The sequence below is a fragment of the Corynebacterium sp. ACRPE genome (assembly GCF_022347435.1).
In the GTDB taxonomy this organism is placed as follows: Bacteria; Actinomycetota; Actinomycetes; order Mycobacteriales; family Mycobacteriaceae; genus Corynebacterium; species Corynebacterium tuberculostearicum_D.
In genome coordinates this window covers 1-57,671 of sequence record NZ_JAKRNA010000008.1, presented here as the reverse complement: position 1 = coordinate 57,671, position 57,671 = coordinate 1, and the positions used below count along the sequence as shown (strand labels likewise).

The following is a 57,671-nucleotide window of genomic DNA, read 5'->3' as shown; positions in this document are numbered from 1 at the left end:
TTATCCTTTATGACGTTAAATGCCTCCATGATTGATGTGGCAGATGTCAAGGTAAATACCTTTTGTGGCTGCAAAACGTGGAGTGCGTCGGGTGGGGAAACCACTATGTCCCGGAGGGCGGAGATTTGCTTGACCACTGCTTCGTGCGGTTCAGCGATGGGCTCTGATTTGTAGTAACGCCCGTGGGCAATGGCATTGCGAAGGTTAGAAAAATCTTTCAGTGCCTCGGCTTGCTTGCCAGAAAGCATGTGTTTGTCTCGTGCCTTGTCTACTATCCGCCAAAAGGAATCTGAGTTCTCAGCGTTGAGAGCCGAGCGCAAGTGTTGTTCTATGTCGTTGAATGCGGCCAGGAATGCAGTAGCTCGGTGCGCGGTCATATGGGTCAGTGTAGAGAAGGGGGCGTCGCCAAGCAGGGTGTTAGTCCAAGCCACCCAATGGAAAGTCCGCTAACCCCGGCTCGATGGCCGGTGGGGCTAGCGGATGCAATGGGGTGCCGAGGATATGCGGCGCTGAGCTAGCCCTAGAAGACTACGCGCAGCACAGACACGGTAATGGCAGCGATGACTGCCGCGGCGGGCAGGGTGATGACCCACGCCAAAGCGATAGGCTTCATCAGGTTCCAATTAGCTGCCTTGTTGACAATGCCTACGCCCAGCACGGCGCCGATGAGGATGTGGGTGGAAGAAACCGGCAGGCCGAGGATCGATGAACCCATCACCACAGCGGCGGCGGCAAGCTCAGCAGCGAAGCCGGAGGACGGGTGCATTTGGGTAAGACCTGAGCCCACGGTCTGAATCACGAAGCGGCCGATGAACCACAGGCCAGAAATCAGGGCGATGCCCATGGCAATCATGACGGCAACGGGCACGGCAGCTTCATCGCTTACTTGGCCCCTCTTGAGGACGTCAATCACCGCAGCGAAAGGGCCAATAGCATTGGCGATGTCGTTGGAACCGTGGGAGAAGGCGAAGGCGGAAGCGGTAAATACCTGCATCCAAGAAAAGAGAAGGAAGGTGGACTTAGCCAGCGACTTCTTCTTCAGGGAGCGGGCGAAAATGAAGACGGCCATCCACACCACTGCGCCAACCATGCCCATGACCAACAGGTTCTGAAGGACGCTGAAATCGAGTCCGGTGTGCTTCAGTCCCTTGAACATCACCATGGCGGAAATGATGATGGCACCGATGGCGGCTAGTACCGGTACCCAGCTTTCCAGGGCGCGGTGAGCCTTGACATCATCCATGTCCTTGTTGAGGTTATACAGATCGCGGTAATACTCAGATTCCAGCTGCTCCGGATCGAAGTCTTCTTCTGCCACCAAGGCGGCGTCTCGGGCCATGGCGTTGGTGTAGCTGATTTGCTGGATTTCATTGAGGCGAGCAAAGCGAGTCTTGTGCTCTTGGCGCAGTTCCGCGCGGCGGGTCTTGATTTCGCGCAGCTTTTGGTCCGCTTCCTCGTTGTAGACCAAGATGGAGGTCTTAATCCATTTGAAGAGGATGAAAGCGGCGAGACCGCCGAGGACAGGGGAGAGCACCCACGAGATGGCAATGGTGCCAATCCCGCTCCACTGCACCATGCCCCAGCCGCCCTTGCCGGTGATGAACCCGACCGTGAGTGCGGCGCCGACGATGCCGCCGACGATGGAGTGGGTGGTAGACACTGGCCAACCCATACGGGTGGCAACAAGAAGCCAGATGGCCGCACCCAGAAGGGAAGCCATCATGATGTAGACGAACTCCATGGGGTCTAGGCCATCAATGGCGTCAAGGTCGACAATGCCAGAACGCACGGTATCGGTAACCTCGCCGCCGGCGAGGATGGCACCGGACACCTCGAAGATGGCGGCGACAACGAGGGCCTGCTTCATGGACAGCGTTCCGGCACCTACGGAGGTACCGAAAGAATTGGCAACGTCATTGCCGCCAATATTGAAGGCCATGAAAAGGGCGAAGAGAATGGCGGTGCCAAGGAGAATGGGCTTAGAGCCATCGACGTAGTCGTAGCCCCAGATCATAAAACCGATGAGGGTAACGGCTGTGACGCCGCCAAAGATGGCGTGCCAAATCCAGTCGTTGCCCTTGCCATTGACGGCCTCAATGTCCGTCATCTGGGTGGTAGGGGTAGACACAGGAAAAACCTTTCAGGAAAGCGTGCACGAGGGGTATGGCCGCGCTTGTCAGCGTGGTTAAGGGGATTCTCAAAGGAAATTCTTATGTAGAGAATGCACGCTCAGACTAAAGGCCCTAGGTGTCGGGAAAGTGAACTCAAGATGTGGAGTTTGTAGAAGCAATGTGGCTATTTGCGAACATAATGGCCGCCGCTTTACGCGACGGCCACGTTGTGAGTATTAGCCGCGGTAGGCGCCGCGCTCCAGGGTGTCGCACTGGGACATCTTGCCAGAGTTATATCCGGCAAGGAATGCCTTCTCACGCTGCTCGGAGGAACCGTGCGTCCAGGAGTCGGGCTGGACCTGGCCGCCGGATCGGCGCTGGATATTGTCATCGCCCACCGCCTGGGCAGCCGCGACAGCGTCTGAGACCTGTTCCTTAGTAATCGGCTCGAGCAAGGGGTTATCGCCCTTGTCGGCGTAGGAAGCCCACAGGCCTGCGTAGCAGTCAGCCTGGAGCTCGATCTTCACCGCGTTGGAATCGGCGCCTGGGTCGTCATAGTCCGACAGGCCGAGGGTGCCCTCAAGGTTTTGAATGTGGTGGCCGAACTCGTGCGCCACGATGTACATGCGGGCCAAAGGAGCATTTTCCGCGCCGAAGTTGCGCAGGGAATCAAAGAACGCGGTGTCGAAATAAGCGGACTCATCGCGTGGGCAGTAGAAGGGGCCGGTAGAAGAAGAGGCCGCGCCGCAACCGGTATTAACGCCGCCGTGGAAGACCACGCGCTCCGGCTCGGTGTATTGGATATCGGCCTGTTCCGGCAAGACCTTGGACCAGACGTTATCCACGCTGCGCCCGGTGAACTCAACGAGGCATTCATCCTTGGTGTTGCCATCTTCTGCAGTTTCGCATTCGGGGCTTTCGCCTTGTGCAGCGCCGTCGGATTGGGTCTGCTCGCTGCCCAGGATTGAACCCAAGTCTGAGGGATTGCCGCCCAGAAGGAGGAAGAGGCCTACTAGAACAATCGAGCCGACGCCACCGCCAATGGCGATACCACCGCCGCCACCACCCGAACGCGCTTCTTTGCCGCCGAAATCGGCACCTGATCTAAAAGTCATGCCTAAATAGTGCCACATGGTCGCCTCATACACTGGATGGAGATTGTTGCAAAGAGGCCGAAGGAGGGAAACGGTGGCTCTTCTGCGGCCTTCGGGGTTAGCTTGCGTCCACCTAACTGCGCTCCGCGTACCGGTAGGGATGTAGAATTGTGCGCGTTCCTAGTCTTGTGCTTGGTTTGGCGCGCGCTGTTTACGCGTGGCGGGACCCGCAAGTGACACAATTTTCAGAAGGGATTGAACAACAGTGCTGCGTACCCACTTAGCAGGTGAGCTCCGCAAAGAACTCGCAGGAGAGACCGTCACCCTAACCGGTTGGGTTTCCCGCCGCCGCGATCACGGTGGTGTGATCTTCATTGACCTGCGCGATCGCTCCGGCATCGCCCAGGTTGTCTTCCGTGAATCTGACGTGGCGGAGCGCGCCCATGACCTGCGTTCCGAATATTGCGTTAAGGTCACCGGTACCGTGGAGCCTCGCCCAGAAGGCTCAGAAAACCCCAACCTGCCGTCCGGTGAAATTGAGGTCAATGTCGCGGATCTTGAGGTTTTGAATAAGTCCGCAGCGCTGCCGTTCCAAATTGATGATCCTTCCACCTCTGGTGAGGTAGGCGAGGAGACTCGCCTGAAGTACCGCTACCTGGACCTGCGCCGCGAGCGCCAGGCACAGGCGCTGCGCCTGCGTTCTGCAGCCAACCGCGCGGCCCGCAAGGTGCTGGATTCGCATGACTTTGCTGAGATCGAGACTCCAACCCTGACCCGGTCCACCCCGGAGGGTGCGCGCGACTTCCTGGTTCCAGCACGCTTGAAGCCAGGCACCTGGTATGCACTGCCGCAGTCCCCGCAGCTTTTCAAGCAGCTGCTCATGGTCTCCGGCATGGAGCGCTACTACCAGATCGCGCGTTGCTACCGCGATGAAGACTTCCGCGCTGACCGCCAGCCGGAGTTTACCCAGCTGGACGTGGAGATGTCCTTTGTAGACCAGGACGATGTCATCGCCTTGGCGGAAGAGATCGTCACCGAGCTGTGGAAGCTCATCGGCTACGAGATCAAGACTCCGATCCCGCGCATGACCTACGCCGATGCGATGAAGTACTACGGTTCCGATAAGCCGGACCTGCGCTTTGACATCAAGATTGTAGAGTGCACCGAGTTCTTCAAGGACACCACTTTCCGCGTCTTCCAGAACGAATACGTCGGCGCCGTGGTCATGGAAGGCGGTGCCTCCCAGCCACGCCGTCAGTTTGATGCTTGGCAGGATTGGGCTAAGCAGCGTGGCGCCAAGGGTCTGGCCTACATCACCGTGGGCGAGGACGGCACCTTGGGCGGTCCGGTAGCTAAGAACATTACCGACGCCGAGCGCGAGGGCATTGCAGAGCACGTCGGCGCTAAGCCGGGCGACGCCATCTTCTTTGCCGCCGGTGACACCAAGTCTTCCCGTGCCCTGTTGGGCGCTGCACGTGGCGAGATTGCCAAGAAGCTGGACCTTATCAAGGAAGGCGACTGGGCCTTTACCTGGGTTGTAGACGCTCCGCTCTTTGAGCCTTCCGCTGATGCTACCGCTTCTGGTGACGTCGCTTTGGGCCACTCCAAGTGGACCGCGGTTCACCACGCCTTTACCTCCCCGAAGCCGGAGTACCTGGACAACTTTGACCAGAACCCGGGCGAGGCGCTGGCATACGCCTATGACATTGTCTGCAACGGCAACGAGATTGGCGGCGGCTCCATCCGTATCCACCAGCAGGACGTGCAGAAGCGCGTCTTCGACGTCATGGGAATCGGTGACGAGGAAGCCCAGGAGAAGTTCGGCTTCCTGCTCGATGCTTTCCAGTACGGCGCCCCACCACACGGCGGCATTGCCTTCGGCTGGGACCGCATCGTCTCCCTGCTGGGCGGCTTTGACTCCATCCGCGACGTTATTGCGTTCCCGAAGTCCGGTGGCGGCGTGGATCCGCTTACCGACGCCCCGGCGGCAATCCCTGCCGCACAGCGTAAGGAGACCGGCGTAGACTACAAGCCGGAAAAGAAGAAGGAACAGGACAAGGCCGGTTCCACTGCGGGTGAAACCGCTGAGGAGAAGTAAGCAGAAGGCTTAAACCTCAGCCTTTAAGGCGCACCGTGCGGGGCACATCGTAGTCCGCGGCAATTTCGCTGCGGGCGAACTTGTGACCCCGCTTTGGTGTGAGGGGGCATACTGGATAGAACTATGGTTGATAACGAAGCTGTGCTGTCACCCGAGGACGTCATCAAGGCCGCCTCGGAGATGCTGTCGCGCCGTTTTGGTGGCACCCCGGAGATGTCGAGCGTGGAGCGCTTGGACGGTTCCGGCAATGCAATGGTCCTGCGCGCCAGGATTGCCCCCGGAGCCTTCCTGCCGCACCGCTCGGTAGTCATTAAGTACAACCCGGTCACCGGCTATGGCGTCGACGATGCCGCGATGCTGCGCGAGGTGGTGGCTTATCAATTCACCACTGCGTTATCTGAGGACGTGCGCCCGGGACCCGTACTTCTGGCCCACGATCTGGAGCAGCGCATTATCGTGTTGACGGACTTGGGTGAGGGCGAAACGCTTGCCGACGTCCTTGTACAGTCCACCGATGATGACCGCGTGCGGGTGCTGCGCTCGCTGGGCAGTGCGTTGGGGCACATGCACGCTGGAACCGCGGGCCACGAGCAAGATTATGAAACCCTGCTCAATAGGATGCTGCGCAAGAATCCGGACTTGGCCCCGCACCAGTCCGTGCGCGATGAAGCGCTGGAGCGCTCCATTGGCATCGGCCTCGACTTGCTGGATAAAGCCGGGCTTGAAGCACCGGCGAGCTTCCGAGAGCTAGCGGGTCAAGCCGCACGCTCCCTGGCATCCGGCAAGGACCGGGCCTTTACTCCCTTCGACCTTTCACCGGATAACATCATTGTGTCCCAGCGCCTGCACTTCTTGGACTATGAATGGGCAGGATTCCGCAATGTTGGCTTCGACGTAGCCTGCGTTATCGCCGGCTTCCCGCAGTTCCTCTTCTCCAAGCCGATTACGGACGAAGAGGCAGATATTTTCATCTCTGCTTGGTCTCGTGCCGTATCTGAGGTGTGGCCGCTATTTTCCAATGCGGAAGAAATCCACGGCCTTATCGTGGCCTCGCTCATTGGTTGGGCGCTATCGAGCGTGACCACGATGCACGCCGGCGGTATCGAAGGGCTGGTTGCCCTAGCCAGGGGTGAAGCCGAAGTGGTCCACGATCCGCAGCGCTCCATCTTGCGCCCTGCTAACCACGGTCCGTTCACGGAAGATGAATTGCTCGTGCGCCGCGACCTCTATGAAACCTTTGAGGCGCTATCCCGATATGCCGCGCGTTGCGATGGCCCCGCCTGCGCGCCCATCGCGGAATTTGGCAGCGCCATTGCGCGCCGCTTGGATGACGAATAGACAATCACGATGTGCCCGCACCCTTATAGGAGGTAGCTTTCCAGTGTCTCAAGACTCATTATTTGGCGGGCCCAGTCCGGACAACAGCGCACCGTCGCTGCCGGGGAAGAACCTTTTCGCCACCCACGCTGGGTCCCCACTGGCGGCGCGGATGCGTCCCCAAAACCTGGATGAGGTAGTAGGGCAAGACCACCTTCTGGCCCCCGGCAAGCCATTGCGCCGCCTCGTGGAAGGATCAGGAGAGGCCTCCGTCATTTTATACGGGCCACCGGGTACCGGAAAGACCACCATTGCCTCGCTCATCGCCAGCCAGATGGGGCAGAACTTCGTGGGCCTCTCCGCCCTCGATTCGGGCGTCAAGCAGGTCCGCGAGGTCATCACCCACGCCCGGCAAGAGCTCATTCACGGCCGGCGGACCGTGCTCTTTATTGATGAGGTGCACCGATTTTCCAAAACCCAGCAGGACGCGCTCCTCGCAGCCGTGGAAAACCGCACGGTACTGCTCGTTGCGGCAACGACGGAAAACCCTTCCTTCTCCGTCGTCGCACCGCTTTTGTCTCGCTCGCTGCTATTGCAGTTGCATTCGCTAAGCGATGATGACTTAAGGGGCGTCGCCAAGCGCGCGCTCGAAAGCGACCGTGGCCTGGGCGAGCGCAAGATTCGGATTACCGATGAAGCCTTGGACCAGTTGGTACTCCTCGCCGGTGGCGATGCGCGGCGCACGTTAACCTATCTCGAGGCCGCGGCCGAGGCGGTTGACGATGGCGGGGAAATTACCCCACAAACGGTCACGGATAACGTCAATAAGGCGGTGGTGCGCTACGACCGCGACGGCGACCAACACTATGACGTGGTTTCCGCGTTCATTAAGTCCATTCGCGGCTCCGATGTCGACGCTGCGCTGCATTATCTCGCCCGCATGGTGGAGGCCGGGGAGGACCCGCGCTTTATCGCCCGGCGGCTCATTGTGCACGCCTCCGAGGACATCGGTATGGCCGATCCCACCGCGCTCCAGGTGGCCGTGGCGGCGGCCGAGGCCGCTCAGCTCATTGGCATGCCAGAAGCCCGAATCCCGCTCGCGCAAGCCACCATTCACCTGGCCACCGCGCCCAAGTCTCCCTCGGTCATTTCTGCCATCACGCAGGCGCAAGCCGATGTAGCCGCCGGCAAGGTGGGCCACGTGCCACCGCATCTGCGCGATGGGCACTATGAGGGCGCCAAGCGGATGGGAAATGCCGTGGGCTATGTCTACCCCCACGATGATCCCCGCGGCGTTGTAGAGCAGCAGTACCTGCCCGATGAGCTGGAGGGTTCGGTTTACTATGAACCCACCGATCACGGGGCTGAGAAGCGTGTTTATGACTATATAGGCCGCTTGCGCAGCATTATTCGGGGCAAGCGTGGTCCAGGCAAAAACGCTCGCCGGCCGCGCTGATCCCCACCGATGGGAAATCGCTGTGCAGCGAAGGGTAGAGTTGGGCGGGTTAGAAACTTCTTGATAGAAGATGAAAGCTCAGACAGTTAGGATTGTTGCTCGTGAAGACTCATGAGATCCGGGAACGGTTTACCCAGCACTTCGTCAATTCTGGTCACGAGGCAGTACCAAGCGCCTCGCTGATCCTGGATGACCCTAACCTGCTTTTCGTTAATGCCGGCATGGTTCCGTTTAAGCCCTACTTCCTAGGCCAGCAGAACCCGCCCTTTGCCAAGGGCCTTGCCACTTCCATCCAAAAGTGCGTGCGCACCTTGGACATTGATGAGGTGGGCATTACCACCCGCCACAACACCTTCTTCCAGATGGCCGGAAACTTCTCCTTTGGTCAGTACTTCAAGGAAGGCGCCATTACCAACGCCTGGACCTTGCTTACCGGCTCCGTTGAGGAGGGCGGCTTTGGCCTAGACCCAGAGCGCTTGTGGGTTACGGTCTACCTCGATGATGATGAGGCCGCCGAAATTTGGCGCGACAAGATCGGAGTTCCAGAAGAGCGCATTCAGCGCCTCGGCATGGAGGACAACTACTGGTCCATGGGTATCCCTGGTCCCTGCGGCCCGTGCTCTGAGATTTATTATGACCGCGGTCCTGAGTACGGCAAGGACGGCGGCCCGATTGCCGATGACAACCGCTACATGGAGATCTGGAACTTGGTCTTCATGCAAAATGAGCGTGGCGAGGGCATTGGCAAGGGCAACTTTGAGATCGTCGGCGAGCTGCCCAAGAAGAACATCGATACCGGCCTGGGCATCGAGCGCGTGGCCTGCATTCTGCAGGACGTAGACAACGTCTATGAAACGGACCTGCTGCGCCCAGTTATTGACGTAGCTGAGGAGCTTACCGGCGCCACCTATGGTGACAAGGCCTCCCACGAGGACAATATCCGCTTCCGCGTGGTAGCTGACCACTCCCGTACCGGCATGATGCTCATCCTGGATGGCGTGACCCCGGGCAACGAGGGCCGCGGGTACATCCTGCGCCGTCTGCTGCGTCGCATTATCCGTTCCGCCAAGCTGCTGGGCGCTAAGGGCGCGACTATGGAGCGCTTCATGAATACGGTCATGGACACCATGACCCCGTCCTACCCGGAGATTGCAGACAACCGTGAGCGCATCCTGCGCGTTGCCGTGAATGAGGAAAAGGCCTTCCTGAAGACCCTCGAGTCCGGCACCCGCCTCTTCGATGATGCCGTCCAAGAGCTCAAGTCCACCTCCCGCGCGAAGACCGCAAAGGTCCTGCCGGGCGAGAAGGCCTTTGAGCTGCACGATACCTATGGTTTCCCCATCGACTTGACCTTGGAGATGGCCCAGGAGGCCGGCCTTGAGGTCGACATGGATGGCTTTAACGATGCCATGGGCGAGCAGCGCCGCCGCGCCAAGGCCGATAATCAGGCCAAGAAGCACGGCCACACTGACCTTTCCCTCTACCGCGACTGGGTGGACAATAACCCCACCGTCTTCACTGGCTTTGAGGAGCTTACTTCCGACGCCCGAGTGATCGGCCTCGTCCGCGGCGGCGAGAAGGTCGACCAGGTGCACGAGGGCGAGCAGGTTGAGGTCATCTTGGACCACACCCCGCTATACGCCGAAGCTGGCGGCCAGATGGCAGACCGCGGCCGCATCATGGCCGGCGAATCACTGCTGGAGGTCAACGACGTTCAAAAGATCGGTAAGAAGCTGTGGGTACACAAGGCTACGGTTACCGCCGGCGGTCTTGACTTGGGCATGTCCGTTGAGGCGGCCGTCGACGAGCAGTGGCGCCATGGTGCCACCCAGGCGCACTCCGCCACCCACCTCATTCACGCCGCACTGCGCCAGGTGCTTGGCCCCACCGCCGTGCAGGCCGGCTCCATGAACCGCCCGGGCTACCTGCGCTTTGACTTCAACTACACCGAGCAGCTCAGCCAGGCGCAGCTGGAGGAGATCGCTTTGATTACCAACCAGGCGATCGACTCCAACTTTGCCGTCAACACCATCGAGACCTCCCTGGAGGAGGCCAAGGCCATGGGCGCTATGGCACTATTCGGTGAGAACTACGGCAAGGAGGTCCGCGTAGTAGAAATCGGCGGACCGTTCTCCATCGAGCTCTGTGGCGGTACCCACGTTGGTTCCTCCTCCGAAATCGGCCCCGTGTCCGTTCTGGGTGAATCTTCTGTCGGCTCTGGTGCTCGCCGCATCGAGGCCTACTCCGGTTTGGATGCTTTCCGTTACTACTCCAAGGAGACCGCCTTGGTAGAAGGCGTCTCGCGCGAGCTCAAGGTGCAGACCGAGGATTTGCCGGAGCGCATCGCGCAGCTGTCTGAAAAGCTCAAGACAGCGGAGAAGGAAATTGAAACCCTTCGCAAGCAGCAACTGGCTGCGCGTGCCTCCGAGTTCGTCGGCGCCGCTAAGGATGTCAATGGCTTCAAGGTCATTGCGCTGACCTTGCCGGAAGGCACCACAGGTGGGGACCTGCGCACCGTTGCTACGGATCTGCGCAATCGCCTGCGCGAGGAAGAGGCCGTTATCGTCTTGGGCGCCGAGGACAAGGGCAAGTTCCCGTTCATCGCGGCAGCCACGGACAAGGCCGTTGGGCGCGGCGTGAAGTCCGGGGACATCGTCAAGCAGTTTGGCCAGTACGTCGACGGTCGTGGCGGCGGTAAGCCGGATATGGCTCAGGGCTCTGGTTCTACTGCGGCCGGTGCTGAGCGCGGCTTTGCAGCCGTCAAGGACATGCTCGAGTCCCTGTAGGAGTTCGACCGTGGCAAAAGTGGAACCAGATACCCCCGGAGTTGATGACCCGGGGCAGGGCCGCCGGCTCGCACTCGATGTCGGCACCGTGCGCATTGGCGTGGCAGTGTCCAATAGGGAAGCCACGCTTGCCACCCCAGTGGAGACCGTGCACCGGGAAACTGGGTTCAAGGACCGCGATAAGGGCGATATTGACCGCATCCTAGAACTCATTGATTCCTACGACGCAGTTGAGGTCATCGTAGGTCTGCCACGGGACCTGCAGGGAAATGGCTCAAAAAGCGTAAAACATGCTAAGGAAATTGCGTTTCGGATCCGCCGTCGGTTGAATCGAGATGCAAGTATAGATAAGGTTCCACCACCAGTACGTTTGGCTGATGAGCGTCTGACTACCGTGGCAGCAACCAGCGCGCTGCGCGCGTCCGGCGTGTCCGAGAAGAAGGGCCGTAAAGTCATCGACCAAGCAGCAGCGGTGGAGATATTGCAGACTTGGTTGGATGGGCGTGTGAGCGCGCTACGTTCCCATGATGCAATAGACCAGCCTTCAGACTCAGGAGACTAAAACACGTGAGCCGTAACCAAGAACGCCTCGGCCGATCGATGGAGCCGAAATACGTCAAGCGCCGCCAGCGCGGCATTGCCGTTGTCATTGCGTCGATCATCGTTATCCTTGGCGCCCTTATCTACATCGGATTCCGCCTCGGCAATACCTCCGCCGATTATGAAGGAACCGGCAACGGTACCACCCAGCTGGTGGAAGTGCCGGAAGGCTCGTCCATGTCCGAGCTCGGACCTGCATTGGTAGAGAAGAATGTGGTGAAGACGCAAGACGCTTTCGATTCTGCTGCGTCGATGAACCACAGCGCAAGCCAAATCCAGCCGGGCTTCTATCGACTGCAGGAAGAAATGAGCGCGGATGCAGCAGTCGAGGCACTGCTGGATGAGAATAACCGCGTGGACATGCTCGAGGTCCAAGGTGGCGCCACCTTGGAGGACGTCAAGGTTGTGGGCGGAGACGTTCGCTACGGCATTTACTCCCTGATTTCTGAGGTCAGCTGTAACGATGGCAACTGCCTGAAGAAGGAGGACCTGGAAAAGGTTGCGGCGGAAACCGACCCATCCGAGCTGGGCGCACCGGAGTGGGCCTTGGACGCTATCAACAAGCGCGGTAATGACCCCAAGCGCATTGAGGGCCTTATCGCCCCAGGCCAGTACGTCTTGGACCCCAATATGGAGGCCAAGGATATCCTCAAGGACCTCATCACCCGTTCCACCGAGCGCTACAACGAGACCAATATTGAGGAACGCGCCCAGGCTATCGGCTTGAGCCCTTATGAGCTACTCACCTCCGCTTCCTTGGTGGAGCGCGAGGCGCCGGCAGGCGAGTTCGACAAGGTTGCCCGCGTTATCCTCAACCGCTTGGACGAGCCAATGCGCCTGGAGTTTGACTCCACCGTGAACTACGGCTTGGAAGACGTAGAGCTGGCCACCACCGATGAGGCCCGTGAGGAGAAGACCCCGTGGAATACCTATGCGAAGGAGGGCCTACCGGATACCCCGATTGCTTCTCCTTCGGACGATGCAATCAAGGCCATGGAAGAGCCGGCCGAGGGCAACTGGAAGTTCTTCGTCACCGTGGACCAGGAGGGCACTACCGTCTTCTCCGATAGCTACGATGAGCACTTGGGCCGCGTCGATGACGCCATCCGCTCCGGCGTGCTTGACTCCAAGCGCGAAGGTGAGGGCGCTGGTTCCGGCAACGGCGACGCCGCTGCCGAGCAGCCCGCCCAGTAGAGTCGCGACAACCACAAAGAGGTAGAACACCATGCCACGTGCGGCGGTCCTTGGTAGCCCCATCAAGCACTCCTTGTCTCCGGTGCTTCACAATGCTGGCTACGAGGCCGCCGGACTGGCCGGTTGGGACTACACCCGCTGTGAAACATCGGCGGAGGGGCTGCCGGAATTGGTGGCGGCAAGCGACTCAGAGTTTGTTGGTTTCTCCGTGACCATGCCCGGCAAGTTTGCCGCCCTCCGCTTTGCGGACACCGTAAGTGACCGGGCCCAACTGATTGGCTCAGCAAATACCTTGGTGCGCAGGGCTGATGGTTGGTATGCGGACAATACCGATACCGAGGGCGTACGCGGCGCGCTCGCCGAACTCCTGGGGGATAGCCCAGTAGCTCATGCGCTGCTTATTGGTGCTGGGGGCACCGCTCGTCCCGCGTTGTGGGCGCTTTCCGAGCGCGGGGTGAAAAAGGTTACGGTCCTCAACCGTTCCGACCGTAGCGCCGAACTGTTGCCGCTCGCGCAGAACCTAGGGCTGGAACTTTCCTTTGTCAGTTTCGACGGGGACTTATCCGCGCTGGCTCGCGCCGTCGATGTCATTGTGTCCACGGTTCCAGCCGCGGCGGTGAAAGACTATGTCTTTGACCTCGCCCACGCACCGGTGCTGGACGTCATTTATGATCCCTGGACTACACCGCTGACCACGTGCGCGGCGGCCAATGGGTACAAGACCGTCGGCGGGCATGTCATGCTCGCGCACCAAGCATTTAGCCAGTTCGAGCAGTTTACCGGGGTGGCTGCGCCGCGGGAAGAGATGCTCAAAGCATTGCACCAAGAGCTGCAGCGGCGGTCGCAGACGACTAAGTAGAAGGGGACGTCGGCAAGCGCGGGCTGTAACCCCGCGCAGCAGGAGCTGCAGACTTCGCCATGTAGACATTGGCGCGCAGCGCTTCCTCACGGTGGGCCTTAGAGTGATCCCCGTGTTGATACTCGGGGGACTTATCTATTGTTTATGGGCAGCAGCCTTGTCTTGGTGGGATATTCGGCAGCGCCGATTGCCAGACTGGCTGACGCTTCCAGCTGCGGTGCTCTCGCTTGCCGTTGCCAATTGGAGTGGGCTGTGGTGGCCGGGGATGTACCTCGTGCTGGGGCTGGCCCGTGCAGGTGTGGGTGGAGGCGACATAAAACTCGCCTGGCCCCTAGGAATGCTGGTGGGACATGTGGCCGGGTTTATGGGCGTGGTAGCGGCAAGCGGCTGTGCGTCCCTTCTGACTTTGGTCTGGTCTGCGTGTGTCGGACAGAAGAAGAGCCCGCACGGCCCTGCAATGTTGCTAGCGGCAACGGTCGTAATCGCATGTGCACACCCTCTTTGAGGGGGTGGAAGAATATTTTGCGGGGCCAAGTTGGTACTGGATTGGCCAGGCCGTGCGATAATACCCGCATGCTTCGTTGGACTACTGCAGGTGAATCGCACGGCCAAGCTCTAATTTCAATGCTGGAGCACATGCCCGCTGGGGTCCCCATTACCCGCGCCGATATCTCTCATCAGCTTTCCCGGCGCCGCCTAGGCTATGGCCGCGGTGCCCGTATGAAGTTTGAGGCTGATGAGGTCACCGTGCTGGGTGGAGTCCGCCACGGGCTTACCTTGGGTAGTCCCATCGCCATCATGATTGGCAATACGGAGTGGCCCAAGTGGACCACCATCATGTCGGCCGATCCGCTGGATATGGACGATGAAGAAACCATCAAGGCGATGAACTCCGGCCGCGGTGCCGCCTTGACGAGGCCGCGCCCTGGGCACGCGGACTTTGCCGGAATGGTGAAGTACCGCCACAGTGAAGCACGCCCCATCCTCGAGCGGTCCTCTGCGCGTGAGACGGCGGCGCGAGTGGCCGCAGCTACCGTTGCGCGTAACTTCCTGCGCGAGACCTTGGACGTCGAGGTTCTTTCCCACGTGATTTCCATTGGCGCTTCCGAGCCTTATGAGGGGCCTGCGCCAGCGTTCGCGGACATTGAGGCTATCGATGCCTCGCCGGTCCGCGCCTGCGATAAGGCGGCTGAAGCCTCCATGATCGCGGAAATTGAGGCCGCAAAGAAGCAGGGCGATACCTTGGGCGGCATCGTTGAGGTTGTGGTCGATGGCCTGCCTATCGGCCTGGGCTCGCATATTTCCGGCGATGACCGCTTGGATGCCCAATTGGCCAGCGCGTTGATGGGTATCCAGGCTATCAAGGGCGTGGAAATTGGCGATGGTTTTGCCGAGGCCCGTCGTCGCGGTTCCGCTGCCCACGATGAGATGGTGCGAACCGAAGAAGGCGTATCCCGCCTTAGCAACCGTGCAGGCGGACTCGAAGGCGGCATGACGAACGGTCAGCAGCTGCGCGTGCGGGCGGCGATGAAGCCGATTTCTACCGTTCCGCGTGCCTTGCGCACTATTGATATGGAATCCGGCGCTGAAGCTACTGCCATTCACCAGCGCTCCGATGTGTGCGCGGTTCCGGCGGCGGGCGTCGTTGCAGAAGCAATGGTTGCCCTCGTTCTTGCGCGCGCCGTGCTAGAAAAATTCGGTGGCGATAGCCTCGAAGAAACCTCCGCGGCCATCGCCGCGTATGATAAATACGTTTCGGACCGCCTTGCTTTTGACCAGGAGTAAGTTATGACCACCCCAACCGCCGTTACGGGCCTGCCCCGTCCACGTGTTGTTTTGGTTGGCCCGCCAGGTGCGGGTAAATCCACCATTGGCCGCCGCCTTTCCCACGCCTTGAGCTGCGAACTGGTGGATTCGGATCACCTTATTGAGCAGGCTAAGAATAAGCCGTGCGGGGAAATCTTTAGCGAGCTGGGTGAACCAGACTTTCGCGTGCTTGAAGCCGAGCACGTTGCTGCGGCACTGCGCACTGGTGGAGTCGTTAGCCTCGGCGGCGGGGCAGTGCTGACGGACTCCACCCGCGGGCTGCTGGAGCGCCATACCGTCATCTTTTTGGATACTTCCCCTGAAGAAGGTGCACGGCGGACGTCTGGGGATAGCAATCGGCCGGTTCTCGCGGCCGCAGATCCCCTCGAGCACTACCGCAACCTCGTGGAGGCGCGTCGCCCGTATTACCAGGAGGTAGCCGATTATCGGGTGCGCACCGATGCCCGGACCCCACAGCAGGTGGTGGGCGATATCCTCGGCTTTCTCGATACCCTGTAGATTCCCCGCCGCGCTAGCACTAGTCTCTCGCCCCACTGGCTCGGCGTCGAACGGAAAGGACCACCATGCCCAGTATTGCCGTTAATGGACCACAGCCCTATGAAGTTCGCATTGGCGCTGATCTCAACCGGGACATCGCGCGGCGCTGTGCGCAGATTGGTGCAGGCCAGGCTGGCATTATCTACCAGCCGCCGCTGCGTGCCGCGGCCGAGCGCCTAGCGGAACTCATTGCCGCTGAGGGGGTGGAGCCTACGCTTATCGACGTCCCCGATGCCGAGGCCGCCAAGCAACTCAGCGTCATCGGTGGCGTATGGGATCAGCTGGGGGAAAAGGGCTTTAACCGCCGTGACGTCATTATCGGCCTCGGCGGCGGCGCCACCACCGATTTGGCTGGGTTCGCTGCGGCTGGGTGGATGCGCGGCATCAAGGTCATTCAGGCGCCTACCACGCTATTGGCCATGGTTGATGCGGCCGTCGGCGGCAAAACCGGTATCAATACCGCAGCCGGCAAGAACCTCGTTGGCGCCTTTCATGAGCCAGATTCTGTGTTTGTGGATCTCGAGCGCCTGGATACCCTGCCCGCGGCAGAGATCATTGCTGGCTCGGCAGAAATCATCAAAACCGGATTCATCCATGACCCGGTGATCCTTGAACGCTATGACAGTGACCCCGGCGCATGCGTGGCCCCGCAGGGCTTCCTTCCAGAACTTATTGCGCGCTCCATCGCGGTCAAGGCCGCGGTGGTGGGCGAGGACCTCAAAGAATCGGGCCTGCGGGAAACGCTCAACTACGGCCACACCTTTGGCCATGCGGTGGAGCGCCATGAACAGTATCAGTGGCGCCATGGCAACGCGGTGGCCGTGGGCATGATGTTCATCGCCCACCTGGCGCATGAGCGCGGCCTCATTGACGCAGAGCTGGTGGAAAAGCACCGCCGGATTCTTGACAGCATTGGGCTGCCGACCACGTATAGGCCGGGCCAGTTCAGGGACCTGTATGAGGCAATGACCCACGATAAGAAGAACCGCGACGGAATGATTCGCTTTGTAGCCTTGACTGGGGTGGGCGAGACCACCCGTCTCGAGGGGCCCAGCACGGAAGAGCTAGAGGCGGCCTACGCCGCGATTTCGGAGTAGAAAATGAAGATTATTGTCCTCAACGGCCCGAACTTGAACCGCTTGGGAAAACGCCAGCCGGATGTCTACGGCTCCACCACCCTGGTGGATGTAGAAGAGATGATCTCCTCGCGCGCCGCCGCGCACGGTGCAGAAGTAGAGTGCTTCCAGTCCAACCATGAGGGCGAGCTCATTGAGAGGGTGCATGCCGCCGCGGATGCGGGCCACCCAGTAATTATCAACCCCGGCGGTTTTACTCATACCTCAGTGGCCCTGCGGGATGCCCTGGCAGAGGTAGCCGATGGCGCCGGATTCGTAGAGGTGCATATTTCTAATGTGCATGCGCGCGAGCCCTTCCGCCATCACTCCTATCTCAGCCCTATCGCCCGCGGCGTCATCGCCGGGTTGGGTGTCTTCGGCTACCTGGCGGCAGTGGATTACCTCTGCCAATAGGCACCCCACGAACGGGCTGTGCGGCAGCTGGCTAGAAAGAAATCCGCTCAACTGCGGTGGCGGGGTCGATATACTGGGTGAATACTTTCTACACCGCAGTCGACCCAAAAGGATGAAATCATGGCTTTGGCAGATACCCGTTTTAGTGACCGGCGCCGCAAACTTGCCGCGGAACTAGCCGGCCAGCGCATCGATGCCGTGCTGGTCACCCACCTCACGCACGTGCGCTACCTTTCGGGATTCTCCGGCTCGAATGGCGGGCTATTGCTGCGCAAGGACCTTACCGCGCAGGTTGCTACCGACGGCCGGTACACCACGCAAATTGCCCGCGAGGTTCCCGGTCTGGAGGCTATCCAGGGCCGCGCGGTAGGAAAGGTGCTCCTGCAGCAGTTTGCCGATGTTGAGGGGCCGGTTCGAGTCGGTTTTGAAGCCGACTACCTCTCGGTCTCTGAGCTGAAGGACTTAGAAGAGTCCGCCCCGGAGTCGGTTACCTTGGTTCCCATCGCCGGGGTCATTGAAAAAATTCGCTTGGTCAAGGATTCGATCGAGCTAGAAAAGCTGGAAGAGATTGCTGCGCTGGCTAATCAGGCGCTGGAGGATCTGCTCGCCGCCGGTGAGTTGCGTGCCGGCCGCACCGAGCGCCAGGTGGCTGCCGATTTGGAATATCGGATGCGCATGCTCGGCTCGGAGAGAGTGAGCTTCGATACCATCGTGGCTTCCGGCCCGAACTCGGCGATGCCGCACCATGGCGCTGATGACCGGGTCATCGAGGATGGCGACCTTGTGACCATCGATTTCGGTGCGTACCTGCGCGGGTTTAATTCCGACTGCACCCGCACCTACGTCGTGGGCACGGCGAATGACTTTGCCAAGGAAATCTATGATGTGGTGCTCCGCGCCCAAAAGGCAGGCGTGGCAGCGTCGGTGCCGGGCGCTAAGCTTGCCGACGTCGACGCCGCCTGCCGCGATGTCATCTCCGCCGCCGGCTATGGCGACTACTTTGTGCATTCGACGGGCCACGGCGTGGGCCTAGACGTCCACGAAGCCCCGTTCGCGGCACGGACCGGTAAGGGTGAGCTCGCCGCCGGCATGACCCTGACCATTGAGCCGGGCATCTATGTTCCGGGCAAGGGCGGCGTGCGCATCGAAGATACCCTCATCATCACCGATGGTGCGCCGAAGATCATTACCGCCGCGACGAAGGAATTTACTGAACTGCCCGCCTAGTGGGCCAGCACCTTGGAGTTGAGCAGCTGGGCGACATTACGGTTGCCCAGGTGCGTGAGGTGATTGAAGAGGTTGTGCGGTACGGAGTACTCCCACTTGCCGGAAATCCAGCGGGTGCTGTCCGGCGCGCACATGCCGTGATCAATGGAGTCGGCGCGTAGGTCATAGTACTGCACGCCGTTTGCGCGGGCTGCCTTGTACATGGCGCTATTGACCTGGTCCTCGCCGGTGCGAACCAGGCCCGCGTAGTCCATGTTGAACCCGGCTTCAGAGGATCCCGGTGCGGAGGTGCGCAGCGGGCATACCGCGCCATTGCGGGCGGAGATGGCGGGATAGCCTACAACGGTGATGCGGGCATTCGGGGCGGCGTGGCGAATCCGCTGGATCGATTGCTTCATGCCGTCGTAGTAGGGATTGGAAGAAGAAAGAGATGGGCGCAGGATTTCCTGGAGATCATTGGCGCCAAACTGAATCAAAACGTTCTTCGTTTCGCCATTGAGATCATTATTAGCAATGGCTCCGTTGATCTGCTCATCGAAGTCCTTACGGTGCGATTGGCCGGCGGCCTTTGCCGCAGAGCAGGCGTAGTTGGCTATGTGCTGACCAGAAACCCGCCCCAATTCGCGGCCAACATTACTCTGACCCTGCGGGCAACCCTGTGGGGACGGCACGCCCGGGGCGTCTTCGATGCCGTGGGTGGCAGACGATAGCGTAGTGCCCGCCGAAGGGGACAGGCTCGAGGTCGTGCCAACTTGGCCATAGGTTGGGTTGGCAAAGACAGAATCGCCGAACATCACGGTCTGGGCGTCTGCTGCCATGGCCTGCGGGGCGGAGAGTGCTGCTAGGGCTGCGCCAGTAGCGGTAGCCGCGGCGTAGAGCTGCTTGAGAGGCATCGCAAAAATCCTTGGTAGGTATGTGAAAAATCAATTAAGCAAAGCCTTATCGTACAGCGAGTTATTGCTGGTTAAAAACCTTTGATTGCTTGCGTGTCTGACGGTTTAGGGCAGGCGATGGGCCCCGAAAGGCACCCCGCTGTCAACTGTGGGGAAGAAATGGGGGACCGGTAATACCCCAAGGGGCAGTTGTCCGGTAGGCTTAAACATTGTTTTCAACCTTTAGTCCACAATTTTCGGGAGTTTAACCGCAATGGCTGATACTACTGATTTCAAGAACGGGCTCGTTCTGAAGATCGACAACAAACTGATGCAGATCGTTGAGTTCCAGCACGTGAAGCCGGGCAAGGGCCCAGCCTTCGTGCGTACCAAGCTCAAGGATGTTGTCTCCGGTAAGACCGTGGACAAGACCTGGAATGCTGGCGTTAAGGTAGAGACCGCTACCGTGGACCGCCGCGATATGACCTACCTGTACAACGATGGCACCAGCTACGTTGTTATGGATGAAAAGACCTTCGAGCAGTACGAGCTCCCGCCGGAGAAGTTCGGCGATGCCGCTCGCTTCCTGCTGGAAAACATGCGCGTCCAGGTTTCCTTCTACGAGGATGAGGCACTCTTTGCAGAACTGCCTATTTCCGTAGACCTTAAGGTCGAGCACACCGAGCCGGGCCTGCAGGGTGACCGTTCTTCCGGCGGCACCAAGCCCGCCACCCTGGAAACCGGTGCTGAAATCCAGGTTCCGCTGTTCATCGAGATCGGCAACGTTCTCAAGATCGATACCCGTACCGGCGAGTACCTCTCCCGCGTTAACAACTAGGGCATCTGACTGTGTCTGATAACACCCCTAAGCGCGATATCAACTACAAGCGGCACACCGCGCGGTACCGTGCACGTCGTCGTGCCGCCGATATCCTCTACGAAGCAGAAAACAGGGACGTTGACCCCGTTGCCATCGTGGAGGATCGCATCGCCTTGGCACGTGAGGATCGCAACGCGGTAGCACCTGTGGCCGAATACACCCAGGTGATTGTCAAAGGCGTCGCTGAAGAGCTGGATGCCATCGATGACACCATTTCTCGGTTCCTTGCCGAGGACTGGGAACTGCACCGCATCCCGGCCGTTGACCGCGCTATCCTGCGCCTATCGGTGTGGGAGCTGCTGTTCAACCCGGATATTCCTACCGCTACTGCGGTCGTGGAAGGCGTGGAGATTGCTTCCCAGTATTCCAACGATCAAGCGGCGCCATATATCCACGCTGTGTTGGATGACGTGGCGCAGTCCCGTTCTGCGGAAAACCCGATGTCCGCAGAACACCAGGGCAGCGATGCGAATGCGGACGGCGAAGATTCGACTGACGAGGACTCGGTAGAGTCCGAGCGTGCGGATGATGCGGCCGTGGATACCTCCGCATCCACCGCTTCGGACTCCGCTGCCGCGGACGACGACTCGGCTGTAGCAGACGGTTCTGCGCAGCAGGACCCCACTGCGGAATAGTCAGGTTTAAACCGGCCCGCATACTTAAACCGCCCGCCCAGCTCGATGGCGAAGAGCTGTGGCGGGCGGTATTTTCATGCCCAAGACAGTGTCTTTCGACGCCCATCCTCGCGTCTCCATGTGCCCAGAACGGCCGAGAGTAAAAAGAACTCTCCCCGTCACCCTTGCGCCGTTGTTAAGGCGGAAGGAGAGGGGGAGAGCGGCGGATGTTAGTGCGGCTTAGCTCTGCGGGGTGTCGCTTGCGGCGGCGTCGCCAGATCCGGCATTGGCTGCGGTCTCGGAGCCAAGCTTGGCCATCTCTTCGGCGGCAGAAACCATGGCATCCTGGCCGCGGATGACGCCATCTACGGCGGTCTTCAGGGCAGCCTGCAGCTGCTCGTCGGTCATGCCGGCGGCGGCAGGGATATCGCGCTCGGTGCGCACCACGAGCATGTCATCGTGCTCCGAGATAACTGCGCGGGCGCCGAAGGCTACGGAGTTGATCTGGTTAGCCGCGAGGAAGAGGCCGGCGTCGGCCTTGGAATAGGCGGCGTCGGTAGGCACATCGCAGCGGACAATAACCACGGAATCGAGAACCGCGAACATGGTGGGCAGGCCGTTGAGGTTGGCGGTGGCCGCCTCAATATCGCTGTCCATCTTGGTCAATTCGATGTCGAAGGTGCGCATGGCCGCGACAACGCGGTCAAGGGTGATCTCCGGCAGATTGTTTTCGGTAGAGGCATTAGTCATGGTTGTGCTCCTCCCAAGTCACGAGCTGTGGGTAGTGTTCTTCCACGAAGGCGAAGGACTGCAGCATAGAATCCAGCGTGGACATCACGAAGGCGCCGATCTGATTGCGGGACAAACCGTGGGCAATATTGATCTCGCGCACGCCGGAGACGGCGAGGTTATTCTCGGCAGACTCAAAGAAGCGCAGGGTCGGCGCGAAGTGCTGCTGGTTCCACTGGTTGAGCACCGTTAACAGGGTTGCGCCCTCAGAAGAAGGTACATTGCCGCGCCACACGGAATCCGCCACGAGCACGTCATCGCGCACCTGCATGGCGATGGCGACGTTGGAGAAACCCGTGCGCAGGATCTGCACGGTTTCTTCCTCGCTCACTGGCTGCTCTTCGAGGCGGTATTCCAGGTTCTCAGATGCAAAGATCTCGCCGATGCGCTCGAGAGTTACGGGCTCTACCGGCGTATCGGGATACTGGGTTGGTTCTTCAGACACTTAAGTAGTCTCAATCCATGTACTAATCGGGGATAAAGGTCAACCTTTGCTAGTTTACCTAAGTTCTTATCTAGTTACTGGGACTCCATAGGCGCTCGCCGCCAAGTTCGTGGGCGAGAGCAGTGTCGATCGTGGGGTAGCGGAACGTATGCCCGATTTTGTGTAGAACCGTGGGGCTTACGCGTTGTTGCGCCAAGGCCAACTCTTGGGCGCCTTCCTTGCCCAGCAAGATTGCGGGACCGAAGGGCGGAACGGGGAGCAATGCCGGACGGTGTAGTTCGGCACCAAGGGCTTTGACGAAGTCCTTATTGAGCACCGGGTTAGGCGAGGCCGCATTGACCGGGCCTTCCAGCGAATCGTCCACGATGGCGCGGAAGTAGGCATCCGTCAGGTCATCGAGGGCGACCCAGCTGAACCAGAACTCACCGTCGCCGAAGGGGCCGCCTAGGCCGGTAGAGAAGAGGGCGCGCAGCAGTGGCAGGAGGCCGGAACCGCCCGACATGGCGATGCCGGTACGAATATTGACCACGCGGGTGCCCGCGGCGCGGGCGGGCTCGCAGGCGCGCTCCCAGTCGACTACGACGTCTGCGAGGAAGCCCTCGCCAGGTGCGGAGTCTTCGGTGAGAATCTCATCGCCGCGGTCGGAGCCGTAGTAGCCCACGGCAGAGGCGCAAACCATGGTGCGGACGGAATCCGTGGTGCCCGCTAGACGGGCTAGGCGCTCGGTGGGGCCAACGCGGGAATCGCGGATGGCGGCCTTGTGCTCGTCATTGAAGCGGCCGAAGATGGGCTCGCCCGCCAGGTGGACGAGGACGTCGACGCCGCGCAGGAGGTCGGGATCGGGCTGCTCCGGGCGCCAGGTGCGCTGACCTTTGCTGGCCGTGCCGCGCACGAGCTGGATCACCGTGTGCCCGGCGGTGCGCAGTTGTGCGGTGAGCGCTGCGCCCACGCTGCCGCGGGAGCCGGTCATGGCGATGGTTAGTGGTTGGGTGTTTAAGGAGGCGTCGGCAAGCCGCTGGAGAAAGGAAAGATCCTCAATGAGCTGGTGCTGTCGATAAGCAAAGACCGATTCCAGTGCCGCCGAAGGGATGCGGGTAGTAACTTCATCGCGTACGAGCGTGCCGTCCGGGTGATCCGCAAAGGTGTGATGGTGTTGCCATGTGGCAAATTTGCGAATGGGGGAGTTTACGCACACATCGGTGAACTCATAGCCCTCGCGGTACTGGGAAAGTCTATGCTGCGCGGTCCAGCGCAGGCCTCCCGGAAGGCCCAGGATGGAGGTGCCATCGCCCAGATTCTCTGCCTGCTGGATGGGCTTCATGAATGCAAAGGGGGCGTTCAGACGGGTTAAAGCGCCTTGGCGGGTATGCCATTGCCAGACCTGCTCGCGCGGGGCGGGGACTATGTGTTCGGCGGAAAAACTCACTGTGTGAAGTGCCTCCTTCTTTTCGCCCTCACCCAAATGGTGGGGAAGGTGCTAGAGTATCTTGTGTCTAACAGCATAGACATTTTTGAGACCATCAACCGGCATCCTTTAAAGACCGCACCGTGAGGCGGGGAAGGAGGTCACGATGAGTGGAACTGACGCTGCCGCGAACAAGCTAGAGCTTTTAAGCTCCGATGATGTTTCGCGTACCGTTGCACGCATCGCGCACCAGATCATTGAAAAAACGGCGCTCGATTCCGCGGACGCACCGCGGGTCATTCTGCTTGGCATTCCCTCTGGTGGCGTGCCCCTTGCTCAGCGCCTAGCGCACAAGATTGAAGAATTTTCCGGGGTTGCAGTCCCATGGGGCTCCCTCGATATCACTCTCTACCGCGATGACCTGCTAGGAAAGCCGCATCGCGCACTCCAACCGACGACCATTCCCACCGGTGGCATCGATAGCGCCACTGTTATTTTGGTCGATGATGTGCTGTATTCCGGCCGCACTATCCGCGCCGCCTTGGACGCGTTGAGTGACGTAGGCCGTCCGGACATCATTCAGCTGGCCGTCCTGGTAGATCGCGGCCACCGCGAGGTTCCTATCCGCGCCGATTATGTGGGTAAGAATCTGCCCACCGCGCGAGAAGAAGATGTCACCGTATACAACAGCGAGATTGACGGCCGGGATGCGGTCGTATTGACCCGAGCCGCCGCTACTACTAGTGGAGCTGGCTCTGAAACGGGGGAGGCATAACCATGAAGCACCTCATCGATATGGCAGAGCTGGACCGAAGCGAAATTATCGGTCTAATGGATGAAGCGGATCGCTTCCGCGAGGCCCTCGAAGGCCGCGAGGTAAAGAAGCTGCCGACCCTGCGGGGCCGGACCATTTATACCCTCTTTTATGAAAACTCCACCCGCACCCGCTCTTCCTTTGAAACGGCCGGCAAGTGGATGTCCGCGGACGTCATTAACCTGTCCGCCTCTACCTCCTCGGTAAAGAAGGGCGAGTCCCTGAAGGATACGGGCCTTACCTTGGCCGCCATCGGCGCCGATGCGATCATCATGCGCCACCCTTCCTCTGGTGCGCCGCAGCAGCTGGCCCAGTGGGTAGCCCCTAACGGCAAGGGACCTTCAGTGATCAACGCGGGCGACGGCGCGCACCAGCACCCAACGCAGGCGCTTCTCGACGCCGTCACGATGCGCCAGCGCCTGGGACTGCACAGTGACGAAGGCTTTGCCGGCCTGAAGGTAAAGATTGTGGGCGATTGCCTGCACTCGCGCGTCGTGCGCTCCAACGTAGATTTGCTTAACACTCTCGGCGCTGAGGTAACTCTCGTGGGCCCAGCCACCCTCATGCCCTTTGGGGTAGAGAATTGGCCGGTGCGTGTGTCGTATGACTTTGATGCGGAAGTCGCAGACGCCGATGTCATCATGATGCTGCGCGTGCAGCAAGAGCGCATGAATGGCGGCTTTTTCCCCTCCCACCGCGAATACGCCAACCTCTTTGGTCTGTCTAAAGACCGCGCGGCGGCCATGCACAAGGACGCCATCGTCATGCACCCAGGCCCGATGCTGCGCGGCATGGAGATTAACTATGGCGTCGCAGATTTGGACAAAACTGCGGTCCTACAGCAGGTACACAACGGTGTACACGCCCGCATGGCGGTGCTGTTTACCCTGCTGACCAATGGCGGAAACGCCGGCATCTAAAACCGCGGCCCACACTCAACTATAGGGAGAGACAATGACTACTTACCCGGAAACCGGTCGCCTTTCCGCGCCGGCGGAATCCCCACTGGTGATTAAGAATGTGCGCCTCTACGGCGAAGGTGAGCCCACCGATGTCGTGGTCAAGGACGGCATCATCGCTGCCATCGGCGCCACGGCAGAAGCCGAGGATGCACAGGTCATCGACGGCCAGGGCAACGTGCTCTTGCCAGGTCTGGTGGATATGCACGTGCACCTGCGCGAGCCTGGTCGCGAGGATACCGAGACCATCGAGACCGGCTCCAAGGCTGCCGCCAAAGGCGGTTTCACTGCAGTGTTCACCATGGCTAATACCAACCCAGTGACCGACCAGCCGATCATCGCTGAGTCCGTATGGGCCAAGTCCCAAGCACTGGCGCTGTGCGACGTCCACCCGGTGGGCTCCATTACCAAGGGCTTGGAAGGCAAGACCCTTACAGAGTTCGGCATGATGGCTCGTTCGGACGCCAAGGTGCGCATGTTCTCCGATGACGGCAAGTGCGTCCAGGATCCGCAGCTAATGCGTCGTGCTTTGGAATACGCCAAGGGCATGGACGTGCTGCTGGCTCAGCACGCCGAGGATGACCGCATGACCGGCGGCGCTTCCGCCCATGAAGGCGAGACCGCGGCCAGGCTCGGCCTGCGCGGCTGGCCGCGCGTGGCCGAGGAATCCATCGTGGCCCGCGACGCCCTATTGGCGCGCGACTACGGCAACCGCGTGCACATCTGCCACGCCTCGACCCAGGGCACCGTGGAGCTGCTGAAGTGGGCGAAGGAGCAGGATATTCCTCTCACCGCCGAGGTAACCCCGCACCACCTATTGATGACCGATGACAAGCTGCGCACCTACGATGGCCTCTTCCGCGTCAACCCGCCGCTGCGCGAACAGCGCGATACCGAGGCGCTGCGCGAGGCGCTGCTCAACGGCACCATCGACTGCGTTGCCACCGACCACGCCCCGCACGGCTCCGAAGACAAGTGCGTGGAGTTTGAAAACGCCCGCCCTGGCATGTTGGGACTGGAATCTTCCTTGGCTGTCATCGCCAAGATTTTCGTCGAGACCGGCCTGGCCGATTGGCGCTTTGTCGCCCGCGTGATGTCCGAGCGCCCCGCAGAAATCACCCGCCTGCCGGGCCATGGCCGCCCCATCGCGGAGGGCGAGCCAGCTAACTTGACCATCGTGGACCCAGACCACCACTGGGTTTCTGATTCCGCCAAGCTGGCCTCCAAGTCCGAAAACAACCCGTACGCTGGCGAAGAATTTGGCGCCCGTGTTACCCACACCATTTTGCGAGGTGCCGTCACTTTTGACTTGGCAGCCTCCGAAGAAGACTAACCTTGCACACTGAGACCACCTATATGGCAGAGAAAGGCCACGACGTGACTGATAGAACCCCAGCAATCCTCGTTCTCGCGGACGGGCGTACCTTCCGCGGTTATGGCTTTGGCGCCACCGGCACCACCTTGGGCGAGGCCGTATTCACCACGGCGATGACCGGCTACCAGGAGACCATGACGGACCCGTCTTACCACCGCCAGATTGTGGTTTCCGCAGCGCCGCACATTGGCAATACCGGTTGGAACGACGAGGACAATGAGTCCCACGGCAACCACATCTGGGTTGCGGGCCTCGTCATCCGCGACCTCGCGCAGCGCGTATCCAACTGGCGTGCAGAGCGCAGCCTGAGCGAAGAGATGGAAAAGCAGGGTGTCATTGGCATCCGCGGCATCGATACCCGCACCTTGGTTCGCCACCTGCGCAACTACGGCTCCATTGCCGCCGGCCTGTTCTCCGGCGAAGATGCAAAGCGCCCGGTCGAGGAGTTGCTCAAGGAAGTTAAGTCCCAGGACTCCATGGAAGGCGCCGACCTAGCCGCAGAGGTATCTACCGACGAGCCGTACACGGTCGAGGCCGTAGGGGAGAAGAAGTACACCGTCGTTGCCTTCGACATGGGCGTGAAGACCGCAACCCCGCGCCACTTTTCCCAGCGCGGCATCGAAACCATCGTCGTGCCCGCAAATACCTCCTTTGACAAGGTGAAGTCCTATAACCCGGATGGCGTCTTCGTCTCCAACGGCCCGGGCGACCCGGCTACCGCCGATGAAATGGTGGGCATCATCAAGCAGGTGCTCGAAGCCAAGATTCCGTTCTTCGGCATTTGCTTTGGCAACCAGCTCCTGGGCCGCGCGCTTGGCCTGGACACCTACAAGATGAAGTTCGGCCACCGTGGCATCAACGTGCCGGTGCGCAATAACGTGACCGGCAAGATTGATATCACCTCTCAGAATCACGGCTTCGCGCTGAAGGCTCCGGAAGGCTATGACCTCAACAGCAAGGACGCCGAGTTCGCTACCGATTTCGGTCCCGCGCAGGTCACCCACATCTGCCTCAACGACGACACTGTCGAGGGCGTGGCATTGCGCAACGGCATGGCCTACTCCGTGCAGTATCACCCAGAATCCGCGGCCGGCCCGCACGATGCCAACCCGCTATTTGATCAGTTTGAAGAACTGATGGCTAACCACACCCCAAATAAGTAGACAACCAGGAAAAGGAAGAATAACTATGCCAAAGCGCAACGACATCAACCACGTCCTGGTCATCGGCTCCGGCCCGATCGTCATCGGCCAGGCTTGTGAGTTCGACTACTCCGGTACCCAGGCCTGCCGCGTGCTCAAGGAGGAGGGCCTGCGCGTAACGCTGGTCAACTCCAACCCGGCCACCATCATGACCGACCCTGAGTTTGCGGACCACACCTACGTGGAGCCCATTGAGCCGGAATACATCGAAAAGATTCTGGTCAAGGAGCGCGAAGAGGGACACCCCATCGACGCCGTGCTGGCTACCCTGGGCGGCCAGACCGCGCTGAACGCCGCTGTTCAGCTCGACCGCCAAGGAATTTTGGACAAGTACGGCATCGAGCTCATCGGCGCCGATATTGACGCCATCGAGCGCGGCGAGGACCGCCAGAAGTTCAAGGACATCGTAGCCTCCATCGGCGGTGAGTCCGCCCGCTCCGCTGTGTGCCACAACATGGATGAGGTCCACGAGACCGTCGATAAGCTCGGCCTGCCCGTCGTAGTCCGCCCCTCCTTCACCATGGGTGGCTTGGGCTCCGGTCTGGCCTTCAATAATGAGGACCTGGACCGCATTGCCGGCGGCGGCTTGGCCGCGTCCCCTGAGGCCAACGTGCTCATTGAGGAATCCATCCTGGGCTGGAAGGAATACGAGCTCGAGCTCATGCGCGATGGCGATGACAACGTCGTGGTCGTTGCCTCCATCGAAAACGTCGATGCCCTAGGCGTGCACACCGGCGATTCCGTCACCGTCGCCCCGGCGCTGACGCTTACTGACCGTGAGTTCCAGAAGATGCGTGACTTGGGCATTGCCATCATCCGCGAGGTCGGCGTCGATACTGGCGGCTGTAATATCCAGTTCGCGGTTAACCCGGAAGACGGCCGCATCATCGTCATCGAGATGAACCCGCGCGTGTCCCGTTCCTCCGCACTGGCCTCCAAGGCCACCGGTTTCCCGATTGCCAAGCTGGCGGCCAAGCTCGCCATTGGCTACACCTTGGACGAGGTACAAAACGACATCACCGGCGAGACCAAGGCAGCCTTCGAGCCGACCCTGGACTACGTCATTGTCAAGGCCCCACGCTTTGCTTTTGAGAAGTTCCCAGGTGCTGACGACACCTTGACCACCACCATGAAGTCCGTGGGCGAGGCCATGGGCATCGGTCGTAACTACATCGCGGGCCTGAACAAGGTCATGCGTTCTTTGGAAAACAAGCCCAATGGCTTCTGGACCAAGCCGGATGAGTACTTCGCCGGCGAGCGTGCCACCGACCTGCAGGCCGTGCTCAAGGATCTGGAGCGCCCAACCGAGGGCCGCATGTACGACATCGAGCTGGCCCTTCGCCTTGGAGCCTCTGTGGACGAGGTCCACGAGGCTTCCGGCGTTGACCCATGGTTCATCGCTGAGCTGGCCACGTTGGTGGCCTTCCGCCAGGAGCTTATCGACGCCCCAGTGCTCACCGAGGAGCTGCTGCGCGAGGCCAAGGTCTTTGGGCTTTCCGACGCCCAGATTGCCGCCCTTCGCCCCGAATTCAACGGCGAGGATGGCGTACGCAGCCTGCGCTGGCGCATGGGCATTCGCCCCGTGTACAAGACCGTAGATACCTGTGCCGGCGAATTCGAGGCACAAACCCCGTACCACTACAGCTCCTATGAGCTCGACCCGGATGCCGAGACCGAGGTTCGCCCGGCACCGGAAGGCTCTAAGGGCAAGGTCATCATTTTGGGCTCCGGACCGAACCGCATTGGTCAAGGTATCGAGTTTGACTACTCCTGTGTTCACGCGGCCCTTGAGCTTTCGGAGCAGGGCTATGAGACCGTCATGGTCAACTGCAACCCGGAGACCGTCTCCACCGACTATGACACCGCAGACCGCCTCTACTTCGAGCCGCTGACCTTCGAGGACGTTATGGAGGTCTACCACGCGGAGGCCGCTTCCGGTGACGTCGCCGGTGTGATTGTCCAGCTAGGTGGCCAGACTCCGCTGGGCCTCGCTGCCCGCCTGGAGGAGGCAGGCGTTCCGGTTGTGGGCACCAGCCCCGCAGCTATCGACTCTGCCGAGGACCGCGGCGAATTTGGCAAGGTCCTCGATGAGGCAGAATTGGCAGCACCGGAATACGGCACCGCCACCTCCTTCGCGGAGGCCCGCGAGGTTGCTTCCTCCATCGGCTACCCAGTACTGGTTCGTCCGTCCTACGTGCTGGGCGGCCGCGGTATGGAAATCGTCTACGACGAAAAGGCGCTGGAAGACTACATCGAGCGTGCCACCGAGCTGTCTCCGGACCACCCGGTTCTGGTGGACCGCTTCCTGGATTCCGCCATCGAGATTGACGTTGATGCACTGTGCGACGGCAACGAGGTCTACCTGGGCGGCGTCATGGAGCACATCGAGGAGGCCGGTATTCACTCCGGTGACTCCTCCTGTGCGCTGCCACCGATGACGCTCGGACCCGAGGACATTGAAAAGGTCCGCACGTCCACCCGCTTGCTCGCCGAGGGCATTGGCGTCAAGGGCCTGATGAACGTCCAGTTCGCCTTGAAGGATGACATCCTCTACGTCATCGAGGCCAACCCACGTGCTTCCCGTACCGTGCCGTTCGTCTCCAAGGCCACCGGCGTACCACTGGCAAAGGCAGCTTCTCGCGTCATGATGGGCTCGAGCATCGCCGACCTGCGCGCCGAAGGCATGATTCCTTCCGAATACGACGGTGGTTCTTTGCCGCTGGAGCACCCGATTGCCGTCAAGGAAGCAGTCTTGCCATTCAACCGCTTCCGCCGTCCCGATGGCAGCCTGCTCGATACGCTGCTCTCGCCAGAGATGAAGTCCACCGGTGAGATCATGGGCTTGGCTACCAACTTTGGCGCGGCCTATGCCAAGGGCGAAATTGCAGCCTTCGCCGTGCCGCCCACGGAGGGCACCGTCTTCGTTTCTGTTGCCAACCGCGACAAGCGCACCCTGATCTTCCCGATTCAGCGCCTGGCCAACATGGGCTACAACATCGTCGCTACCGCCGGCACCGCCCAGATGCTGCGCCGCAACGGTATCGAGTGCGAGGTTGCCGCCAAGGTCTCTGAGGCCAAGGAAGGCGAAGAGTCCATCGTGGATAAGATTTTCAACGGCGAAATCGACTGGATTCTTAATACTCCAGCTGGCTCCGCCGGTGCCCGCCACGATGGCTACGATATCCGCGCCGCCGCCGTACACATGGAGATCCCACTGGTGACCACCGTGCAGGGTGTAACCGCAGCTGTTCAGGGCATCGAAGCTATGCGCATTGGCAACCTGCAGGTACGCGCACTCCAGGAGCTTGAGCATGGCCCACAGCACTAAAGGATTTGGCGAGCGGCTAGAAGAAGCCGGTCAGGAACGTGGGCGCCTGTGCGTTGGCATCGACCCACACCCATATCTCTTGGACAAGTGGGGACTGGAGCCTACCGCTGAAGGTCTGCGGACCTTTAGCATGCGCTGCGTTGAAGCCTTTAGCGATACCGCCGCCTTGGTAAAACCACAGGTTGCCTTCTTTGAGCGCTTTGGCTCCCAGGGCTTTGCGGTCCTAGAAGAAGTCCTGGCTTCCCTGCGGGAAGCGGGGTGCCTTACTGTTGCCGATGCCAAGCGCGGCGATATTGGCTCCACCATGGCCGGCTATGCAGATGCGTGGCTCGGCGATAGTTCGCCGCTGCGCGCAGACTCCGTGACAGTGTCCCCCTATCTAGGCGTTGGCGCCTTGGGGCCGGTATTCACCAAGGCCGAAGAAACCGGCCGCGGTGTATTCGTCCTGGCGGCTACCTCCAACCCGGAGGCACGTGCCATCCAATCGGTCCCGGTGGGCGAGGAGAGCACCATCGCTCAAGGCGTCGTCGATGAATGCGCCGCGTTCAATGTCGAGGCGCACAAGTCTGGCAAGCCGGGCGATGTCGGCGTAGTCGTCGGCGCTACGTTGGACAATCCGCCGCGCCTCGATGCGCTCAATGGTCCGGTTCTTCTGCCCGGCGTTGGCGCCCAGGGCGCTGGCCCAAAGCAGGTGAACGGCATTGTTTCTGCTCATCCATCGCTGGGATTCGCCAATGTGTCTCGAGCAGTACTCGAGCAAGGTCCTGGTGTCGCTGACCTGCGCAAAGCGGTTGCTCAGGTAGTGGCAGAGTTCCGGGACTAATAGGGGCGGCGCGGCTGATTAACAGCCGCGCCGTTTACCTGGTACTTTGTTTAAGGTATGTGCGGTGACGTGCTAAAATAGGCGTGCTTTTGGACCCGTTAATCGTCACCGTTCAATGAGCAGTGCTAGGATTACCAGAAGTCGGTTTGCTCGAAGGTTATTAATAACTTTCCGCGGTGTATTAACTGCGTTAGGCAACCGTAATCTGGTACCAAGTACTAGACGTAACAGAATCAATCTAATGAATCGGAGGAAACCCGTGGCCCTTCCAAAGTTGACTGATGAGCAGCGCAAGGAAGCTCTCGCAAAGGCCGCTGAGGCCCGCAAGGCTCGCGCCGAGCTCAAGGCTGCGCTCAAGCGCGGCGAGACCGACCTGAAAGACGTGCTCGAAAAGGCTGAGACCGATGAGATCATCGGCAAGACCAAGGTTACTGCGCTCCTCGAGGCTCTGCCGAAGGTTGGCAAGGTCAAGGCTAAGGAAATCATGGAAGACCTGGAGATTGCTCAGACCCGTCGTCTGCGCGGCCTGGGTGAGCGTCAGCGTCGTGCTCTCCTCGAGCGTTTCGGTTACGGCGAATAGTCACAACCATGGCTGACGCAACTGCACGCGGGCGCCTCGTCGTTCTGGCGGGGCCTTCCGCAGTGGGAAAATCCACCGTAGTTTCGCGTCTGCGCAGTGACGTCGAGGGGCTGTACTTCAGCGTGTCTATGACCACGCGCCAGCCCCGCCCCGGGGAGCAGGACGGTGTCGATTATTTCTTCGTCACCCCAGAAACCTTCCAGGAGCGAATTGATGCCGGGGAGATGCTCGAATGGGCTGATATCCACGGCGGATTGCAACGCTCTGGAACGCCCGCCCAGCCGGTAGAGGAAGCTTTGGCCGCTGGCCGCCCAGTACTCGTTGAGGTGGATCTCGCGGGTGCCCGGAGTGTAAAGAAAGCACTGCCGGAGGCAGACCTGGTCTTTTTGGCACCCCCATCATGGGAGGTACTTGTGGAGCGGCTCACCGGCCGCGCTACCGAGCCGCAAGACGTCATTGACCGTAGGTTGCAAACTGCGCATGAGGAACTAGCCGCACAGGACGAGTTCGACCACGTCGTTGTGAACGAGGATCTGGACGAGGCAGTATCTGCCATTAGTGATATCCTGCGGGCATAGACCTCCTTTTTGACCATCTTCAATCAATGTAAAGGTGCATGTGACTAACGTGACCACCCCTTCTAACACTGAAGCCGCAAAGGCGGAACCAGTATTTGATGATCCGATCGGCATTACCGATCCCCCGATCGATGAGCTTTTGGACAAGGTTTCCTCTAAGTACGCTTTGGTCATCTTTGCCGCTAAGCGCGCACGCCAGATCAATAGCTACTACCAAGAGCAGGATGAAGGTGTCTTCGAGTTCGTAGGCCCGCTGGTTACCCCAGAGCCAGGCGAAAAGCCTTTGTCCATCGCATTGCGCGAGATTGATGCTGGCCTGCTTGACCACGAGGAAGGCAAGTAGCTAGCACTAAGCGTGTAATAGCTTTAAGGCTCCACGCGCCGCCACGGAAGTGCATTCCCGAATTGGGGTGTACCTCTTGGTTGCGGCGGGTGGAGCCTTTCTCTATGTCGGCAGGTACCATCGTGCGGTGTGACTGATAAAGATTCCTCTCGCAATATTGTTCTCGGCGTCGCTGGCGGCATTGCGGCCTACAAGGCGTGCCACCTCGTGCGCAATCTCAAGGAAGCGGGCGATGACGTTCGCGTTGTCCCCACGGAAAGTGCACTGAACTTCGTGGGTGCGGCTACGTTTGAGGCTCTATCCGGCCACCCCGTCGCCACGAGCGTGTTTGAGGCCGTGGATGAGGTGCAGCACGTCAACGTAGGACAGCATGCGGATGCTGTGGTCATTGCGCCCGCCACCGCGGATCTTATCGCGCGCTTGGCTGCAGGCCGAGCAGACGATTTGCTCACGGCGACCGTATTGGTCGCGACGTGCCCGGTTATTGTGGCCCCGGCCATGCACACTGAGATGTGGCATAACCCCGCTACGCAGGACAACGTGGCTACTTTGCGACGCCGCGGTATCACCGTCATCGAGCCCGCCCACGGCCGCCTTACCGGCAAGGATTCTGGCCCAGGTCGTCTGCCGGAGCCAGAACAGATCGCGGAGATTGTCCGTACTGAACTGGCGGGCTATCGAGTGCAGCACACCTGGCAGGGCAAGAAGGTCGTCATATCAGCCGGCGGTACCCAGGAAGAACTTGATCCGGTCCGATACTTGGGCAATCGCTCTTCCGGCAGGCAGGGATTCGCGCTCGCGGAATGGGCCGCCCAGATGGGCGCCGAGGTCACCATCGTTGCGGGTAATACCGCCCAGCTTCCTGTGCCAAGCGGCGCGAAGCTACGGCACATTGTCTCCACCCGTGAGTTGGAGGATGCCATGCGCGAGGAGTCCCGCGATGCGGACGTGGTGATCATGGCCGCTGCAGTCTCTGACTTCCGTCCCGCGGAGGTTGCCGAATCAAAGATGAAGAAGGGACAGGCAGACGATGCACTCTCGACGCTCCATCTGGTGGAAAACCCGGATGTGCTCAAAGGGCTCGTCGCTGCGCGCGAGCGCTCGGAGGTCCCTGCCGAGTGCGTAATTGTGGGGTTCGCCGCCGAAACCGGTGATGCCCAGAAGTCCGCCTTGGACTATGCCCAGGAGAAGTTTGCGCGTAAGGGCTGCGACGTGCTCATGGCCAATGAGGTCGGGCGCGGAAGAACCTTTGGCCAAAAGTCCAATGAGGGATGGATTTTACGTCCGGATAGCGCGCCACAACGCGTGGAGCATGGCTCGAAGCAGGTTGTCGCCGCTCAGATTCTTTTGGCCGTGAATGAAATGTTTCAGGTGTAGACAACTAAAATTGCATTTATAGACCGCTTGGTCTAGGATTGCGAGGTATTAGGCTTGGGCGTAGAAACCCACAGCATCGAATCAACAGTGAGAACGAAGGAAGTTTTTGTGACTGATAACGCTGCAGTGGCAACTCGTCTTTTTACCAGCGAGTCCGTTACGGAAGGCCATCCCGATAAGATTTGTGACGCCATTTCTGACGCCATCCTTGATGCCCTGCTGGAAAAGGATCCAGCATCCCGAGTCGCCGTCGAGACGTTGGTGACCACCGGCCAGGTTCACGTGGTGGGCGAGGTTCGCACCGAGGCATACGTAGAAATCCCGGCGCTGGTGCGTGACACACTTAAATCCATCGGCTTTACTTCTTCGGAAGTCGGCTTTGATGGCAACACCTGTGGCGTGAATATCGCCATTGGCGAGCAGTCCCAGGAAATTGGCGCTGGAGTAGACAACTCCACTGAAGCCCGCGCCCATGACGAGGACTATGACGCCGAAAACGATACCGCTGGCGCAGGCGACCAGGGTCTGATGTTCGGCTATGCCTCCAATGAGACCGCTGAGTACATGCCACTGCCCATCGCTTTGGCGCACCGCCTGTCCCGCCGCCTGACGCAGGTGCGCAAGGAAGGTATCGTCGATCACCTCCGCCCGGATGGCAAGACCCAGGTGACCTTTGCCTACACCGACGACAATGAGCCGTCCCACCTGGATACCGTGGTCATTTCCACGCAGCACGATGCCGAGGTCGATAGCGCTTGGTTGGAAGGCCCCTTGCGCAGTGAGGTCCTGGAATGGGTTATCAAGGACGCCGGCTTGGAGAAGTACTACACCGAAGACACGACCTTGTTGGTCAACCCTTCCGGTTCCTTCATCCTTGGCGGTCCGATGGGCGATGCCGGTCTTACCGGCCGCAAGATCATCGTCGATACCTACGGCGGCATGGCTCGCCACGGCGGCGGCGCGTTCTCTGGCAAGGACCCGAGCAAGGTGGACCGTTCCGCTGCTTATGCCATGCGCTGGGTGGCTAAGAATATCGTGGCCGCGGGCTTGGCAGATCGCGCTGAGGTTCAGGTGGCTTATGCAATCGGCCGCGCCAAGCCGGTCGGCTTGTACGTGGAGACCTTCGGTACCGCCAAGGAAGGCCTGAGCGATGCGAATATCCAGGCTGCGGTAGATCAGGTATTTGACCTGCGCCCGGCCGCTATCATTCGCGAGCTCGACCTATTGCGCCCCATCTATGCGCAAACTGCCGCCTACGGACACTTTGGTCGCACCGACGTTGAGCTGCCGTGGGAGCAGTTGAACCGAGTGGAAGCATTGCGTGCTGCCGCTGGTCTGTAGAATCGAGGCCTATGCCTAAGAAAACACCCGCCACCCGGAAGCCGGTTGCGCGGGTGTTGCCTCTTTTAGGGGTTGCGCACCTAGACCGAGGGTTTGATTACCTCGTCGAAGAGGCGGACTCGGAAGAAGTCCAACCGGGGATTAAGGTGCGTATCCGCTTCAACGGGCGCTTGGTGGACGCGATTGTCTTAGAACGCCGGCATGATTCTGAATTTGGGGGCAACCTGCGCTTTATCGAGCGCATCATCTCACCCTTCCAGGTTTATCCGCCGCAGCTGGCCCGGCTTGGCGACGCCCTGGCAGACCGCTACGGCGGCGTGCGCTCAGACATTATCCGCTCCGCTATCCCGCCGCGGCACGCCAAGGCGGAGGAATCCGACCTGGAAACCCCGTGGGAGGAGCTCGGCACCACGAGCGAGCCCGACCTATCAGGGTGGTCGGCGTACCAGCATGGCGAGGCTTTTGTCGATTCGATTCTGGCCGGCAAGCTCGCCCGTGCCGCTTGGCAAATCGCCCCGGGCGATGATTGGGCACATGCGCTGGCTGCACTCGCTGCCAAAGTGGCGCTTGGCGGTGGCGGAGTTCTCCTCGTCGCCCCGGACCAAAAGAGCGTCGATGCCTTAGACGCCGCGCTTCGCCAGGTACTTGGCGCAAAGCAGATAACGGTGCTGACTAATAGCATGGGCCCGCAGGCGCGCTACCGCCGCTATCTCTCCGCACTAGTGGGCCAAGCGCGCGTGGTCATTGGCACCAGGTCTGCCGCCTTTGCCCCGGTCAAAGACCTGCAGCTGGCGGTGATCCTTGATGATGGCAATGATAATTTGGTCGACAACCTCAAGCCCTATGTCCATGCGAGGGAAGTACTCACCACCCGCTCAGCCTTCGAAGGCTGCAGCATGGTTTTGGCCAACCATTCGCGGACGGCGGAGACACAGCTCCTCGTGGAATCAGGATGGGCGCACGACGTGGTGGCCAAAGAGCAAACCATAACGGCGCGTTGCCCGGCTATCGAGGCGGTGGGGTCGTTCGGTCTTTCTATCGCGCGCGACCTCCAGGGCGGTACCACAAAAGTACAGGCGCAGGCCTTCCAAGCCGCCCACCAGGCGCTGGATAGGGGAGAGCCGGTGCTGGTGCAGGTACCGCGCAAGGGGTATGCACCCATTTTGGCCTGTGGCCAGTGCCGAGCGCCGGCTCGCTGCCGGCATTGCAATGGGCCATTGGGGCTGCCGCCCAAGGGGGCGTCGGCAAGCGCGGGCTCGGAAGAGGCGGGAATGCCTACCTGCCGCTGGTGTGGTCGCATTGAGGCGCGGCATCGGTGCACTGAATGCGGGTCCCCGCGCCTGCGGGCCATCGTGTTGGGCTCGGAGCGCACTGCGGAAGAAATGGGCCGGGCCTTTCCCAATACGCGGGTGGTGGTCTCGGGTGGAAACAAGGTGCTCGATGCGGTAGACAATGCGCCGGCGCTGGTCATTGCCACCCCTGGTGCGGAACCGAGAGTAAACGATGGAGCCTATGGCGCGGCGTTGCTCTTGGATGCCGGGGCATTGCTCAACCGGCAAGACCTGCGCGCCACGGAGGATACCCTAGCGAAGTGGGCGCAGGCGGCTACCTTGGTGCAGCCGCATTTCAAGGGTGGTCGAGTAATCCTAGCCGCCGATGAGTCTCTTACCGTAGTCCAGCATTTCCTGCGTTGGGATATGGTGGGCGCGGCCGCGGCAGAGCTTGCTGCCCGGCGCGAAGTGCGCTTCCCACCCGCGGTGCATTTTGCTGCCATCGACGGTGCGGATGCATCCCTAGATGGCTTTGCCGAGCTTGTGGATCTTCCAGACCACGCGGAGGTCTTGGGCCCAGTTCCCCTTCCACCGGGGCAGAGCCTGCCTGGTGACTACGATAGCCAGCGCTTTGGCCCACCGCAGCGACTGGTCGTGCGCACCCCGCTGGGGCCGCGTTCCCAATTGGGGCGGGCATTGCGCAGCGCCAACGCCGCGCGCAGCGCCCGCAAGGATGACCTGCCTTTGCGCATCGTGGTTGACCCCATCCACGTGGGTTAGCCATATCGGGGCCGTAGGCGCTCATGCGCTAATCTCGACGGAGGAAGCCGCCACCACCGGCCGGTTTGGTCACGGTGCCATGAGAAAGGTGTGATTGCCATGTCCCTTCGAGAGCTGCGTATCTACGGCGACCCAGTCTTGGGCAGCCGCGCGGAGGAAATTAGTAGATTTGATGCCGGTCTGCGCGCTTTGGCGAGCGATATGCTCGAGACCATGGATAAAGCCGGGGGAGTAGGGCTGGCGGCTAATCAGGTGGGGATTTTGAAGCGCATCTTTGTCTATGACTGCTCGCATACCCAATCTGGGCTGCGCGGGGCGATTGTTAACCCGGTCTGGACTCCGGTGGGAGAGCAGCAGCAAACAGGCCCGGAAGGATGCCTATCCATTCCGGGGATTAGCGCGGAAACCACGCGGTTCAACCGGGTTTTTGTGTCTGGCCTGGATATTGAGGGGCGCCCTGTGTCCATGGTGGCCTCAGGACTGATGGCTCGGTGCATCCAGCATGAGACCGATCACCTCGATGGGGTGCTCTTCCTACAACGCTTGGAGGCACCAGTGCGCAAGGAGACCATGCGCGCCATCCGTGAATCCGAGTGGTTTAACGCCTCGTAGCCCACTCGCTGTGGCGGCAGCGTTGCGGCGTTGTAGCCTAGTATTTTGAACGATATTAAGAGGAGAGTTTCCCCGCATGCGGATCATTTTTGCCGGTACCCCTGAGCCAGCCGTTGTGGCCTTGGAAAAGCTACTTGCCTCGTCGCACGAGGTGGTGGCGGTAATTACTCGCCCAGACGCGAAGAAGGGCCGCGGCCGCACTCTTCACCCGAGCCCAGTGAAGGCGCTCGCCCAAGAACATGGCATTGAAGTATTGACCCCAACCACCCTGCGCCCTGACTCCGAGGACGGTCAGGCGCTGCGTGCCCGCTTAAAGGATTTGCAACCAGAGGCGATTCCGGTGGTGGCCTACGGCAACTTGGTGACAAAAGACCTCCTGGAACTACCACAGCATGGCTGGGTAAACCTGCACTTTTCCTTGCTTCCGGCATGGCGCGGTGCGGCCCCGGTGCAGGCTGCCATTGCCGCAGGCGATGACGTTACCGGCGCATCAACCTTCCGCATCGAAGAGGGCCTGGATACGGGCCCGGTGCTCGGCACCGTGACGGAGGAGATTAAAGGCACCGATACTGCCGATGACCTGTTGACGCGCCTTGCCTATTCCGGCGGCGATCTGCTCGTGGCCACCATGGATGGCCTAGCGGCGGGACAGCTGGAGGCACAGCCGCAGCAGGGCGAGGCTACCTATGCGCCGAAAATCTCTACCGCGCAGGCCCGCGTGGAGTGGTCACAGCCTGCCTTTGCTATCGATCGGCACATTCGCGCACACACGCCTGGGCCGGGTGCATGGACCATGTGGGACGAGGCCCGCGTGAAGATTGGACCGGTCAGCCTCATAGAAGAGGTGGCGGTTCCACAGGAATTAGAACCAGGGCAGCTGCACATTGCCAAGAACGCCGTATTCATCGGTACCGGTACGCAGCCAGTCCAGCTGGGTAAAATCCAGCCTCCGGGAAAGAAGATGATGAATGCGGCCGATTGGGCCCGCGGACTAGGCAAGGATGCCGAGGTGAAGTTTCAATGAGTGGTGGTTTCCGTTCCCGCAGCAAGTCCGGGGATAAGTCGCCGGCGGGCAAGCCGCAGGACTCCCACAAATCCACTGGTGCGAAGGGCCGAGATGGCCGCCCGCAACGGCAGCAGCGTGGCAGCCGCGGTGGGCAGCACAGGGGCCGGCAGGCTGTTAAGGGCCAGCGTCCCGGCAAGCGCCAGGAAGGCGGTCTGATTCAGGCCGCGCTGGCTGCGGGCGTGGATGCGCCGCGTGCGGTCGCCTTCGACGTGGTGCGCAGGGTAAGTGAGGATGATGCTTTTGCCAACCTCATTTTGCCCAAGGCGCTGCGCAAGCAAAAGCTCAAGGGGCGCGATGCCGCCTTCGCCACCGAAATCACCTACGGCACGCTGCGCACCCTTGGCGTAGTTGATGCCGTCATCGCGGAATGCTCTTCGCGCGGCCTCGAGGCCATTTCCCCGGCCGTCGTTGATGCCTTGCGTCTGGGTGCCTATCAAGTTCTTTATACCCGCGTGGAGCCACACGCGGCGGTTGATACCACCGTTCGTTTGGTAGAAGCCGCCGGTGAAGTCAAGGCCAAGGGCTTTGCCAATGGCATCATGCGCACCATTACGCGGACGCCGGCCAAGGCCTGGCTGGACAAGCTCGCCCCGCAGGGAGAAATCGCCGGCATCGCCTTTAAGCATGCCCACCCCACCTGGATTGCGGAATCGTTTAGCCGCGTGTTGGGCCTAGGGGAGTTGGAGGCTGCCCTGGCGGCGGATTCGGATCGACCTTCGGTGCATCTAGTGGCGCGCCCCGGCGAAATCTCGGCCGAGGAATTGGCCCTGATGACCGGCAATGAGGAGGGGCGTTATTCCCCTTATGCGGTGTACATGGAATCCGGTGACCCCGGCCAATTGGAACCCGTGCGCCAGGGATTGGCGGCCGTGCAGGACGAGGGCTCGCAGCTGATTGCCCGCGCGGTATGCGAGGCGCCCCTCGAGGGCGAGGACACCGGCCGGTGGCTCGATCTCTGCGCCGGTCCCGGCGGTAAGGCGGCCTTGATGGGAGCGCTTGCCCGCATCGACTCCGCGCACGTGGATGCAGTGGAGGTATCCCCGCACCGAGCGGCGCTGATTGAAAAGACGGTCAGCGATTTGCCCGTGGACGTTCATGTGGCAGATGGCCGCAATCCCGGCGTGGGAGAGGGCTTTGACCGCGTGCTTGTCGATGCCCCCTGCTCCGGCCTCGGCGCCCTCCGTCGCCGACCCGAGGCGCGGTGGCGCAAGTCGGAGGCCGATATTGCCGAGCTTAACCAGCTGCAATTCGAGCTCTTGTCCTCCGCTTTAAACCTGGTGCGTCCAGGTGGCGTGGTCATCTACTCCACGTGTTCGCCAGATCTGCGCGAAACCCGGGGCATCGTTGACCGCGCCGTGCGCGAACTCGGCGCCGAAGAACTCGACGCACATGCTCTCATTCCTGATATGGGCGATGTAGGCCACGAGAAATCCGTGCAGATGTGGCCACATCGCCACGGTACCGACGCCATGTTCTTTGCGGCCCTTCGCCGTGCAGCCAACTAATCGCGATAGACTGGTGGGCATGTCCGCACCGATTATTTCCCCTTCCATCTTGGCCGCTGATTTTTCTCGCTTGGGCGAGGAGCTAGCGGCGATTGATACCGCAGACTGGGTCCATGTGGACATTATGGATGGGCACTTTGTGCCCAACCTGTCTTTCGGCCCAGATATCACGGCCACGGTCCATAGCAGCACCGATAAGCCACTAGATGTCCACCTCATGATTGAGCAACCCGAAAAGTGGGTTGAGACCTATGCCAAGGCGGGCGCGCATACGATTATCTTCCACGTGGAGGCCGTCACCGATGACCAGGCGGCAGTGGACTTGGCCCAGCGCATCCGCGATTTGGGCGTGCGTGCGGCCTTTTCCATCAAGCCAGGCACTGCCATCGAGCCGTGGTTGGATAAGCTGCACCATTTCGATGAGGTGCTCGTGATGTCTGTGGAGCCTGGCTTCGGCGGGCAAAAGTTCATGCCAGAAATGCTAGAGAAAGTCCATAAGCTGCGCCGCAGCATTGATGAGCAGGGCCTTGACACCATCATCGAGATCGATGGCGGCATTTCACCAGAGACCATCGAGGCAGCCGCCGAGGCCGGCTGCGACGCTTTCGTGGCAGGCTCAGCCGTATTCAAATCGGACGACCCCGCCGGCATCGTGAAGCAGCTGCGTGATCTGGCGGATGGTGCTTAATGGGCGCGGAGCTACAAGACAGCAACATCTCCGCGGCGCTATTGCGCGCAATGGCCGCCGGTGCTGAGGTCCGCGGAACCACGAGCCCTAACCCACCCGTTGGCGCGGTCATCGTGTCCTCAGCCGGGGAAATTGTGGGCGTCGGCGCCACCCAGCCCGTGGGAGGTGCGCATGCCGAGGTCATGGCGTTGCAGGAGGCCGGAGATAAGGCGCGCGGCGCCAGGGCCGTGGTCACCTTGGAACCCTGCGCGCACACCGGTCGCACGGGTCCCTGCGTGCAGGCGCTTATCGATGCCGGCGTGGCTCGCGTGTACTACCTCCACGCCGATCCCACCCCGCAGGCTGCGGGTGGAGCAGAAGTGTTGGCGGGGGCTGGAGTGGATGTCGCCAAGCTAGAAAAGCCCCCGCACGCCGAGGATGCTTTGGTACCATGGTTATTTGCCGTGCGCACCCAACGACCCCACGTCACCTTGAAGTTCGCGCAAACGCTGGACGGTTTCACGGCCGCGGCCGATGGAACCAGCCAATGGATTACGGGCGAGGCAGCGCGCGACTGGGTGCATGCCGATAGGGCGCACCGCGATGCCATCGTGGTAGGTACCGGCACGGCGCTGGCTGATAATCCCTCGCTCACCGCGCGCTTGAGCGACGGCAGCTTGCGCGCGCACCAGCCCCGCCGGGTGGTCATTGGCAAGCGTGATTTGGAATCGGCAGGCGATGCAGCAAGCCACCTGCGCGAGTTGGGGTACGAGCAGTACGACAGCATCGAAGAAGCTCTCTACGAACTCTACGCCACCGGTGCCCGCGACGTCCTCGTGGAAGGAGGCGCAGGCCTGGCCAGCAGCTTTCTCAAGGCTGACTTGGTAGATGCCATCTCGGCCTATATCGCGCCACTTTTGCTGGGCGAGGGCCGTGGCGTGCTTGCGCACCCCGTGACCCAGACACTGGCAGAGGCCACCCGTTTCCACAGGGTGGGAATGAAGGCGCTGGGTGACGACGTTCTTATTGAGTACGTGCGCTAGACGCTGGACATAGTAGTGAGCGAGAAAGGTTGGAAGTGTTTACTGGGCTAGTACAAGAGTTGGGCACCGTGGATGCAATGGAGCCGCACGCAGACGCGCTTCGCCTGAGCATTCGTGCCCCGCGTACCGTTGCGGGGGCCGCACTGGGTGATTCCATTGCCATTAACGGCGTATGCCTTACCGTGGCGGATCTGTCGGCGGATACTTTTTGTGCGGATGTGATGCAGGAGTCCCTCGACCGCACCGCACTGGGGCGCCTTGCCGAGGGCGATCCGGTCAATGTCGAACCGGCACTGCTTCCCACCACCCGGCTGGGCGGGCACATTATGCAAGGCCACGTGGACGGTACCGCTACGCTGCAGACCCGAATTAGTTCCGAGAACTGGGATGTGCTGCGGTTTAGCTTGCCGTCGGAGCTTTCCCGATACGTCGTGGAAAAGGGCTCCATTGCCGTGAGCGGCACCTCGCTGACCGTGAGCGCCGTGGGCCCAGACTGGTTCGAGGTATCCCTTATCCCCACCACTTTGCGCGATACTATTCATGGCGCCTTGCCGGTGGGAGGAGAGGTAAATCTCGAGGTGGATGTGCTGGCCAAGTATGTTGAAAAGATGCTTCACCCCGAAGCTCAACCCCCTGAGGCTAAGGACTAGACTGCTACCTTATGAGCGCGAGTGATAATTCCATCCGTCTAGATTCCATCGACCAGGCCATCGCGGACATCGCCGCTGGTAAGCCGGTTGTTGTCATCGATGATGAGGATCGCGAAAATGAAGGCGATCTGATTTTCGCCGCGGAGCTAGCCACCCCGGAACTCGTGGCTTTCATGGTGCGCTATTCCTCTGGATATATCTGCGCACCCTTATTGCCAGACGATTGCAATCGGTTGAACCTACCGCCGATGCTGGCGGTCAACCAAGATGTACGCGGCACCGCCTACACGGTGACCGTGGATGCAGCAACGGGCAGTACCGGTATTTCTGCCACCTCGCGCGCAGAAACCATCCGCCGCCTGGCAGACCCCAGCACCACTCCAGGGGAGTTCACCCGTCCAGGCCACGTGGTGCCGCTGTGTGCTCGCCCGGGCGGCGTACTGGAGCGTGACGGCCATACGGAGGCTTCTATTGATCTGGCCCGATTGGCGGGACTGCGCCCGGCTGGTGTGCTGTGCGAGATCGTCTCCGAGGATGACCCCACGGATATGGCGCGCTCGCCAGAGTTGCGTCGCTTTGCCGATACGCATGGGCTCTCCATGATCTCTATCGCGCAGCTCATCGAGTGGCGCCGCCATAATGAAACGCAGGTCACGCGCCAGGTTGCCACTGAGCTACCCACCGAATATGGTCACTTCACCGCCATCGGCTACCGCCATGAGGTAGACGGGCAGGAACACGTTGCGTTGGTCGCAGGGGAACCTTCCGAACTGCGCGGCGCACGCGACGTCATGGTGCGTGTCCATTCCGAATGCCTAACCGGTGATGCCTTTGGCTCACGGCGCTGCGATTGCGGGCCCCAACTGCATGAGTCCATGCGCCTTATCAGCCAGGAGGGCCGCGGTGTGGTCATTTACCTGCGCGGTCAGGAAGGCCGTGGCATCGGGCTTTTGCATAAGCTGGAGGCCTACCGCCTGCAGGATTCGGGCATGGACACCGTCGATGCCAACTTGGAGCAGGGACTGCCCGAGGACGCCCGCGAGTATTCCGTGGCCGGGCAGATCCTTCGCGATCTCGGCATAGAATCCGCACACCTCTTAACCAATAATCCGCATAAGGGCGAGGGGCTGAGTGGCTTTGGGCTGGACGCCAGCCACCACACGCCGCTGGCAACCCCTGCCCACGCGGATAATATTGACTACTTGCGTACTAAACGCGACCGCATGGGCCACGACCTCCCGCAGGTTGCCCAGTGGGATGCCGAACATAAGTAAAGCTTTAACGTGCAATCGAAAGGATAGCGATGAGTAAAGAAGGCCTGCCTGATATTGCCCAGGTTGATGGCAGTGGACTGCGCGTTGCTGTGGTTACTGCTACGTGGAACGCAGAAATCTGCGACCAGCTCCATGCCCAGGCGGTGCAGACTGCTACCGATAATGGAGCTGAGGTTGCCGAATACCGAGTGGTAGGTGCCCTGGAACTTGGCGTTGTGGTCCAAGCAGCAGCCCGCTCCTACGATGCCGTGGTGGCACTAGGCTGCGTTATCCGTGGCGGCACCCCCCACTTTGACTACGTTTGCGACTCCGTCACCCAAGCGCTGACCCGTATCTCGCTCGATGAATCCACCCCAGTAGCTAATGGCGTTTTGACCGTCAACGACCAGCAGCAGGCTATCGACCGCGCCGGTTTTGCAGATTCGGTAGAAAACAAGGGCGCCGAAGCTATGATCGCCGCTTTAGACACCGCGCTGCAGTTGCGTACACTAAACGCAGCACAAAAGTAACCTCTAGCAATGCGTCAGCGCCCAACGCTTGACCACCAAGGTGGCCGGCGGGGCGCGCCCCAAAGGAGTATGCACATGAACGAGGCGCAGGCCCCAAAGAATCCGCAGCACAGCCGCCAGCTTAGCGACGCCGAAGTATTGGCCTATACCAGCGCCGATCCCTTCGCACAGACCACGTCTAAACCATGGGAGTACACGGCGACCTCGCCCTTCCTGCGCAAGGTGGCTATCGCCTGGGTGATTCTCGTTCTGGCCATCCATATCTTTATGGGAGTCACCTTGGATGTGTCTTTTACCGGTGCGCACGTGACCACCATCGACAAATTCGCTTTCCCTGGCGTTGGTGTTCTCATTTCCGTTCTCTCCTGGATCGCTCTTAACCGTCCCCGCTTGCGCGCCAATGAGGATGGGGTAGAAGTCCGCAATATCGTGGGCACCCGCTTTTATCCGTGGCAGGTGGTCTACGGACTTTCCTTCCCCGTGGGCCAACGTATGGCACGCCTTGAGCTGCCCGAGTTCGAGTTCGTTCCCGTCTGGGCTTTGCAGTCTGGCGATAAGGACACCGTCATTGACAACGTCCGCCGCTTCCGCGACGTGGAAGCCAAGTACATGCCCCAGGATTAACAATTGGCTGACCCCACCACCTACCGCCCGGCTCCGGGAACCATTCCCACCGACCCAGGCGTCTATAAGTTCCGCGATGAAAACCGCCGCGTTATCTACGTGGGCAAAGCCAAGAACCTGCGCGCTCGGCTGTCTAACTATTTCCAGGACATCACGCAACTGCACCCGCGTACTCGCCAAATGGTCCTCACCGCCAACTCGGTGGAGTGGACGGTAGTTGCCAGCGAGGTGGAAGCCTTGCAGTTGGAGTACACGTGGATCAAGCGCTTTGATCCACACTTCAACGTCATGTACCGCGACGATAAGACCTATCCTATGCTCGCGGTTTCGGTCGGAGAGACGGTCCCTCGCGCCTTCTTCTACCGTGGACCGCGGCGCAAGGGCGTACGCTATTTCGGCCCCTATTCCCATGCTTGGGCCGTGCGCGAAAGCTTGGACTTGCTTACCCGCGTCTTTCCCATGCGTACCTGCTCCAAGGGAGTATATAACCGGCATGAGCGGCTAGGGCGTCCGTGCCTTTTGGGATACATCGGCAAATGCGATGCACCCTGCATTGGCCGAGTAAGCAAGGAAGAACACCGCGAGACGGTCAACGATCTCGTGTCCTTCATGAATGGCAACACCGGTTCAGTACGCCGCAAACTCACCCAGGACATGGAGCAGGCCGCCGAGAACCTAGAGTTCGAGCGCGCGGCGCGCCTGCGCGATGATTTGGGCGCTATTGACAAGATTATGGAACAGCAGGCTGTGGTCTTCACAGACGGCACGGATGCTGATCTCATTGCTTTTAACTCCGATGAACTTGAGGCAGCGGTACAGATTTTCCATGTTCGCGATGGGCGCATTCGCGGTCAGCGCGGTTGGGTAGTCGAACGCGCCGGCGATCAGGCGAGTTCAGAGCCCTTGGACGAAGGAAAACCTGATCCCGCGCTGCCCGCGTTGGTACAAAACTTCCTCATCCAGTTCTATTCCGATGCAGTAGAGCGCGAGAAACAAGAGGCGCGCGAAGATGCTGCGCTTGCCGCGGACGTGAAGCGGCGCGGGGTGGACCAAGAATCGCACATGAAATCTCGCCGCGTGCAGGTTATTCCGCGCCAAATTTTGGTTCAGGCCCTGCCGGATGAACCGGAGCAGGTCATCGAGTTGTTGGAGGAGCTGCGCGGTGCCCAGGTGGACCTGCGTGTTCCCCAGCGCGGCGATAAAAAGCAGCTTATGGCCACGGTGGAGAAAAACGCCAAGGAGCAGTTGCGTCAGCATAAGCTCAAGCGGGTAGGAGACCTCACCGCACGTTCGGCGGCATTGCAGGATATTCAAGAAGCCCTAGGCATGGAGCAAGCCCCATTGCGCATTGAATGTACCGATATCTCGCACATTCAAGGCACAGATGTGGTTGCTTCCCTGGTGGTCTTTGAAGATGGTTTGCCCAAGAAGTCGGACTATAGGCGCTACCGCATCAAGGAAGCGGCAGGTGATGGCCGCTCGGATGACGTCGGTTCTATCGCAGAGATCACGCGCCGTCGGTTTAAGCGCCATAAGCAAGATAAGCTGGCCCATCCGGATGAGGAAGTAGAAGAGTCTTCCTTTGCAGAGGAGAAGGTGGCGGAAGAATCTGCCGAAGCGGGGCGTCGCTTTGCGTATCCACCGCAGCTTTTTATCGTGGATGGCGGTGCGCCCCAGGTGGCCGCGGCTCAAGAGGTATTTGATGAGTTAGGCATCGTGGATGTAACCCTGGTGGGCTTGGCCAAGCGCCTCGAGGAGATCTGGGTTCCTGGCGATGATGAGCCGGTGATTTTGCCGCGAAACTCGCAAGCGCTCTTCCTCCTGCAGCAAATTCGCGATGAAGCCCACCGCTTTGCCATTACTTACCACCGGCAGCAGCGCTCAAAGCGGATGCGTTCCTCGGTACTCGATTCCGTTCCTGGATTGGGTCCGCAACGGCGCACCGATCTGGTCAAGCATTTCGGTTCGGTGAAAAAGCTCAAGGCCGCCACTGTGGAAGAGATCTGTGAGGTAAACGGTTTTGGTCCCAAACTGGCCCAGACCGTGTACGAGAGCTTGCATGATTCTGCGAGCAATTAAGTGGCATTCTCCTAGAGGCAGCGAATCTTGAAGCGCTAGACTGAAGAGCATGACGCATTTCGAAACTCCACCCATTTTGATAACCGGCATGTCCGGCGGCGGGTTGAGTTCCGCTGCCAAAGTGTTTGAGGACAAGGGCTACTACGTGGCCCACAATATTCCGCCTCGCGCCATTGTTGACCTGCTCAAGCTGTGCAACCAAGAGGAAACTCCAGTGGGCAAGGTAGCAGCCGTAACGGATGTGCGCTCGCGCATGTTCCCAGGGTCTCTGTTGGAGATTATGGATGAGCTTACGGAACTAAATATGAAGCCCACCGTGCTCTTCTTGGATGCCCGCGATGATGTACTCATCCGCCGATTCGATTCGGTGCGGCGCACCCACCCCTTGCAGGAGGGGGACACGCTTAAAGTAGGAATCCAACGCGAGCGCCGGGCAGTGGCAGATGTGCGTTCCCATGCGGATATCATTATCGATACGACGAGCCTATCCATTCATGATCTTCGCCGTGCCATTGAGGCCGCCTTTGGTGAGATGCAAAATGAAAAGCAGCATGTCACCGTCGAATCCTTCGGATTTAAGAATGGCTCGCCCCGCGATGCTGACTTAGTAGTCGACGTGCGGTTCCTGCCCAACCCCTATTGGGTTCCGGAACTGCGCGGATACCGCGGTACGGATGAACCGGTTGCCCACTATGTGCTCTCGCAGCCAGCGGCGCAGGAATTCGTGGACAATTTCTTGCAGATGTTTTCCACCATGCTGGATGGCTACCGCCATGAGGGCAAGAACTTCATCACGCTTGGAGTCGGATGCACGGGAGGTCACCACCGGTCCGTCGCCATCGCAGAGGCTATTGCGGCGCGCCTGCGGGACAATGACACATTAGACGTAAGCACCTTGCATAGGGATATCGCTCGAGGCTAGAGCACAGGAGTTTTAACGCTTTTATGACCAATCCTTCACACATGGTCTGCCTTGGCGGCGGCCATGGACTTTATCAAACCCTTCTGTCCGCACGCTTTAGCGAGGCGACCGATATTTCTGCCATTGTTACCGTTGCGGATGATGGCGGTTCCTCTGGCCGTTTGCGCCGCGAGCTGGAAATCATTCCACCGGGTGACTTGCGCATGGCGCTGGCTGCCTTGGCCAATAGTGACCCAGTGGGGGACTTGTGGGCGCGTACCTTGCAGCACCGTTTTGGTGGCAATGGCGCTATGGCAGGGCATGCGGTGGGCAATCTGATGATTGCTGGATTGACGGATGTGCTCGGCGATTATCAAGCTGCCCTGGATACCATCGCAGAACTTACTAATTCCCAGGGGCGAGTCTTCCCAGTGGTCAACCAGGCGCTAGAGATTGAGGCGGACGTAGCCGGGCTTGACGACGACCCCCGTGTCATGCGCCAGGTCCGCGGCCAGGTTGCAGTCGCTTCCACGCCGGGCCAGGTGCGGCGCGTGCGCATCGTGCCCGAACGGCCCAGCGCGAATCCGGATGCCCTCGATGCCATACAGCGCGCGGACCTTATTACCATCGGTCCGGGCTCGTGGTTTAGCTCGGTATTGCCGCATACTCTGGTGCCACAGGTAGTGGACGCGATTTCTGCTTCCGATGCGCTGCGCGTCGTTGTTTTGAACCTTTCGGCCGAGCCCGGTGAGACTAATGGCTTTTCCGCCGAGCGTCACTTGCATGTGCTCGCTCAACACGCCCCTGATCTGCGGATCGACCGCATTTTGGTGGATGAGGCGGCTTTGCCCACCGATAGTGAGCGCGTCTATATTCAGCGCGCCGCGCAGTCCCTAGGCGCTCGCGCTACCTTTGCGGATGTGAGCCAAGTTGATGCCAATGGCCGCAGCATCAATAAGCACGATCCGGAAAAGCTGTCTGCGGCACTCTTGGACCTATATTCGGACTATCGCAGCACTCGCGATCAGAACCGGCGCTAAATCACCGCGGCATCGTGCGAGCGGCCGCACTCGGCCGACTGCGCGGTGACCGAGTCCGCGCGGTATGATGTCAGAAATCCTTTCACCGCACTAGGCCGTGAGCCAAGGCTCTAGCCTGTATGCATACTTCGTGACTGTGAGAATAGAAATGGGGCGAACTAGGTGACCACACCATTGACCGACCAGGTCAAAGAAGAATTGACGGCTGTCGTCGTGCCACGCCAGTCCGCTCGCGCTGCCGAACTGGCGGCGATGTTGCGATTCGCCGGCGAACTAGATATTTCCGGCGACAGCATGTCCTATGAGCTGGCGCTAGAAAGCCACGCCATTGCGCGGCGCGTCATGACCGCACTCGATGACCTCTATGGGATATCCGCCGAGAGCCACGTTGCCGGTCCAGCAGGAACCACCAAGAAGACTCGCGTAACGGTCCGCATTTCCACCGGTGCGAAAGAGTTGACTCGTCGGCTGGGCCTTATCACCCGCTCCGGCCATGCAGTAGTGGGTCTGCCGCCGCAGGTCATCTCCGGCACCGTGGCCGATAGCGAAGCAGCATGGCGCGGAGCCTTCCTTGCCCATGGCAGCCTCACGGAGCCAGGCCGCTCTTCCGCGCTGGAAGTCACCTGCCCGTGCCAAGAGGCTGCGTTGGCACTGGTGGGCTGCGCCCGCCGCCTTGGTATCTCAGCGAAGACCAAGGAGACCCGTGGTGAAGACCGCGTCGTTGTACGCGATGGCGATGCTATCGGGGCGCTTCTTACGCGTATGGGCGCTCAGGAGACTCGATTGAGCTGGGAAAAGAAGCGAGTTAAGCGGGAGGCGCACGATACGTCTCGGCGCTTGGACAATTTTGATGACGCCAACCTTCGGCGTTCTGCACGCGCCGCGGTTACCGCGGCAGCGCGCGTTGACCGCGCCATGGAAATCCTTGGCGATGATGTGCCTGAGCACTTGGCAGACGCAGGCCGCTTGCGAGTTCAGCACCGCGAGGCTTCGCTCGAAGAGTTGGGCCGCTTGGCCGAGCCTCCTATGACCAAGGATGCAGTAGCCGGGCGTATTCGCCGCTTGCTGTCGATGGCCGATAAACGAGCCGAGGAGCTTGATATCCCCGATACCAACCAAGCGATTACAGATGACCTCTTCAACGAATCCTGACGCTCGGAATCACCTACATTAAAAGAACTCCCCGCAGTGCGGATACCAAAGCGGTAGGCGCAGCTGCGGGGAGATTTTTAGTGCCTTCTGGCTAGCAGGTGCGCAACCGGCTAGCCAGAAGCGTTAAAGAATTAGGGAACCAGGAACCCTAGGACGTTGGTCATCAAGAACACGATGACACAGACAAAAGCCAGGAAGGCCACGGAGTAGCCCACTACGTTCTTCAGGATGACAGATTCCTTGCCCTCCATATTGACGGCGGTAGCCGCAATTGCAAGGGACTGCGGGGAGATCATCTTGCCCACGACGCCGCCTGCGGTATTGGCCGCGAGCATGAGGTCAGGGTTTACGCCAATTCGTTCTGCCGCTGCTACCTGCAGGTTGGCAAAGAGGGCATTAGCAGACGTATCGGAGCCAGTAACCGCGGTACCAATCCAGCCCAGGACTGGGGCGAAGAGCGCAAAGATGCTGCCGGCAGAAGAGACGAACTCACCAATAGCAATAGTCTGGCCGGAGTAGTTCATCGTATAGGCCAAGGCCAGCACCAGGATGATGGTAAGAGCCGAGAACTTCATGCGGCTGACGACGTCCCCAAAGGCGCTTACCGGCTGTCCAAAGCCTAGGCTGTAGCGGCCATTTTCATTGAAGAAGTGGTAGACAACCGCAACGATAATGCCCGAGAGCAGCAGGAGCGTACCTGGGTTGCCAAAGACATTGAAACTGAAGCTGGTATCCATGAGGTTACCGTCGGCGTCGACAATCGCGTCATCAAGCAAAGGCCAGGCAAAGTGGATCTTGAGGAATCCGAAGATGGCGGGGGCTGCGGTTGCCACAGCAAAGACAACGGTTACTACCGCGTAGGGAAGCAGCGCCATCCAGATACGGCGCCCGTTGAGGTCGGTGGTGGACTCGGCGGCAGGCAGCTCGAGACGCTCGCGCAACTCCTTGACGCCCTTCGGCTTCCATACCCGGAGGAAGGCGAAAGCACAGCCCAAGGAGACGATGCAGGCGATGACGTTGGTGAGCTGGTACGCAAAGAAGGTCGCGGACAGCCACTGAGCCAACGCGAAGGAAACGCCAATCACGGCAGCTGCTGGGGCAGTTTCCTTAACACCGCGGATGCCGTCCAAGATAAAGGCGATGAGGAATGGCACGATAGCGGCGATGAGCAGCACCTGCAAGGAGATAAGTGCTGCAATGTCCTGGGTCTGCTCGGCGCTGCGACCGGCTACCTCGCCAGCAGTGGTTACCGGGATGCCAACCGCGCCAAAGGCAACCGGAGCGGTATTAGCAATCAGAACTACTGTTGCCGCGCGCAGTGGCTTCACGCCAAGGGCCATGATCATGGTTGCGGTAATGGCCACGGGGGCGCCGAAGCCAGCGAGGGCCTCCAACAAACCGCCAAAACAGAAGGCGATGAGGATAGCCTGAATGCGAATATCGCCATCACCCAAAAGGTCAAAGGTCTTGCGCAGATCCTCGAAGCGCCCGGAGGCTACGGTGATTTCATAGAACCAGATTGCGGTAATGATGACCCAGACAATGGGCAGGAGACCGAATAGCCCGCCGCGTACGGCGGAGGACAAAGCCATATCTACCGGCATGGAGAAGCCGGCGATGGCAATAATGAGGGATACTGCCAGGGCAACGGCGCCAGAAGTATGCGCGCGTGCCTTTACGCCTAGCAGCATGATAAAGAATGCAATGAGCGGGAGAATCGCCACCAGGGCGGTAAGCCCGAGGCTGTCACCCACAGCAGAGGTATTTATTTCGAACAAGAGACGTCCTTGATTTCTACGGTGGTCTTGCCCGTAGGAAACTACGGGCACCTGAAAGCATTCTCACGGTGACCAACGGTGGCGCTAGAGCAGGCAGGGTTGCCTTAAACGCTTTGTGAGCCAGTGAGTAAGGAAAGCATATCGTGCGGTGGGCGTCATGGAAACAATACGGTCGTCTTGTTTGGTGTTAGCGGGAGCATTTCTCAATGTCCGATCGGACAGAGGTGGGTGTAACCCCTGAAGTGTAACAGTGGTATATCTCACGATAACGGTGTAAACCCAACACAAACCCACGTGTTCGGGCCTATCCAGCTGGTTTGTATGTGGGAAATAAAAAGGATCGGAAAGAGTGTACGCGCTTTTGGAAAATCTGTCATCCACTAGTTCTCAAGGCCGCTGGGAGCCTGCGCTGACAAAAAACGCTCGGTAGTATCGGCAATGTAAGGGAAAACGCTCGGGCGCTTCTCAAACACAGACTTCATTGAAGGACCCGCGCTAATGCCCGTACACACATTTACTCGACTCTTTGAGGAGAAATACAGTGACTATCCGCGTAGGTATCAATGGCTTTGGCCGCATCGGCCGTAACTTTTTCCGTGCAGTCGCTCAGGGTGACAACAACCTCGAAGTTGTTGCAGTAAACGACCTGACCGACAACGGCTCGCTGGCTAACCTGCTGAAGTACGACTCCGTACTGGGCCGCTTCGATGGCGAAATTACTCACGACGATGAGTCCATTACTGTTAACGGCCACCGCATCGTGGTAACCGCAGAGAAGGACCCGAAGCAGCTCAAGTGGGGCGAGTACAACGTAGACCTCGTTATCGAGTCCACCGGCCGCTTCACCAACGGCAACGATGCCAAGGCTCACCTCGAGGCTGGCGCCAAGAAGGTCATCATCTCCGCTCCGGGCAAGGAAGTAGACGCAACCTTCGTCTATGGCGTCAACTCTGACACCTATGATCCGGCAAATCACAACGTCATCTCCGCGGCATCCTGCACCACCAACTGCCTGGCACCGATGGCAAAGGTTCTCAATGACAAGTTCGGCATTGAAAAGGGCCTGATGACCACCGTTCACGCTTATACCGGCGACCAGCGCATCCAGGACGCTCCGCACAAGGATCCGCGCCGCGCCCGTGCCGCTGCAGTAAACATGGTGCCTACCTCCACTGGCGCTGCTAAGGCCGTATCCCTGGTTCTGCCTGAGCTGGACGGCAAGCTGGATGGTTACGCAATGCGCGTTCCGGTTATCACCGGCTCCGCTACCGACCTGACCTTCACCGCTTCCCGCGATGTCACCGCCGAGGAAATCAACGCCGCCCTGAAGGAAGCTGCTGAGGGCGAGCTCAAGGACACCCTCGCATACACCGAGGATCCGCTGGTTTCCACCGACATTGTTACCTCCCCGCACGGCTGCATTTTCGACTCCGGCATGACCAAGGTTTCCAACGGCAACCTGGTCAAGGTTCTGGGCTGGTACGACAACGAGTGGGGCTACACCTCCCAGCTCGTTCGCCTGACCAACCTGGTGGCAGACAAGCTCTAAACTAGAGCTCTAGCAATGAGGAACCGGCCTGATGCAAGCCTTAACGGCGCCGCGTCGCGGCCGGTATTCTTATATCTATAGCCTTTTGACCCGTCCGAATTATTTAAGGAGTAAATAATGGCTTTCCAGACACTTGACGATCTTCTCAAGGAGGGCGTCGAATCCCGCCACGTCCTCGTCCGCTCTGACTTCAATGTTCCACTTGATGAAGAGGGAAACATTACCGATCCCGGACGTATTAACGCTTCTCTTCCGACCATCAAGGCACTGGTAGAAGGTGGCGCAAAGGTCATTCTTTCCGCACACCTGGGTCGTCCAAAGGGTGAGGTAAACTCTAAGTTCTCTTTGGCTCCAGTAGCTGAAGCGCTGTCTGAGGCGCTTGACCAGTACGTTGCCCTAGCCGGCGACGTCACCGGAGAAGACGCTCATGAGCGTGCCAACGGCCTCAACGATGGTGACGTGATGTTGGTAGAAAACGTCCGCTTCGACCCTCGTGAGACCTCCAAGGACGAGGCTGAGCGCGGCCAGTTCGCTGACGAGCTCGTTGCTCTGGCAGCCGATAACGGCGCTTTTGTTTCTGATGGCTTTGGCGTTGTTCACCGTGCGCAGGCATCTGTGTATGACGTCGCTAAGCGCCTGCCGGCTTACGCAGGCAAGCTCGTAGAAAAGGAACTGTCGGTTCTGTCCACGGTAGCTAAGGAGCCGGAGCACCCGTACGTGGTCGTCCTCGGCGGCGCCAAGGTTTCGGACAAGCTCGGCGTGATTGAAGCACTGGCCGGCAAGGCAGACAAGGTCATCATTGGTGGCGGCATGTGCTACACCCTGCTGGCTGCCAAGGGCTACAACGTGCAAGAGTCCCTGCTGCAAGAAGATCAGATCGAAAACTGCAAGGACCTGCTCAAGCGCTTTGGCGACAAGCTGGTGCTTCCGGTTGATCTGATTGCTGCAAGCAAGTTCGCAGCGGATGCAGAGACCCAGGTGGTCGAGCTCGATGGCATTCCTGAGGGCTGGATGTCCCTGGATATTGGACCAAAGTCCGTGGAAAAGTTTGCAGATGTTCTTGCTTCTTCCAAGACCGTCTTTTGGAATGGCCCAATGGGCGTATTCGAAATGGAAGCTTTCTCCAAGGGCACTGCTGGTGTAGCGCAGGCTATTATCGACGCCACCGCAAACAACGGTTCCTTCTCCGTCGTCGGTGGCGGCGACTCCGCTGCCTCCGTGCGCATGCTTGGCTTGGACGAGGACGGCTTTAGCCACATCTCCACCGGTGGCGGCGCCTCCCTCGAGTACCTCGAGGGCAAGGAACTTCCGGGCGTATCTGTCCTGGAAGCCTAAAACTGCCTGATCAACTTGCCAAAAAGAGAGGAAAAATTCATGGCACGCACCCCACTTATTGCAGGTAATTGGAAGATGAACCTCGACCACGTCGAGGCCATCGGCTCCGTTCAAAAGTTCGCCTTCTCCCTGCCAAAGGACTATTACGAGAAGGTCGACGTGGCCTACATGGTCCCGTTTACTGATATTCGCACCATCCAAACGTTGGTAGAGGGCGACAAGCTGCAGGTCACCTACGGTGCGCAGGACATCTCTAAGCACGAGTCCGGCGCATTCACTGGTGAAGTATCTGGCAAGATGCTGGCCAAGCTCGGCTGCAGCTGGGTGGTCGTGGGCCACTCGGAGCGCCGTCAGTACCACGGCGAGACCGATAAGCTCGTTGCAGAGAAGGCAGCCGCAGCATTGGACAATGGCATCAGCCCCATCGTGTGCGTAGGCGAGCCGTTGGCTGTACGCGAGGCCGGTACCCACGTGGACTACGTGGTTAACCAGACCCGCAATTCTTTGGCTGGCCTGAGCGCAGACCAGCTTGCCAAGACCGTTATCGCCTACGAGCCAGTGTGGGCGATTGGCACCGGCAAGGTTGCCTCCGCAGACGATGCCCAGGAAGTCTGCGCCGCCATCCGCGAGCTCGTAAAGGAGCTCGCAGGTGAGGAAGTTGCTGCAGGTATTCGCATTCTCTACGGTGGTTCCGTCAAGGTTGATTCCGTTGCAGAGATTGTCAGCAAGCCTGACGTCGACGGCGGCCTCATTGGTGGCGCTTCCTTGGTCGGCGAGGAGTTTGCCAAGTTGGCTGCTAACGCAGCTAATGCTCTGAGCTAACAGGAGTTATCACCTGTCACAGGTTCGCGCTAAGGCGCGGGTTGGAATGGTTCCAGCCCGCGCCATCGTGTACAGTGGGCCGGTGTGATTACTTCGCTGTACGCGAAGCCTAAAAGTACGATTCCGCGCTAGCGGGTGGCGAGAGTTACCCGCAGGGCGCACGTTAGAAATAAGGATTATCCTCATGGTCTTGGCACTGGAAATCATTTTGGTCATCGCAGCTATTTTGATGTCCATCTTCGTGCTGCTGCACAAGGGCAAAGGTGGCGGCCTGTCCAGCCTCTTCGGCGGCGGCGTGCAGTCTAACCTTTCCGGCTCGACCGTCGTGGAAAAGAACTTGGACCGTTACACCGTGGTGATGGTAATTATCTGGCTTGCGTGCATCGTAGGCCTCAACCTCATCCAGGCATTCGCTTAAGCTACCAGCTGGAATAGCGAAAGCGCCGGTATCGGCTTCCAACCTCTTGGTTCCCTGTGGGAACTGGCGGTGGGGAAGCGGTACCGGCGCTTTTTGTGTGGCGCCGAGCCACAAGTTCGGGTTAAGGGTCAAAATGTGTGTCTGGCTCGGCGTGTCGCGGGGGTTAGATTTGGCCTTTTTGAATGCCGATTGAGTGGGTGTAGTCGGTGTCGATAGCGTTGTCGTAGAGGGCTGGG

The 57,671-nt window shown here is 60.0% G+C and carries 52 protein-coding genes (1 of these 52 running past the window's edge); 44 read left to right on the top strand and 8 right to left on the bottom strand.

Annotated elements, in window-relative coordinates:
• The 3 genes from MHY13_RS05820 to MHY13_RS05810 form a co-directional block, all read right to left on the bottom strand.
• Positions 1-377, bottom strand: the 5' portion of a protein-coding gene (locus tag MHY13_RS05820) for a CBS domain-containing protein (RefSeq protein ID WP_239282289.1). It extends 346 nt beyond the left edge of the window; the window shows 377 of its 723 coding nt (coding positions 1-377); the start codon lies at positions 375-377; its stop codon lies off the left edge, out of view.
• Positions 378-520: 143 nt separating this feature from the next.
• Positions 521-2,107, bottom strand: a complete 1,587-nt coding sequence (locus MHY13_RS05815) for an inorganic phosphate transporter (protein WP_239282338.1) — start codon at positions 2,105-2,107, stop codon at positions 521-523.
• Positions 2,108-2,347: 240 nt separating this feature from the next.
• On the bottom strand, positions 2,348-3,226 hold the full coding sequence (locus MHY13_RS05810) for a neutral zinc metallopeptidase (protein WP_005328496.1): 879 nt from the start codon (positions 3,224-3,226) through the stop codon (positions 2,348-2,350).
• Positions 3,227-3,470: 244 nt separating this feature from the next.
• Here MHY13_RS05810 and aspS point away from each other — a divergent pair, with 244 nt between their 5' ends.
• The 13 genes from aspS (at position 3,471) to MHY13_RS05745 (ending at position 18,635) form a co-directional block, all read left to right on the top strand.
• Entirely contained in the window at positions 3,471-5,303 is a 1,833-nt protein-coding gene (gene aspS, locus MHY13_RS05805) for an aspartate--tRNA ligase (RefSeq protein ID WP_005324953.1), read from the top strand.
• 123 nt (positions 5,304-5,426) lie between these two features.
• Entirely contained in the window at positions 5,427-6,641 is a 1,215-nt protein-coding gene (locus tag MHY13_RS05800; protein ID WP_239282287.1) for a phosphotransferase, read from the top strand.
• Between the two features lie 43 nt (positions 6,642-6,684).
• Complete coding sequence (locus MHY13_RS05795; RefSeq protein WP_239282285.1) at positions 6,685-8,076, top strand: replication-associated recombination protein A; 1,392 nt, start codon at positions 6,685-6,687, stop codon at positions 8,074-8,076.
• Between the two features lie 101 nt (positions 8,077-8,177).
• Entirely contained in the window at positions 8,178-10,862 is a 2,685-nt protein-coding gene (gene alaS, locus MHY13_RS05790; protein ID WP_239282283.1) for an alanine--tRNA ligase, read from the top strand.
• A gap of 10 nt (positions 10,863-10,872) precedes the next feature.
• The gene (gene ruvX, locus MHY13_RS05785; protein ID WP_204608884.1) at positions 10,873-11,424 is read left to right on the top strand and encodes a Holliday junction resolvase RuvX; all 552 of its coding nucleotides are present in this window, start codon (positions 10,873-10,875) and stop codon (positions 11,422-11,424) included.
• A 38-nt stretch (positions 11,425-11,462) separates the two neighbouring features.
• Entirely contained in the window at positions 11,463-12,656 is a 1,194-nt protein-coding gene (mltG, locus tag MHY13_RS05780) for an endolytic transglycosylase MltG (protein WP_204611433.1), read from the top strand.
• A 31-nt stretch (positions 12,657-12,687) separates the two neighbouring features.
• Positions 12,688-13,515 carry a shikimate dehydrogenase gene (locus MHY13_RS05775; protein WP_239282281.1) on the top strand — a complete coding sequence of 276 codons (828 nt, stop codon included), beginning with the start codon at positions 12,688-12,690 and terminating at the stop codon, positions 13,513-13,515.
• 91 nt (positions 13,516-13,606) lie between these two features.
• Positions 13,607-14,020, top strand: coding sequence for an A24 family peptidase (locus tag MHY13_RS05770; protein WP_239228844.1), 414 nt, complete (start codon positions 13,607-13,609; stop codon positions 14,018-14,020).
• 68 nt (positions 14,021-14,088) lie between these two features.
• Positions 14,089-15,300: a chorismate synthase gene (aroC, locus tag MHY13_RS05765; protein ID WP_204608899.1), complete on the top strand. Its 1,212-nt coding sequence runs from the start codon at positions 14,089-14,091 to the stop codon at positions 15,298-15,300.
• A gap of 3 nt (positions 15,301-15,303) precedes the next feature.
• The gene (locus tag MHY13_RS05760; protein ID WP_204608902.1) at positions 15,304-15,840 is read left to right on the top strand and encodes a shikimate kinase; all 537 of its coding nucleotides are present in this window, start codon (positions 15,304-15,306) and stop codon (positions 15,838-15,840) included.
• Positions 15,841-15,905: 65 nt separating this feature from the next.
• On the top strand, positions 15,906-16,976 hold the full coding sequence (gene aroB, locus MHY13_RS05755; protein ID WP_239282279.1) for a 3-dehydroquinate synthase: 1,071 nt from the start codon (positions 15,906-15,908) through the stop codon (positions 16,974-16,976).
• Positions 16,977-16,979: 3 nt separating this feature from the next.
• The gene (aroQ, locus tag MHY13_RS05750; protein WP_239282277.1) at positions 16,980-17,408 is read left to right on the top strand and encodes a type II 3-dehydroquinate dehydratase; all 429 of its coding nucleotides are present in this window, start codon (positions 16,980-16,982) and stop codon (positions 17,406-17,408) included.
• Positions 17,409-17,528: 120 nt separating this feature from the next.
• Positions 17,529-18,635 (top strand): aminopeptidase P family protein, encoded by a 1,107-nt coding sequence (locus MHY13_RS05745; protein ID WP_239282275.1) that lies wholly within the window; start codon positions 17,529-17,531, stop codon positions 18,633-18,635.
• Here MHY13_RS05745 and MHY13_RS05740 read toward each other — a convergent pair.
• Complete coding sequence (locus MHY13_RS05740) at positions 18,632-19,528, bottom strand: GDSL-type esterase/lipase family protein (protein WP_204608918.1); 897 nt, start codon at positions 19,526-19,528, stop codon at positions 18,632-18,634. The two genes, MHY13_RS05745 and MHY13_RS05740, sit on opposite strands and share 4 nt — an antisense overlap.
• A 253-nt stretch (positions 19,529-19,781) precedes the next feature.
• Between MHY13_RS05740 and efp the strand changes: the two genes are divergently transcribed.
• Together efp and nusB are read left to right on the top strand one after the other, a co-directional pair.
• Complete coding sequence (efp, locus tag MHY13_RS05735; protein ID WP_005324919.1) at positions 19,782-20,345, top strand: elongation factor P; 564 nt, start codon at positions 19,782-19,784, stop codon at positions 20,343-20,345.
• Between the two features lie 11 nt (positions 20,346-20,356).
• Positions 20,357-21,022 carry a transcription antitermination factor NusB gene (gene nusB, locus MHY13_RS05730; protein ID WP_204608920.1) on the top strand — a complete coding sequence of 222 codons (666 nt, stop codon included), beginning with the start codon at positions 20,357-20,359 and terminating at the stop codon, positions 21,020-21,022.
• A 219-nt stretch (positions 21,023-21,241) separates the two neighbouring features.
• Here the strand turns inward: nusB and MHY13_RS05725 are convergent, their stop codons facing one another.
• The 3 genes from MHY13_RS05725 to MHY13_RS05715 form a co-directional block, all read right to left on the bottom strand.
• A complete protein-coding gene (locus MHY13_RS05725; protein WP_239282273.1) occupies positions 21,242-21,751 on the bottom strand; it encodes a YbjN domain-containing protein in 510 nt (169 codons plus the stop codon).
• Positions 21,744-22,235, bottom strand: a complete 492-nt coding sequence (locus MHY13_RS05720) for a YbjN domain-containing protein (RefSeq protein WP_239282271.1) — start codon at positions 22,233-22,235, stop codon at positions 21,744-21,746. The genes MHY13_RS05725 and MHY13_RS05720 overlap by 8 nt, the downstream gene beginning before the upstream one ends.
• A 70-nt stretch (positions 22,236-22,305) precedes the next feature.
• Positions 22,306-23,661, bottom strand: coding sequence for a TIGR01777 family oxidoreductase (locus MHY13_RS05715; RefSeq protein ID WP_239228837.1), 1,356 nt, complete (start codon positions 23,659-23,661; stop codon positions 22,306-22,308).
• Positions 23,662-23,806: 145 nt separating this feature from the next.
• On the opposite strand from MHY13_RS05715, the gene pyrR reads away from it, so the two are divergent.
• The 25 genes from pyrR (at position 23,807) to whiA (ending at position 51,533) form a co-directional block, all read left to right on the top strand.
• A complete protein-coding gene (gene pyrR, locus MHY13_RS05710) occupies positions 23,807-24,415 on the top strand; it encodes a bifunctional pyr operon transcriptional regulator/uracil phosphoribosyltransferase PyrR (protein ID WP_239282269.1) in 609 nt (202 codons plus the stop codon).
• Between the two features lie 2 nt (positions 24,416-24,417).
• Positions 24,418-25,374: an aspartate carbamoyltransferase catalytic subunit gene (locus MHY13_RS05705; protein WP_239228835.1), complete on the top strand. Its 957-nt coding sequence runs from the start codon at positions 24,418-24,420 to the stop codon at positions 25,372-25,374.
• Positions 25,375-25,408: 34 nt separating this feature from the next.
• Positions 25,409-26,746, top strand: coding sequence for a dihydroorotase (locus tag MHY13_RS05700; protein ID WP_239228834.1), 1,338 nt, complete (start codon positions 25,409-25,411; stop codon positions 26,744-26,746).
• Positions 26,747-26,769: 23 nt separating this feature from the next.
• Positions 26,770-27,951 (top strand): glutamine-hydrolyzing carbamoyl-phosphate synthase small subunit, encoded by a 1,182-nt coding sequence (gene carA / locus MHY13_RS05695; protein ID WP_239228853.1) that lies wholly within the window; start codon positions 26,770-26,772, stop codon positions 27,949-27,951.
• A gap of 25 nt (positions 27,952-27,976) precedes the next feature.
• On the top strand, positions 27,977-31,318 hold the full coding sequence (gene carB, locus MHY13_RS05690) for a carbamoyl-phosphate synthase large subunit (RefSeq protein WP_239228833.1): 3,342 nt from the start codon (positions 27,977-27,979) through the stop codon (positions 31,316-31,318).
• Entirely contained in the window at positions 31,302-32,141 is an 840-nt protein-coding gene (gene pyrF / locus MHY13_RS05685) for an orotidine-5'-phosphate decarboxylase (protein ID WP_239228832.1), read from the top strand. The genes carB and pyrF overlap by 17 nt, the downstream gene beginning before the upstream one ends.
• A gap of 259 nt (positions 32,142-32,400) precedes the next feature.
• Positions 32,401-32,721 (top strand): integration host factor, actinobacterial type, encoded by a 321-nt coding sequence (gene mihF, locus MHY13_RS05680; protein WP_239282336.1) that lies wholly within the window; start codon positions 32,401-32,403, stop codon positions 32,719-32,721.
• 8 nt (positions 32,722-32,729) lie between these two features.
• The gene (gene gmk / locus MHY13_RS05675; protein WP_239228831.1) at positions 32,730-33,299 is read left to right on the top strand and encodes a guanylate kinase; all 570 of its coding nucleotides are present in this window, start codon (positions 32,730-32,732) and stop codon (positions 33,297-33,299) included.
• 40 nt (positions 33,300-33,339) lie between these two features.
• Entirely contained in the window at positions 33,340-33,642 is a 303-nt protein-coding gene (rpoZ, locus tag MHY13_RS05670) for a DNA-directed RNA polymerase subunit omega (RefSeq protein WP_005324891.1), read from the top strand.
• A gap of 129 nt (positions 33,643-33,771) precedes the next feature.
• Positions 33,772-35,019, top strand: a complete 1,248-nt coding sequence (gene coaBC / locus MHY13_RS05665) for a bifunctional phosphopantothenoylcysteine decarboxylase/phosphopantothenate--cysteine ligase CoaBC (RefSeq protein WP_239228830.1) — start codon at positions 33,772-33,774, stop codon at positions 35,017-35,019.
• Positions 35,020-35,127: 108 nt separating this feature from the next.
• Positions 35,128-36,360, top strand: a complete 1,233-nt coding sequence (gene metK, locus MHY13_RS05660; protein WP_239228829.1) for a methionine adenosyltransferase — start codon at positions 35,128-35,130, stop codon at positions 36,358-36,360.
• A gap of 11 nt (positions 36,361-36,371) precedes the next feature.
• Positions 36,372-38,411: a primosomal protein N' gene (locus tag MHY13_RS05655; RefSeq protein ID WP_239228828.1), complete on the top strand. Its 2,040-nt coding sequence runs from the start codon at positions 36,372-36,374 to the stop codon at positions 38,409-38,411.
• Positions 38,412-38,510: 99 nt separating this feature from the next.
• Positions 38,511-39,023, top strand: coding sequence for a peptide deformylase (gene def, locus MHY13_RS05650; protein WP_239228827.1), 513 nt, complete (start codon positions 38,511-38,513; stop codon positions 39,021-39,023).
• Between the two features lie 76 nt (positions 39,024-39,099).
• Positions 39,100-40,047 carry a methionyl-tRNA formyltransferase gene (gene fmt / locus MHY13_RS05645; protein WP_239228826.1) on the top strand — a complete coding sequence of 316 codons (948 nt, stop codon included), beginning with the start codon at positions 39,100-39,102 and terminating at the stop codon, positions 40,045-40,047.
• A complete protein-coding gene (locus MHY13_RS05640) occupies positions 40,044-41,594 on the top strand; it encodes an RsmB/NOP family class I SAM-dependent RNA methyltransferase (protein WP_239228825.1) in 1,551 nt (516 codons plus the stop codon). Before fmt ends, MHY13_RS05640 begins: the two co-directional genes overlap by 4 nt.
• A 19-nt stretch (positions 41,595-41,613) precedes the next feature.
• On the top strand, positions 41,614-42,282 hold the full coding sequence (rpe, locus tag MHY13_RS05635; RefSeq protein ID WP_239228824.1) for a ribulose-phosphate 3-epimerase: 669 nt from the start codon (positions 41,614-41,616) through the stop codon (positions 42,280-42,282).
• Entirely contained in the window at positions 42,282-43,304 is a 1,023-nt protein-coding gene (gene ribD / locus MHY13_RS05630) for a bifunctional diaminohydroxyphosphoribosylaminopyrimidine deaminase/5-amino-6-(5-phosphoribosylamino)uracil reductase RibD (RefSeq protein WP_239228823.1), read from the top strand. Before rpe ends, ribD begins: the two co-directional genes overlap by 1 nt.
• A 35-nt stretch (positions 43,305-43,339) precedes the next feature.
• The gene (locus tag MHY13_RS05625; protein WP_239282260.1) at positions 43,340-43,954 is read left to right on the top strand and encodes a riboflavin synthase; all 615 of its coding nucleotides are present in this window, start codon (positions 43,340-43,342) and stop codon (positions 43,952-43,954) included.
• An 11-nt stretch (positions 43,955-43,965) separates the two neighbouring features.
• Complete coding sequence (locus MHY13_RS05620; RefSeq protein WP_239228822.1) at positions 43,966-45,228, top strand: bifunctional 3,4-dihydroxy-2-butanone-4-phosphate synthase/GTP cyclohydrolase II; 1,263 nt, start codon at positions 43,966-43,968, stop codon at positions 45,226-45,228.
• Positions 45,229-45,257: 29 nt separating this feature from the next.
• Positions 45,258-45,737, top strand: a complete 480-nt coding sequence (ribH, locus tag MHY13_RS05615; RefSeq protein WP_049378203.1) for a 6,7-dimethyl-8-ribityllumazine synthase — start codon at positions 45,258-45,260, stop codon at positions 45,735-45,737.
• Positions 45,738-45,812: 75 nt separating this feature from the next.
• A complete protein-coding gene (locus MHY13_RS05610) occupies positions 45,813-46,361 on the top strand; it encodes a PH domain-containing protein (protein WP_239228821.1) in 549 nt (182 codons plus the stop codon).
• A gap of 3 nt (positions 46,362-46,364) precedes the next feature.
• Positions 46,365-48,440 (top strand): excinuclease ABC subunit UvrC, encoded by a 2,076-nt coding sequence (gene uvrC, locus MHY13_RS05605; protein WP_239228820.1) that lies wholly within the window; start codon positions 46,365-46,367, stop codon positions 48,438-48,440.
• 40 nt (positions 48,441-48,480) lie between these two features.
• Positions 48,481-49,362 carry an RNase adapter RapZ gene (gene rapZ, locus MHY13_RS05600; RefSeq protein WP_179387568.1) on the top strand — a complete coding sequence of 294 codons (882 nt, stop codon included), beginning with the start codon at positions 48,481-48,483 and terminating at the stop codon, positions 49,360-49,362.
• Positions 49,363-49,385: 23 nt separating this feature from the next.
• Complete coding sequence (yvcK, locus tag MHY13_RS05595; RefSeq protein ID WP_239282256.1) at positions 49,386-50,381, top strand: uridine diphosphate-N-acetylglucosamine-binding protein YvcK; 996 nt, start codon at positions 49,386-49,388, stop codon at positions 50,379-50,381.
• A 162-nt stretch (positions 50,382-50,543) separates the two neighbouring features.
• Complete coding sequence (gene whiA / locus MHY13_RS05590) at positions 50,544-51,533, top strand: DNA-binding protein WhiA (protein WP_239282128.1); 990 nt, start codon at positions 50,544-50,546, stop codon at positions 51,531-51,533.
• 131 nt (positions 51,534-51,664) lie between these two features.
• Here the strand turns inward: whiA and MHY13_RS05585 are convergent, their stop codons facing one another.
• A complete protein-coding gene (locus tag MHY13_RS05585) occupies positions 51,665-53,311 on the bottom strand; it encodes an L-lactate permease (protein ID WP_239228817.1) in 1,647 nt (548 codons plus the stop codon).
• A gap of 541 nt (positions 53,312-53,852) precedes the next feature.
• On the opposite strand from MHY13_RS05585, the gene gap reads away from it, so the two are divergent.
• The 4 genes from gap to secG all read left to right on the top strand — a co-directional run bounded on the left by gap (position 53,853) and on the right by secG (position 57,435).
• Positions 53,853-54,860, top strand: a complete 1,008-nt coding sequence (gene gap / locus MHY13_RS05580; RefSeq protein ID WP_049378190.1) for a type I glyceraldehyde-3-phosphate dehydrogenase — start codon at positions 53,853-53,855, stop codon at positions 54,858-54,860.
• A gap of 117 nt (positions 54,861-54,977) precedes the next feature.
• Positions 54,978-56,195, top strand: a complete 1,218-nt coding sequence (gene pgk / locus MHY13_RS05575) for a phosphoglycerate kinase (RefSeq protein WP_239228816.1) — start codon at positions 54,978-54,980, stop codon at positions 56,193-56,195.
• 39 nt (positions 56,196-56,234) lie between these two features.
• Positions 56,235-57,017, top strand: coding sequence for a triose-phosphate isomerase (gene tpiA / locus MHY13_RS05570; RefSeq protein WP_005328415.1), 783 nt, complete (start codon positions 56,235-56,237; stop codon positions 57,015-57,017).
• Between the two features lie 184 nt (positions 57,018-57,201).
• Entirely contained in the window at positions 57,202-57,435 is a 234-nt protein-coding gene (secG, locus tag MHY13_RS05565) for a preprotein translocase subunit SecG (protein WP_005324856.1), read from the top strand.
• Positions 57,436-57,671 lie beyond the last annotated feature (236 nt).

Excerpts from the sequence above, each read along its gene's own strand:
- aroB (WP_239282279.1), top strand. The coding sequence starts at position 15,906 with ATGCCCAGTATTGCCGTTAATGGACCACAGCCCTATGAAGTTCGCATT.
- MHY13_RS05700 (WP_239228834.1), top strand. The coding sequence starts at position 25,409 with ATGACTACTTACCCGGAAACCGGTCGCCTTTCCGCGCCGGCGGAATCC.
- ribD (WP_239228823.1), top strand. The coding sequence starts at position 42,282 with ATGGGCGCGGAGCTACAAGACAGCAACATCTCCGCGGCGCTATTGCGC.
- MHY13_RS05745 (WP_239282275.1), top strand. The coding sequence starts at position 17,529 with ATGGCTTTGGCAGATACCCGTTTTAGTGACCGGCGCCGCAAACTTGCC.
- tpiA (WP_005328415.1), top strand. The coding sequence starts at position 56,235 with ATGGCACGCACCCCACTTATTGCAGGTAATTGGAAGATGAACCTCGAC.
- aroQ (WP_239282277.1), top strand. The coding sequence starts at position 16,980 with ATGAAGATTATTGTCCTCAACGGCCCGAACTTGAACCGCTTGGGAAAA.
- MHY13_RS05775 (WP_239282281.1), top strand. The coding sequence starts at position 12,688 with ATGCCACGTGCGGCGGTCCTTGGTAGCCCCATCAAGCACTCCTTGTCT.
- mltG (WP_204611433.1), top strand. The coding sequence starts at position 11,463 with ATGGAGCCGAAATACGTCAAGCGCCGCCAGCGCGGCATTGCCGTTGTC.
- gmk (WP_239228831.1), top strand. The coding sequence starts at position 32,730 with ATGGCTGACGCAACTGCACGCGGGCGCCTCGTCGTTCTGGCGGGGCCT.
- MHY13_RS05655 (WP_239228828.1), top strand. The coding sequence starts at position 36,372 with ATGCCTAAGAAAACACCCGCCACCCGGAAGCCGGTTGCGCGGGTGTTG.
- pyrF (WP_239228832.1), top strand. The coding sequence starts at position 31,302 with ATGGCCCACAGCACTAAAGGATTTGGCGAGCGGCTAGAAGAAGCCGGT.
- aroC (WP_204608899.1), top strand. The coding sequence starts at position 14,089 with ATGCTTCGTTGGACTACTGCAGGTGAATCGCACGGCCAAGCTCTAATT.
- MHY13_RS05760 (WP_204608902.1), top strand. The coding sequence starts at position 15,304 with ATGACCACCCCAACCGCCGTTACGGGCCTGCCCCGTCCACGTGTTGTT.
- ribH (WP_049378203.1), top strand. The coding sequence starts at position 45,258 with ATGAGTAAAGAAGGCCTGCCTGATATTGCCCAGGTTGATGGCAGTGGA.
- fmt (WP_239228826.1), top strand. The coding sequence starts at position 39,100 with ATGCGGATCATTTTTGCCGGTACCCCTGAGCCAGCCGTTGTGGCCTTG.
- carA (WP_239228853.1), top strand. The coding sequence starts at position 26,770 with ATGGCAGAGAAAGGCCACGACGTGACTGATAGAACCCCAGCAATCCTC.
- carB (WP_239228833.1), top strand. The coding sequence starts at position 27,977 with ATGCCAAAGCGCAACGACATCAACCACGTCCTGGTCATCGGCTCCGGC.
- MHY13_RS05610 (WP_239228821.1), top strand. The coding sequence starts at position 45,813 with ATGAACGAGGCGCAGGCCCCAAAGAATCCGCAGCACAGCCGCCAGCTT.
- MHY13_RS05725 (WP_239282273.1), bottom strand. The coding sequence starts at position 21,751 with ATGACTAATGCCTCTACCGAAAACAATCTGCCGGAGATCACCCTTGAC.
- efp (WP_005324919.1), top strand. The coding sequence starts at position 19,782 with ATGGCTGATACTACTGATTTCAAGAACGGGCTCGTTCTGAAGATCGAC.
- rpe (WP_239228824.1), top strand. The coding sequence starts at position 41,614 with ATGTCCGCACCGATTATTTCCCCTTCCATCTTGGCCGCTGATTTTTCT.
- MHY13_RS05620 (WP_239228822.1), top strand. The coding sequence starts at position 43,966 with ATGAGCGCGAGTGATAATTCCATCCGTCTAGATTCCATCGACCAGGCC.
- secG (WP_005324856.1), top strand. The coding sequence starts at position 57,202 with ATGGTCTTGGCACTGGAAATCATTTTGGTCATCGCAGCTATTTTGATG.
- MHY13_RS05740 (WP_204608918.1), bottom strand. The coding sequence starts at position 19,528 with ATGCCTCTCAAGCAGCTCTACGCCGCGGCTACCGCTACTGGCGCAGCC.
- yvcK (WP_239282256.1), top strand. The coding sequence starts at position 49,386 with ATGACCAATCCTTCACACATGGTCTGCCTTGGCGGCGGCCATGGACTT.
- pyrR (WP_239282269.1), top strand. The coding sequence starts at position 23,807 with ATGAGTGGAACTGACGCTGCCGCGAACAAGCTAGAGCTTTTAAGCTCC.
- MHY13_RS05705 (WP_239228835.1), top strand. The coding sequence starts at position 24,418 with ATGAAGCACCTCATCGATATGGCAGAGCTGGACCGAAGCGAAATTATC.
- MHY13_RS05640 (WP_239228825.1), top strand. The coding sequence starts at position 40,044 with ATGAGTGGTGGTTTCCGTTCCCGCAGCAAGTCCGGGGATAAGTCGCCG.
- pgk (WP_239228816.1), top strand. The coding sequence starts at position 54,978 with ATGGCTTTCCAGACACTTGACGATCTTCTCAAGGAGGGCGTCGAATCC.
- MHY13_RS05815 (WP_239282338.1), bottom strand. The coding sequence starts at position 2,107 with ATGACGGACATTGAGGCCGTCAATGGCAAGGGCAACGACTGGATTTGG.
- MHY13_RS05800 (WP_239282287.1), top strand. The coding sequence starts at position 5,427 with ATGGTTGATAACGAAGCTGTGCTGTCACCCGAGGACGTCATCAAGGCC.
- def (WP_239228827.1), top strand. The coding sequence starts at position 38,511 with ATGTCCCTTCGAGAGCTGCGTATCTACGGCGACCCAGTCTTGGGCAGC.
- MHY13_RS05810 (WP_005328496.1), bottom strand. The coding sequence starts at position 3,226 with ATGACTTTTAGATCAGGTGCCGATTTCGGCGGCAAAGAAGCGCGTTCG.